This window comes from Thalassolituus pacificus, from assembly GCF_025318105.1.
In the GTDB taxonomy this organism is placed as follows: Bacteria; Pseudomonadota; Gammaproteobacteria; order Pseudomonadales; family Oceanobacteraceae; genus Venatoribacter; species Venatoribacter pacificus.
Map to the genome: position 1 here is coordinate 177,450 of NZ_JAOANI010000028.1, position 57,671 is coordinate 235,120.

A 57,671-nucleotide genomic window follows, 5' to 3' on the forward strand; every position below is an offset into this window, starting at 1 on the left:
GGCGGCAAAAGCCTGTTGTACATTGCGGCCATCGGTCAGGAAGTTTTTCACAAACTTAGGAGTGAAACCGGAGTTCAGGCCCAGCATATCGTGCATCACCAGCACCTGCGCATCGGTGTCGGCTCCGGCGCCGATGCCGACAACCGGAATCGACACCGCAGCGCTGATCCGGGCGGCCAGAGTGCTGGGCACGCATTCCAGCAGCAGCAGGTCGGTACCGGCTTTCTCCAGTGCGATGCAGTGGGCCAGCATGGCTTCGGCTTTATCGTCTTCACGGCCCTGAACGCGGTAGCCGCCGAATTTGTTCACCGATTGCGGTGTCAGGCCGAGGTGTACGCACACCGGCACGCCCTGACGGCCCAGAGATTCAACCAGTGGAATCAGCCAGTCATCACCTTCCAGTTTGACCATGTGCGCACCGGCCTGCATCACTTTGCGGGCGCTTTCGAGCCCCTGTTCCAGGTTGCCATAACTCATGAATGGCAGGTCCGTCATGATCAATGCCGGACGCTTGGCGCGCCGGTTGCCACGGACGACCGCTTCGGTGTGATAGACCATATGATCAACCGTAACCGGCAGTGTGCTGTCCTGGCCCTGAATAACGTTGCCGAGGGAGTCGCCGACCAGCAGCACTTCAACGCCGGCATCGGCCGCCAGTTGGGCGAAGGTCGCGTCGTAGGCGGTCAGGACTGAAAATTTTTCCTGCCCGGCTTTCATTGCCTGCAGTGAGCGGATACTGATGGGACTCATGGTCATTCTCCGGTTACAGCGTTTTGTTTAGAAACAAATCTGGGGCGTATGGTGCGGATTGGCGTTTATAAGTCAACTGTCAGAGCAGTCAACAAACCTGTGGCGGTGGCCCGATGCGTTGCAGATCGCCACCGAATTCCGGCTGCAGATCAGTAATGGCGCGGCCATCGGGCAGGTGCAGGTCGGCCGCAATTTCACGCAGAGGCAGCAGAACAAAACTGCGTTTGTGCATTTCGTGGTGAGGGATATTCAGACGTTCGCTGAGCAGGGTCAGATCACCGTACAGCAGCAGGTCCAGGTCGATACAGCGCTCACCCCAGTGGCGGTGCTTGATACGTCCCTGTTCACGCTCCTGCGCCTGCAGGGCATCCAGCAGAGCCAGAGGCTCAAGAGTGGTTTGCAGCTCAGCGACCGCATTGACGTAGTCTGGCTGATCCTGCGGCCCTAATGGTTTGCTGCCATACAGGGAAGAGCAGCGCAGTAGCCGGCTGTCGGGAAGCCTGGCCAGCGCGCGCAGGGCGATAGCAATCTGCGCGGCAGGATCATCAAGGTTGGCACCGAGGCCAATAAAGCAGCGAATCATGGGTATGAACGGCCGCCGTCAGTTAGCCTGAGGCGGGCGGCGGTTGCGGTTACGCGGTGCGCGACGGCGGCGTTTTTTGAATTCGCCCTGATCGCCCGATTCGTTATTACGATCAAAATCGCGGGGTGGACGGCTTTGCACCAGATCCGGATGCTCCTGTTGCAGGCGCGTCCAGAAGCCACCGATGCCATTCAGGTTCTCACCGGACTGCTCGCGCAGCAGCACGAAGTCATAGGCAGCGCGGAAGCGTGGGTGGGTCAGCAGATCTTCCGCCTTACGGCTTTGGGTGCGGGCCAGACGCAATTGCATCTCCCAGATTTCACGCATCGGAATGGAGAAACGCTTAGGAATGGCGGTGCTTTGAATCTGTTGTGCCAGCACGCGGTCGGCGGCTTTTTGCAGGGCAGGATGCGGTGCCATGCCTTTGGCTTCGAATTCTTTCTGGATACGAACCAATGGCGGCCACAGCAGGGCAGCGAGGAAGAAATACGGTGTTACCGATTTACCCGCATGGATGCGTTCATCGGTGTTGCGCATGGTATTTTCCGCCATGGTCAGTGCCAGTGCATCATCGCCCAGGCACTGCTCGGTCGCCGGAAACAGCGGGCCAAACAGCTGGTACTCACGCAGCAGACGCAGAGTATCGAGCGCTTTGCCGTGCAGGAACAGTTTAAGGATTTCTTCAAATAAACGAGCTGACGGAATCTGTGTCAGCAGCGGAGCCATTACCGGAATCGGTTCTGCGGTGTGCGCTTCAATGGTGAAATCCAGTTTAGCGGCAAAGCGAATAGCGCGAAGCATACGCACCGGGTCTTCACGATAACGCGTTTCCGGGTCACCAATCAGGCGCAGACGACGGTTCTGTAAATCATCCCAACCACCGGCATAGGCGTGTACGCTGTAGTCGGCAATGTCGTAATACAAGGCATTAATGGTGAAGTCGCGACGAACGGCATCTTCATCTTTATTGCCGTAGACATTGTCACGCAGGATCATGCCCTGATCGCCCTTGGCGGCAATTTTATTCGAATGTTCTTCGGTTGGCGGCGCGCGGAAGGTGGCAACTTCGATAACGTCACGGCCAAACACCACGTGTACCAGTTTGAAACGACGGCCGATCAGGCGTGAATTGCGGAACAGCTGATTCACCTGCTCCGGGGTCGCGTCGGTGGCGACATCAAAGTCTTTCGGATGCAGGCCCAGCAGCGTATCGCGAACGCCACCACCAACCAGTAATGCCTGGTGCCCGGCTTTATTCAGGCGATACAGAACCTTGAGAGCATTTTCGCTGAGGTTATTACGACTGATGCTGTGCTCATCACGTGGCACGATGGTCAGTTGGACATCGGTGCGCGCTTTCTTTTTGCCGAACAGGCGAATGACAGATTTGATCAAATTGGTTGGCCGTTTCACGGATTCAGAAGTCTTAGTCTTGCAAAGAAGCAGGCGAGTGTAACGGTTCACCTGAATTTAAGGAACCTCTGAATCATGCTGCACCTTCATCTGTGCGGTTCTTAGCGGCGATAAATATGGAGCAATACAGAGCGTGAGGCACGGTGAACAAATTGCAGGCAAACAAAAAGCCGCATGGGCGGCTTTGTGAGTCTGCTCTTTTCTTATTGTTATTTTTCAACCTGGCGAACCGACTGTTTTGAATGGACAGGTTCCTGCCCTTTATTTTTCTTATTCTTCACAGCATGGAGCTGTGCATTCAAAACAGCGTGTTCATAACACCGGTCTTTTATTGTTGTTGTTATCGAAGACCGTTTGTTCCGGCGCTTTGTTATTTTTATAAGTCGCCGGTTTGGCACTGAGGACGTTTGTTATTTTTATTGTTCGCCGCAGTGTTCTGTTATGTATAAAGCATTCGTCGTGCCAGATTTTAATTTCCCTTTAAAATCAGTAGGTTACTGTTTTTATAAGGTGTTGTTACCAATGTGTTCGACTAAAGTGTTACTTCATTCGAGGCCTGAGGTAACAATAAATGTTCCCAGGGTAACAACGTGTAACCTTTGTGGCATGTCAGGGTAACCTGTGAATGCTGGCGCTTTTTTGATCATGATAAAGTATGGCTTTTGTTTCATGGATGGCATGAGAGGAGCGCGGCTTCAGAGCATGACTGAGCAGATAGAAGCGGATGTGCTGTTGTACTGAGTGTTATGCCGCAATCAAAGAGTGGTGTCGCTGCGCATCAGACATGATGGCTTGAACAGGGGGCGATACCGGAGCGGTTATGGGGAAGCGTTTGCTAAAAACAGAGTTTGTATGAATCAGATGTTGGATGAACAAGAGTGGGTCAGATAAGAGAGATGATTGCTTTGCCAGCTGTTTCGCAGGCAAAGCAATCGTCTTTCAGTGAGTCGGGGCTTGTTATTATTGTTATGAACTCAATGGCCGGTTTTATTTTTATTGTTTGGCCTGTCGCGCTCAGGATTCTTATTTTTATTTTATGAGGCGCATTTTTTATTGCTTTGATAACTATATAGCGAATGCCATGCCAATAAGTGAAAATAAAATAAAATCGTTGAATATCAATGGGTTGTGGGTTTTCGAGAGAGGTGACGCGAATTGCGTTCCACTAAAGTGTTACCACCGGTGGCGGTAAATGACTGATATTGAGAAGAAAGTGTAACCGGGCGGTTACACTTTGTGCGCTGGCAGAGGTTGATCTGAGCCTGGCTCTGGGCGTGAATGACTACTTGCTGCCTTTCTTGCGCGGGATGCCCAGACGCTGACGGCGTTCCCACAGGCTTTTACGCGATATTCCGAGTTTGCGTGCCAGATCGGTCTCGGTCATGTTGTGCTCGTTTTCCAGCACAAAGTGCACAAAGTAATCATCCAAAGATAGATCGCCTTGCTGGGTCTGACCATCAACTGGCCCGTATTGTTCATTCTGCAGCAGGTTTTCACGCATTGCCGGGCTGACGTAGCGATCCGGTGACAGGTCGATACCCAATAATTCAGCCTCAATCCTGTCGTCATCGGCCAGAATCACGGCACGTTCCACCGCGTTTTCCAGCTCACGAACGTTACCCGGCCAGTTGTACTGGCGGATGGCCTGAGTGGCCTCTGCGGTAAAGTGCATCGCTGGCTGCTGCATTTTCTCGCAGGCGCGGGTGAGCATGGCGGCGGCAATTTCGACCACATCGTCGCCCCGTTCGCGCAGCGCTGGTAAATGCAGCTCAACCACATTCAGGCGGTAATAAAGGTCTTCTCGGAATTCACCACGGCTGGCGAGGTCTTTCAGATTGCGGTGGGTTGCGGCCACCAGACGTACATCGACTTTTCTGCTTTGTACCGAGCCCACACGGCGAATCTCACCTTCCTGCAATACCCGCAGCAAGCGCGCCTGGGCTTCGAGGGGTAATTCACCGATTTCATCGAGAAACAGGGTGCCGCCGTCGGCCGCTTCAACCAGGCCCTGACGCATGGCATTGGCCCCGGTAAAGGCGCCTTTTTCATGGCCGAACAGTTCAGATTCGATCAGGGTTTCCGGAATGGCGGCACAGTTCACCGAAATCATTTCAGCGTTGTGGCGGCGGCTTTGGTTGTGCAGCGCCCGTGCAACCAGCTCTTTACCGGTACCCGATTCACCCTGAATCAGGACGGTGGCATCGGTAGGGGCAACTTTATTAATTTTTTTGAACAACAGCAGCATGGGTTCACAGCTGCCAATAATGCCACTGACCGGATACTCGCGGCTGACTTCTTTGCGCAGGTCAGTATTGGTCGGTTTATGGCTGAGGCTGGATTCTTTCAGAATACGCTGCACGGCCTTGATCATTTCATCGTGATCAAACGGTTTGGCGATGTAATCGACCGCCCCCATTTTCATCGCATCGACGGCGGAGCGCAGGCTGGCGTAGCTGGTCATGATCAGTACCGGAGTGTCTCCGGCCAACTCGACCAGCTCGGTTCCCATACCGCCGGGCAGGCGGAGGTCGCTGATGATCAGGCTGTAACGGCTGAAGTCTTCACGTTTGGCGGCATCAAGGGAATCCACATCGGTGACTTCGTAGTCATGACGCTGCAACAGGCGGCGCACGGACTGACGGATAATGGCTTCGTCTTCAACAACCAGGATGTGACTCATGCAACGGGTTCCGATTCTTCAATGTGATGATAACGTGGCAGACTGACTTTAACACAAGTGCCGCGGCCGTCGGCGACCGGACTTTCGATGGCGATGTGGCCGTAGTGCTCTTCGATAATGGAGTACACCAGTGACAGTCCCAGTCCGGTGCCTTTGCCGACGTCTTTGGTGGTGAAAAAAGGTTCGAAAATACGGTCGACCTTATCGGCCGGAATCCCATGTCCCTGATCGATAATGCGCAACACCACCTGGTGCTCGTCGGTTTCTGCGACGACACGAATGGTTTGTCCGGGCTCGCTGGCATCGCGGGCATTGCTCAGCAGATTGACAAATACCTGTACCAGACGCTGGTCATCGCCGAGCATCATAACGTCAGCGGCACACTCATTAATAAAGGCAATGTCCTGGCTGCGTTTGCTCAGACGCAGCAGTTGCATCGCCTCATCAATCACATGCGCCAGGCTGACCGGCTCGTGTTCGGTAGAATGATGGCCGGCGTGGGCAAAGTTCATCAGCGACTGCACGATGCGGGTAACCCGTTTGGTCTGCTCCTGAATTTGGTTGGCCATTTCCAGCAGCTCGGGGTTATCGGTTTCGTAGCGGATGGTTTGCGCCAGACAGTCGATACCGGTAATCGGGTTGCCAATTTCGTGCGCTACACCCGCCGCCAGACGGCCAATAGAAGCCAGCCGCTCGCTGTGCATCAGTTCGTCTTCCAGTAACTGGGTTTCGGTCTGATCTTCCATCAGCACGACAATCCCGCCGGGCTGACCGCCACTGGGTTTGATCACCGATTTATGCAGGCTGTACCAGCGCGGACGGGCACCAATATCAACGCGCTTTTTGTGCTCGTGCATCGGCTCGTTGACGACAAAATCCTGCAGCAACTGGTTCCAGGGAGGAGGCAGGCGGCTGAGGTGTGAGCCGGTTACCTGGGCGGCGTCGATCTGGGTCAGCTCAGTCATCGCCTGATTCCACATCAGAATCTCGCCGTCATCGGCCAGCGAGCACACCCCCATCGGCAGGCGTTCCAGTGTCTGACGGTGATAGCGGCGCAGGTTATCCAGTTCACCGGCCAATCCGCTCAGGCGGTCATGGAAGCCTTCCAGGCGCTGTTCAATCTGGTAAATATCTTCGCTGAGTTCGGCATTTTCCTGAAACGGCAGATAGCGGCTGACAATATCGTGCGCCACGGTTGGCCCCATCAGGCCGGACAGATTGGCCTCCAGCCGTGCGCGCAGGCGGCGCAGGGCGTAGGGTCGGTCTTCGTAAGAGGGCAGGTCGAGGTCGGTCAGCGCCTGATACACCTCGCGCTCAGCGACGTAACGGCCCAGCGGTTTGCTCAGCGACATAATCACATCATTGGAGTTACCGGCAATCAGCGGCCGGCGACTGGGACGCGAAACGGTATCGATGGAGCAGGCTTCGGCAGCGGACATTTCCGAGGCTTTCTGCTTGCTGCTGAGGCTCACCAAAACAAACAGCAGCAGGTTAATGGCGAAGGCCGACAGCGCTGCCAGGTGCCAGTTGCTTTCATCCACCGCCGCCAGCGGCAGGGGAACATTCCAGCCCAGCGCCAGTTCGGAGAACGGCAGCAGCATGGCGTAGATCCACACCAGAATGCCGGCGATCAGGCCGGATAAAAATCCTTTGCGATTGGATTTCGGCCAGTACAACAAGCCCAATACGCCGGGCAAAAATTGCAGGGCGGCGACAAAGGCGAGAATGCCCAGGCGGTTAAGGTCCAGATCGGCTCCGACGGAACGATAAAAACCGTACGCGAGCAGCAGAATGCCAGCGATGAGTGAGCGCCGCATCCACAGCAGCCAGCGATAAAAATCATGACGCGGACTGGGTTTGTGGAAGGGCAGTACCAGATGATTGAGAAACATCGCCGCCGTGGCCAGGGTAATCACAATCATGATGCCTGAGGCCGCGGCCAGGCCGCCGACAAAGGTCAGGATGACCAGAAACGGTGATTCCAGTTTCAGGCCGATACCAATGGCAAAGTATTCGGCCGGGGTTTGAACATCCAGATAAATCCCAGCCCACAGAATCGGCGGTACCGCCATGCTCATGGCCAGCAGGAATAACGGAAAACCCCAGCTGGCTGGTTTCAGCGCGTCGCTGTTTACGTTTTCGGTGAAGGTCACATGAAACATGTGCGGCATGACGATGGCTGCGGCAAAAAACACCAGCAGCAGCGTGCGCCACGGGCCTTCCTGCAGGGTAATCTGCTGGTTGGACAGGCGGTCCTGGTTATCAATCAGCCACTGCTCCAGACCGCCAACCTGATCAAAAATGCCAAATAACGCCACGCCGGCCAGTACCAGAATGGCGGTCAGCTTCAGCAGGGATTCAAAGGCCAGGGCAAAGACCAGCCCTTCGTGCTTTTCCCGTGGCGATACATGACGCGCACCGAACAGCACAGCAAAAATGATCATGATGATACAGAAGCCGAATGCCAGCGTGGTCGCCGGCCATTCGCTGTTGAGCAAATGCAGGGTGTCGGCAATGGCGCTGATCTGCAGGGTCAGCATCGGAATCACTACCGCCAGCGTAAACACCGACACCAGCATACCGGCCAGACGCGAGCGGTAACGGAAGGCGAGCAAATCGGCCAGTGATCCCAGCTGATAAATACGGGCAATATGCAGAATCGGACGCAGCAGAATCGGCGACATGACGAAGGCGCCGGAGATGCCAAGGTAATAGGCGAGGAAGCCATAGCCGTATTGGTTAGCCATACCGACCGAGCCATAAAAGGCCCAGGCGCTGGCATAAACCCCCAATGAGAAGATATACACCAGTGGATGGCGTACCCAGTGGCGTGGCACCCAGCCGCGTTCAACGGAGTAGGCGGTGGTAAATAATGCGCCGAGGTAGCCCAGAACGATCAGCCCCAGCTGGCCCAGACTAAAGCTCATCATCACCCCGCTTATGGTTCAGCCAGATGTAAAAGCCAATCAACAATAGCCAGACAGCAAAGGGTTTGTACCAGGCGCCGCGGTCATCCAGCCACCAGTCCATCATGATGGGGGAGAACATATAAATCCCCACCAACAGTGCCAATCCAAGGCGGTAATCGTACATAGCCACGCCGTCGTAAAATGAAAGCGGCAAGCGTACCACAAAGTTGTCAGTCGGCAGACGCTTCGCGCTGAAAGCCAGCGGGTGCCGGTCGTTCGCGCTGTCCGGCCAGTGTTTGTGACTGCCAGTGCGCGACGCCCCAGTCGAGCAGTTCGCCAGGGGCAAGCGATTGGATGGCGGCGGGCGGTTGCTGGCCGAGCCAGCTCAGTGCCAGCCATAATGTGTAGCTGATGTTTTGCGTTGTTAAGGCTTGCGCCAGATTCTGTTTACTCAGCTTTTGCCCGTTGGCTTCCAGTGCGACCGGAATATGGGCGTAGTGTGGTGCCGTGTGGCGCAGCGCCTGGTAGAGCAGAATCTGGCGCGCGGTGGAGTCGATCAGGTCGATGCCACGCACGATATGGGTGACGCCCTGGTCAATATCGTCGCTGACGACTGCCAGCTGATACGACCACGGGCCATCACGGCGTTTAATCACAAAATCCCCGATCTCCTCACTGAGATCGCTGCACCAGCGTCCCTGTAAAGCATCATCAAAACACAACTCACCCGGCGGGCAGAGAAAACGCCAAGCAATATCGCTGTGCGCCTGACACTGGCAATTGCCGCGATGTGGCTGGCCGCCGAGTTGTTTGCGCGAGCATTGGCAGGGAAATGCCAGGCCGCTGCTGATCAGCTGTTGCAGTACCTGCTGATAAGCCTCATGACGGTCGCTCTGGTAGCGCACTTCGCCATCCCAGTGCAGGCCGTAGGCATCCAGAATATGCAGAATGGCGGTGGCTGCGCCCGGATCTTCACGCGGCGGATCGAGATCTTCGATGCGTACCAGCCAGCGGCCGCGATGCGCACGGGCATCCAGATAACTGGCGACGGCGGCCAGCAAAGAACCAAAATGCAAAGGCCCGGTCGGAGATGGCGCAAAGCGGCCAACGTAAGGTGTGTGATGCTCAGGCGGGGGTGTTGCAGAAGTGTCTGACATAAGAGGGTCAGTCATCGGAAGAAAAAGAAAGCGCGGACGCCGCTGGCGGCCGCGCATTCAGCCGGATCAAACGCCCAGCTGTTTTTCTTTTATTTCAGCCAGCGTCTTACAGTCGATACACAGATCGGCGGTAGGGCGGGCTTCAAGACGACGAATACCAATTTCGACGCCGCAGGCGCCGCAGTAGCCGTAATCGCCTTTACCGATCAGGTCGATGGTCTTCTCAATTTTCTTGATCAGCTTACGCTCACGGTCACGGGTGCGCAGTTCCAGGTTGAACTCTTCTTCCTGGCTGGCACGATCGTTAGGATCGGCGTAGTTATTCAGCTCGGTTTGCATGTGCTCTTTGGTGCGATCGACTTCTTCCATCAGCTCCTGTTTCCAGTTGCGCAGGATCGAGGCGAAGTGCTCCAGCTGAGCATCACTCATGTATTCTTCATCTTTGCCAATTTCATAAGGTGTGAAATCGGACAGGGCAAATTCTTTTTTATCTTGCGGCATTGCGTTACTGCCTCACCTGGTAAACCGGTTTAACCGGACATCGGATCCATGCGCCCCGGGAAATAACACTTTCTTCCCCGGGCTCCAAATGATAAGGCGGGGAAACTATCAGATAACATGCCAAGCGCCAACTATTTCCGCAGGGTTTTGTTGCTGCTGGTCAGTCATCTGGCACAATAGAGCGACTGTTTTGTTGTTTTCTTTACTCATTCTTACCTGTTTTTATCTGTTTTTATTGATAGTTGAGTTGTTATGTCCACCAATCAGGCTCCGGCCACCCCGGTTTCTCACGCTCCTGCCCGTCGTTGTGCAGACATTAAACCCTTTCAGGTTATGGCCATTCTGGCCGAAGCTCAGGCATTGCAGGCGCAGGGGCAGGACATTATTCATCTGGAAGTGGGGGAACCGGATTTTCCGACACCACAGCCGATGATTGATGCCGCCATTACAGCGATGAACGCCGGTAAGACCGGTTATACCCCGGCATTGGGTCTGCCACAACTGCGGCAGAAGCTGGCGGATTACTATTTTGATCGTTTTGGCGTGCGCATCAGCCCAAAGCGTATTGTGCTGGCACCGGGAGCTTCCGGCGCTTTGCTGCTGTTAACGGCGGCACGGCTCAATCCGGGACAGCAGATTTTACTGGCCGATCCCGGCTATCCCTGTAACCGCCATTTTGCCCGCGTGTTTGAAGGCCGTGGCCAGTTGCTGCCTTGTAATGCGGCGCAGAAATTCCAGCTCACGGCCGCCGATGTGCGTCAGCACTGGTCGGCTGACACCAAGGTGGCGCTGGTGGCATCACCGGCTAATCCGACCGGCACGGTGTTATCGCTGGACGAACTGAGTGCGCTGGCGACGGCGGTACGTGAGCAGCAGGGTGAGCTGTGGGTCGATGAAATTTATCAGGGACTGAATTACACCAGTGCGCCACAAACGGTTCTGTCGGTCGCAGATGACGCCGTGGTACTGAACAGCTTTTCCAAATTTTTCGGTATGACCGGCTGGCGTCTGGGTTGGGCGGTGGTGCCGGAAGCCTGGGTGCCGGATTTGGATACGCTGGCGCAGAACCTCTTTCTGGCACCGCCAACACCGGCGCAGTACGCCGCACTGGCGGCCTTTGAGCCAGAGACGATGGCCATTCTGGAGCAGCGCCGGGCCGAGCTGGCCGAGCGCCGCGACTATTTAATGCAGGCCTTGCCGCCGCTGGGTTTCGCTGTGCCGGTCGCACCCGACGGTGCGTTTTATATTTATGCCGACGCCAGCCGCTTTACCAGCGACAGTCTGAGCTTCTGCTCGCAGGTGCTGCGTGAAATCGGCGTGGCGATTACACCGGGTGTGGATTTTGGTGAACACGAGGCCGGCAGTCATGTGCGCTTTGCCTTTACCACCCGCCTGGAACGTTTACAGGAAGCCGTGGCCCGCTTAGCAGCCTGGCTTAATAACCGCGCGGACGGCACACGCTGATGCAGTACGATGGTCCATTGGTCGGTGGCCGGTTAATCAAACGCTACAAGCGCTTTCTTGCCGATATTGTGCTCGACAGTGGCGAAGAAATTACCGCGCACTGCCCCAATACCGGCTCGATGAAACACTGCGCCGAACCCGGCAGTCGCGTGTGGTTGTGGGACTCGTTACCGTCCGGGGTCGCCGCGAAGCGTAAATACCGTTACAGCTGGGAATGGGTGGAAATCGCCGGACGTTACAAAGCCTGCATCAATACCGCCCGGCCCAATCAGCTGGTGGCCGAGGCGCTGGCCGCCGGAAACATTGCTGAGCTGGCGGGGGATTTTCAGATTCAGCCCGAACCTAAGGTGGCTGACGGACGGCTGGATTTCCTGCTGCAGGCGGAAACGTCGGCCGTGTATGTTGAGGTGAAAAGTGTCACGCTGCTTGATTGCCCTCAGCCTGAGCATCCGGACGCCAGCGATGGTTGGGGCAGTTTTCCGGATGCGGTGACCGCCCGTGGGTTGAAGCATCTGCGCCGTCTGGCTGAACTGCGCCAACAGGGTTATCGTGCCGTGCTGTTGTTTTGTGTACCGCATGAGGGGATTGCGCGGGTGCGTCCGGCGCGGGCGATTGATCCGGCTTATGCGGCGGCGCTGGCCGAAGTTGTGGAGCAGGGCGTGGAAGTGCTGGCCTATCAGGCACAGTTTTATGCCGATGAGCGCGGTCTGGAATTAGGAAAACGGCTACCGGTAGACATTGGCGGCTGAGGTTAAACAAAATCCATTTAAAAAACAGGGTAACTACATGAAACGCAATCTTATTATTCTGATTATCGGGCTGTTGCTGGGCGCCTGGATTGGTTCCAACCTGATCCGTGACCGCGATCCTTTTGCAAATCCACTGCAATCGGATGCGCTGGTTGATCGCCTCAAAGACGGTGGTTCTGATTTGTTGGAAGGCAGCAAAGACGTACTGCAGGACGGTATTGATAAGCTGAAAAAGTAAGCGCCACGGCGCAGCGTTAAAGGCTTATCCAGATCTGCCCTTCGCGGATTTCGTGCGCTACGGCGGTTAAACGCTGGCCCTGACAGGGGCCGGCAATGCACTGACCATCTTCAATCAGAAACAACGCACCGTGCATGGCACACTGAATCAGGCAGCCATCGCTGTCGAGAAACTGGTCCGGTAACCATTCCAGGTTAATGCCCAGATGCGGGCATTGATTGTGATACACGAAGAACTGATCGAGCTTGCGCACCACAAAGACCGACTGGCCTTCGAGTTCAAAACCTTTACTCTGTCCTTCCGCAATTGTGTCTGTGTGGCACAATGCCCGCATATTCTTTCCTGCAGCCTGAGTTAATTCCTGCGATGAACACCGCCCTGAAGCGGCGCAAGCATATCCTGCTGTTATGCCTGCTGCTACCACTGATCTTTATTCTGCTGGGCCTGTCCAGCGGCAGTCAAAGCATCGACTGGCTGTTAAACACCGACGTCGGCCAGACCATTCTCTGGCAAATCCGTCTGCCACGGGTGCTGATGGCCTTTCTGGTGGGGGCTTTGCTGGCCTGGGCCGGGGTGTTGATTCAGGGCATGGTGCGTAACCCGCTGGCTGATCCGGGGCTGATCGGTGTATCCGGTGGTGCGGCGGTGGCAGCTGCGCTGTTTGTGGTGCTGCAGGCCGCGGGTCTGGCGCTGCCTTACTGGGCGCAGCCCATCGCTGCGTTTGCCGGTGGTGTGGTGGCGCTGTTGCTGGTGCTGCGTCTGGGATTGCAGGGCAGCTCATTGCATGCCATGAGCTTTCTTATTCTGGCGGGGATTGCGGTCAATGTTCTTGCCAGTGCGCTGATCGGCCTGTTGTCGTATATGGCCAGCGACGATGCGTTGCGTCAGATTACTTTCTGGTCGCTGGGCAGTTTGTCCGGTGCCAACTGGGGTTGGGTCGGGGCGATGAGTGCGGTGCTGCTGGGCGCCGTGATCTTCTGGCCAAAACGTTTACGCAGTCTGGATGCTTTGTTGCTGGGCGAGGTCGAAGCCCGCTCGCTGGGCGTGTCGGTCAGCCGCCTGCAATGGCAGGTGGTGATCTGGGTCGCGCTCTGTGTGGCGCTGGCGGTATCGGCCAGTGGTGTGATTGGCTTTATTGGCCTGATCAGTCCGCACATTGCGCGGCTGTTAACCGGTGCGGCGCATCAGCGGGTATTGCCGCTGGCGGTGGTGTTGGGCGGTTGTCTGCTGGTGGCTGCGGATATGCTGTCGCGGGTGATCGTGGCACCGGCTGAGTTGCCGATTGGCATTGTCACGACTTTGCTGGGAGCGCCCTTGTTTATTGCCCTGATGATCCGTGAGAAGAAGAGGCTGGCATGGTGACGCCGACAACCTTGATTCAGGCGTCGGGCCTGGGGCTGACGCGCGGTGGTGCTGCCATTGTCGATGATGTCGGCTTTTCTCTGGCCGCCGGTGAGCTGGTGATGCTGGTTGGCCCCAACGGGGCGGGTAAATCGACACTGATGAATATGCTGGCCGGATTGTTACGCCCTGATTGTGGCGTTCTGCAATTTGCGGCGGCGGATACCGTCAGCTGGCAACGCAGTGACTGGGCGCAACGGGTGACGCTGGTACCGCAGCTGAGTCCGATGAACTTTCCGCTGTCAGTCAGTGAAGTGGTACAGCTGGGCGGGTTGGCGCACAGCACTTCGGTGGTGGAATTACGCACGCAGGTGCATGAGGCGATGCAGGCCTGGGATGTTCATTATCTGGCCGACCGTGATGTGCGCCTGCTGTCGGGTGGTGAGCAACAGCGTTGCCAGCTGGCGCGCAGCTGGATTCAGGTTAATCAGGCTGATAGTCAGCTGTGGTTGCTGGATGAGCCGCTGAGCGCGCTAGATCTGCGCCATCAGCAGCAATGTATGAGCCAGATACGGCAGCTCACCGCGACGGGTAAGAGCGTGCTGATGGTGGTGCATGATCTGAATCTGGCGCGGCGCTACGCCGACCGGGTGTTATTGCTGTGCTGTGGACGATTGGTCGCCGATGGTCCGGCGCGTGAGGTGTTAACGGCCGGGCAGGTGACGCAGACATTTTGCGTGGAAACGCTGCTGGAAGGCGATTATCTGCACTGGGTTTAGGCGGTTAAGACCGATAAAAAAACGCCCCTCGACTCTGAAAGAGAGAGGGGCAAAGCAACCGTGATTAGCTTGATGAGAGAGATCACCACCCCAACAACTGAATGAGGTGTTGAACACCGCCGCCATCTCTGACGTCGATAAGCAAACAATAATGATTCTCAAAACCGCTGTCAATAATAATTCTCATTTATATTTAAACCCCTGAGCGCCAGGCACAAAAAAGCCGTGACAGAACACTGTCACGGCTTTTGGCTTTACCCGGTTTGCTGCGGTGCTTTTATTCTTTGTCGATCAGCTGTTGATTCATCAGCGTGATGCGACGCGCCAGGTTCTCGATCAGATTCACGGCGGCTTTAGGCTGTGCCTCAATCAGCAGAATAAAGTCATGCTGCGGTACTGCCATAATGGTGCACGGCGTGCGGGCAATCACGGTAGCGCTGCGCGGTTCGCCGGTAAATACGGCCATTGCACCGAACACTTCTTCTTCACCGATGTCGCCGACTTTAACGCCATCGACAAACACATCGGCCTCACCACTGATGATGGTGTACACATGTTCTGCCGGATCGCCTTGCTGAATGATGACATCGCCGGGCTGAATATTCTGGAAGCCTGCGGTTGGCCGCACCTGGGTTTTAAAGGTATCAGCCAGATAGTTCAGCAGCAGTGCATTCTGGCAAACCAGAAAGTGGCTCCAGTAATGTTGACGGCGTTTGTCGGAATACACATGACGCAGGAAGCGGTCACGGTCGATAGGGATCAGTTCTACGTATTCATCGGTACGCAGCACCGGCAGTGGCAGGTCGAAAGAGTGGACGATGCCAATCAGGTCACCTTCATCAAAACCCACCAGATTCTGGCCGTTTTTGCTCAGATGGAGCATGCCGTCCTGGATCAGAAAAAACTGATCGCGATCGAAATGCTCATAAAGATCGTCGACGCTTTCCAGCGTGATGGGAGTGTCACTCAGTTCAAAGCCTTCCAGCAGTAACCGCACCAGATGCGAAATCCGGTTAATTAACTGTTCTATGGTGTCTGATGGTTTACCAACCAAAAACATGCTTTCCCCACATTTTGCCTCTTCGGGCAATCCTGTCATTGATCACCGGAATGTACAGCAAAACCCCGCAGGCTTGAACCAGCTATGTCTGAAATTGCGCAAAAGGTTCAGCCAGATCAAGCGGCGCTTTATAACGGATTAAATGATTGGCCGAGACGGGGCCGGAAATACTCTCACTGCGCCTGATCACGCAGGCGGATACCATGACTCACCGACAACAGAATTTCCTGAGCCGGTAAACTGCTGGGGAAAAAACAGCCACTGATCTTGGCGTCGGCCAGACTGACACCGTCCATACGGCAGCCGCGGAAGTCGATGCCGCGCAGATCGGAGCCACGGAAGTAAGCATCGGTCAGATCCATACCTTTCAGATTAATGTTACGCAGATCCAGACCGCGTAAATCACATCCGCGCAGATCGCAGGTTTTGCCCTCTTCGCGTGCTTTATTAAAGGCTGGCACATTGTCATTGCGCAGCAGCTGATACATCGGGTCCTGACTTATGTTGGGAGTGGGCATAGGGATATTCCTTATTTACGGTAAACTCCGTTCTTTCAAGTATAGATCGCCTTATGATTAACGCTTTTCTGCTGACCAGCAGCTGGACGGACATTCAGGACGCCGACGGCCTGCGCACCGTGCTGACCTTCTGGTGGCACAGCGCGCGTGGCCCTGTGCGTCAGCAGATAGCGCACCCCGCCGTTTGTTTTATTGACCGTGAGCATGCGTCCCGTGCAGCGGATATTGCCCGCACCCTCAACTGGCCGGTGCGTATTGCCGATGTGGCGTTGCAGAGTTTTTCTGCGCAGCCGTCCAGTGCCTGCTATTTACCATCTTCTTACACCTATCGCTGGCGTGATGTATTGCTCGAGCAGGGCATTACTTGTCGCGAAGTCGACATTCGCCCGACTGACCGTTACCTGATGGAGCGCTTTATTTATGGTGCCGCGCGTTTGCCGTCCGGGGTCACGGCCGATGAACAACGACCGTTTCTGCATTTGCAGGAAGGACGGATTCAGAAACCACTGCCGCCACAAGCGCAGCCCGAAAACGACCCTTTGCCGCCTTTTCGTTGTCTGTCACTGGATATAGAAACCTCCTTTCCGCGCCGGGGTGAACCGGACCGGCTGTTTTCCATTGGATTTTATGGCGATGACTGGCAACAGGTGGTGATGATTGACGAAGGCCTGGTTGGCGAGCAATTGGTTGGTGAGGAACTGGTTGGCGATAAACCGGAAAAGCATGACGGACTGGAACTGGTGGCCGACGAGGTCGCGCTGTTGCAGCGTTTTCTGCAATTAATGGCCGACTATGATCCGGACGTGATCATGGGCTGGAACGTCATTCAGTTTGATTTCGATTTTTTGCGGCGCAAATGTGCCGAGCACAACATTCCATTCGCCATTGGCCGCGACGGCAGCGAGCTGAGCTGGCGTGTCAGTGCCAATAATCCCGACCGTATTTTTTTACACATAGCCGGACGCGTGGTGCTGGATGGTATTGATCTGCTGCGCAATGCCACCTGGCAGTTTGAGAGTTTTGCCCTGAATGATGTTGCCCAGTATTTTCTCGGGGACAGCAAGCTGCTGCACGGCGATGACCGTGGTGGCGATATTGAGCATCTGTTCATGCACGATAAAGTCGCATTAGCGGCCTACAACCTGAAAGACTGCGAGCTGGTCTGGCGCATCTTTGAAAAAGCCGACCTGCTGAATTTTACCATCGAACGGGCTCACATGACCGGCCTCAGCATGGACCGTATGGGTGGTTCGGTCGCCGCGTTTGAAAACATGTATTTACCGCGCCTGCACCGCGCGGGGTTTGTGGCACCCAATATCGGCGAAGGCTATCACGCGCAGAAAAGCCCCGGTGGCTATGTAATGGATTCGCGTCCGGGATTATTCGAGCATGTGTTGGTACTGGATTTTAAGAGTCTGTACCCGTCGATTATCCGTACGTTTAAAATTGACCCGATGGGGCTGACCGAAGGCCTGTTGCTGGACGACGACAGCGAACAGGAACAGCGTACCATTCCGGGCTTTTTCGGCGGTCGTTTTCATCAGCAGAAACACATTCTTCCTGACCTGATCCGCATTCTGGGTGAAAAACGCGAGCAGGCAAAAAAAGCCGGTAATAAAGCGCTGAGCCAGGCGATCAAGGTCATTATGGCGTCTTGCTATGGCGTGCTCGGTTCCGATGGTTGCCGTTTTTACGATACCCGTCTGGCCAGCTCAATTACTCTGCGTGGCCATCAGATTATTCAGCAAAGTTCGGCCTGGATTGAACAGCAGGGTTTTGATGTTATTTACGGCGATACCGACTCGGTTTTTGTCTGGCTTAAACGCAGCGTCACCGACGCCGAGGCGGATGACATTGGCCAGCGTTTGGTGCGCGATCTGAATGGCTGGTGGAGCGAGCGCCTGCCTCTGGAATTTGGCACCGAGAGCTTTCTGGAAATGGAATACGAAACCCATTACCGGCGCTTTTTTATGCCCTCTATCCGTGGTGAAGAAACCGGCAGTAAAAAACGTTACGCCGGGCTGATTAAGAACAGCGCCGGTAATGATGAGATGGTATTCAAAGGACTGGAAGCGGTACGTTCTGACTGGACACCGCTGGCGCGTCAGTTTCAGACCGAGCTTTACCGGCGTATTTTTTTACATGAACCGTATCAGGACTGGCTGCGCGAACAGGTACAGAATTTACTCAGCGGCAAGCTGGATCACCTGCTGACGTACCGCAAGCGTCTGCGTCGTCCACTGCCGGCGTATCAGAAAAATATTCCGCCCCATGCACAGGCGGCGGCAAAGCTGGAGCAATGGCTGACGCTGAAAGGTTTGCCATCGCGCTTTGCTGAACGCGGTGGCTGGATTACCTATCGCTGGACGGTGAGCGGGCCAGAGCCGGTGTGGCCGGATGGCAGCAAAGGCGGGACAGTGGATTACCATCATTATCTGGAAAAGCAGCTAAAACCGACGGCCGATGCTATTTTTCATTACACCGACGATGACTTCTCCGCACTGGCCGGGCAGCAGTTGGCGTTGTTCTGAGTTTCTGCTGTACCTTAATGCGGTTTAGCGCGACAGCGTAATTGACTCTAACCGTATTTTATCCGACCGTTGCGCAGAGCAATGGCCAATATCTCTGAGGGGATGATCGTGATCCGGACAATATTAATTAACGCACAAGGACAGATCAGCACGGGTGGTGCGGAACTGATTGAGCTCTGGCAACAACAGCCGGAGAGCCGTATCTGGGTGGACAGTCAACAACCTGACGCCGAGCTGGAACTGGATATCCTGCAGGCGTTTGGCTGTCACCCGTTAGCCATTAAAGATGCCGTGCGGGATCGTCATCCGCCTAAGCTGGAAGAATTTTCGGATCATATATTTATTTTGTACCGCGGCATCGCCGGCTTTGACGCGGGTCTGAACTATACCGGGCAGTCGGTTTCGTTTTTTATCGGCGAGCGTTTTTTATTAACCCGTCATCCGCAGGCGGCGCAGAGTATTGATCGTCTGATGGCGGATAATGGCGGTATTTATCTGCAGCGCAGCCCGGCACAGCTGGCATTGAAAATTATGCACACGTCGGCGGGTATTTATCTGGATAACATTCTCGTGTTTGAAGAACGCCTGGGGGATCTGGAAGATGAGCTGTCGGAAGCCGGCAGTGATGATCATATGCGTGAGCTGATGAACTATAAATCGCGCCTGGTTAAGTTACGCCGGACGTTTAATTATCACAAAAATATCACCGATGAATTGCGCACCGGTGAGTATGCATTTTTCCCTGATGACGAAGCAATGCGCCATGTGATTAACGACCTGCATGATCGTTTTGAGCGTCTGCACAGTCTGGCTCAGATGTTTTATGAGCTGTGTGGTGATCTGGTGGACGGCTATATTTCCATCACTTCACACCAGCTGAACAGCACCATGCGTGTACTGACGGTGATTACTGCGATCTTTGTCCCGCTGAGTTTTATGGCCGGTTTATACGGTATGAATTTTGACTATATGCCGGAACTTAAATTTAAGGATGGCTATTTTATTCTGCTGGGATGTATGGGATTACTGGCCACGGGGTTGATGTGGTTGTTCCGCAAGAAGCGCTGGCTCTGAGCCAGCGCAGCACGTTGGCATTACACCAGGTCGGGCATCAGGCGCACTAATAACACCAACAGACCCAGCCAGAAAACAATACCGAGGGAAAATATCCATAGCGAGATGGTCTGGAATTTTTCTTCGCGCGGTTTAATACCCTTCAGGCGCATGGTGAGCTGGCCGGTAAAGTTGACCGAGGCAATGTTCACCAGTAATAGCGCCAGTGCCCCGTAGGCCGATTCCCAGGCCTGCATACCGGCCATAATGCCCAATGTTACCGTTGGCGGTAATAACGCGACGGCGACCATAACGCCAACCAGCACCGACGAAACCCCGGTGGTAATAGATAGCGCCGCTGCCGCACCGGAGGCGAGAGCCAGGGCCAGACTACTCAGGCCTACGTGGGTACGGCTGAGTAATTCTTCACTGATTGCAATGTCCGGATACAGCCAACCGATAGCCCAGGCAATCGCCAGAGCAATACCAATGCCGGAAAACAGGGTAATCAGTGCTTGTTTGATTTCTTTCACATGGCCCAGAGTGGTCGCCAGCGACAGCGCCAGGTTAGGACCCAGCAGCGGAGCAATCACCATGGCACCAATAATAACGGCGACGTTATTTTCGATCAGGCCAATGGCCGCCACGATGGTGGATAAGATCACCAGCATAATAAAATGCCAGTCGAGGCGGCTTTCCCGACTCAGCTGGTTATACAGGGATTCACGTGTCAGACGGGTTTTTTCCAGACTTTCGTTGGGTAATGCCAGATCCAGCGGGTACACCAATACGCGGAAATTATTTTTGCCTTCCATCAGCTTCTGCAACTGATCCAGTACTTTTTGCGATTTATCGTTACTGAGCAGAATTTTAATCACGGTCTGGTTTTCGCGCTGACCGCTGATCCAGACGTCGCTGACGTCATTGCGCTTAGCCAGACGCAGAATGTCGTCTTCGGTAGAGGCCGGAGCAACGGCTTCGATAATCAGCATAAACAGCTCCCCTGTGGAAAGGCCGGGTAAAAAGGATGTTATCCTAACGTTTTTTATTGATAAACGAATAGGACTTATATCGGCTCAGGGGCAATCATTGCCCATTTGATGCGCATAAAAAATGCCGGGGCGGAAAACCGCACCGGCATTTTTGCTCTGCAGCAGCGGCTCAGAACATATAACCCATACCCAGGTTAAAGCCATCGGCATTACCGGCGTCTTTATTCTGTTGCTGGATGTCCGCTTTAAACACAATGCCTTCAACCGGGTAGTAGTTTACCCCGGCATCGCTCTGGCTGGCGTTCATATCGTCGTTTTGTGACCAGGCACTCTGGCGGCCAAAAAAGCCCCACTGTTCGTTCAGGCGGTAATTCACTTCAACATAGCCACCATCCTGTACGGCTTTTCCGGCGGCATCGGCGGCATCGCCTCCCAGATCCCAGCGCGCGTAAAGTGCTTTGGTGGTGATATCACCCAGTTGATAAATCACATGGGCGCCCACCAGTGTAGCATCGTCGGCATAAGAAATTTCTGCGCTCTGGTCCAGGTCGGGCTGATACTGCGCGTAAGCCGCCAGTTCCAGACCGGCGGTACCGCGATAAACAACGCGCCCGGTCACGGCCAGATCGAAGGCATCGGCAAAAGAACCTTTCTGCTTACCGGATTTCAGGTCAAACGGATCAGCATCGTTGTTGTAGGTTGGGTCATCGGTTTTCAGACCTTCAGAAATCATCAGGTCGTAGCTGATGCCATTATCCAGCTGGTGGGTAATGCTGATACCGGCGGAATACCAGGTGGTCGGAATAATGGTGGTTTCAATCACCGGGCGCTCAACACCGTAAAACGTCGGTGGCTCGTGGGTTTCATTAATCATGCCGACCGGCATCAGCATCACACCGCTGCGGAACTGCATATTGCTCATCAGGTCGAGTTCGACATAGGCCTGTTCAATTTCTACCGCACCACGGGCACCATCGCTGACCAGCGTGTGTTCCACTTCAAATTCAGACACAAAGCGGGCGCGGTCGCTGAAGTCGTAGCCAAAAAACAGCACCATACGGTGTAAATCAATCTGGCGGGTATCGGTGCCATCGACATCCAGATGGTTGTAATGCATTTCGCCATAACCGCCGATATGCACGTTTTTATTTGCCCCGGAAGATTGCTGAGCGGCCACGCTGTCCATACTGTCGGCCATCGCATTCAGGCGTTCGTTCATGCTTTGTTCCAGCTGTTCGATACGCTTCTGCAGCTCGATAATGGTTTGCTGATCATCAGCCTGAACCAGTTGTGTATTGGCCAGTAAGACCGCACCGGCTAACAGGGCGGCGTGTTTTTTCAGGTTGGCTTTCATTGACTATCTGCCCTTATAAAATAATTTAAAAAAATTAATCGCCGTCGGTAAAGTTGATGCCCAGATCAACTTCCAGCCCGTCCGGAATTTCACGTTTAAAATTGCCATCCAACTGCGCCGCCGAGGATTTAAATAACAGGGCATCCTGATTGCTGATGTTTTCCCTTGCGGCTGCAATATTCGAGCGCACAGCACTGACCGCAGCGTCGTAACCGGCGGCAGTCATCAGAGAGAACAGGCTCAGGGTGCTGGCGCTGTTGCCCTGTAAAATTTCTTCAATACTATCGATAGCGGTGGCCATTAGCGGCCAGTTGTAACCACTGCTTTGTGCGGCAACGGTGGCGACATTGCGTTGTTGTAAATAATCGAGAAATTCCTGCGCGCTGGTCAGTAACTGGGTCAGGGCAGGGGTGCCATCATCCAGTTGATTACTGAGAAATAACTCACGGTAAGGTTTACCAGTGGCTTTGTGATTCAGCGTCCAGCCGCTGCGGATGTAATCGGCTTTAACCTGCAGTGCGTTGCTGAGGCCGCTGATAATGTCGCATTTACGTGGCTGGGCCTGATATTCAGCAACAATATCGGTGGTGTTTTTACTGGCATCAGAGGCGCGTTCAAAGATGGCAATTTCCAACGCCAGTAATCCCACGTACTGAAAATTACGGTTATCAAAGTAGCTGCTGTTTAATTCTGTAGTGTTGCCCAGCAGGGTATTGATTTCACTTCTGACCGTGGCGCTGTAGTTATTACCACGCTGGCGCAGGGAGTCGATATAAATGTATGGCGGAAATACCAGATCATCGTCGGCCGGGCCGAAATTTAACGGTAATAAGTGATACCAGCTGTCGGCCAGCGTACGCCATTGTTGTTGCAGAGTCGTCAGTCCGGCGGCATCCGGGGCGCTGCAGAACACTTCAGCCTGATTGGTTAATGCAGCGCTTTGGCTGGCAAAATCATTAACCGCCGGAATAATGCTGTTGTCGGTCAGTTCCTGCAGCGCCTTATCCAGTGATGATTGCGTGACGGTTACCGGGTCATTAACGCGTTCTCCACCGCAGGCGGTTAATAACAATCCGGCAGCAGCAGAAAATACGAGTGAACGAAACAATAAAAAATTCATGGATTGCTCAACTGGTGGTGTTCAGGGTTAAAGAAATCATGTGGTTGTCCCAGTGCATTGCAGAAATCTGCAGCCGCAGGTCGGGCTGTTCCTGCAGCGTTCTGGCATTAATACGGCGCAGCTGGCCGGCGGAATTGGACAACACAAAATAGCGTTGGTCATGGCTTATCGTCAGGCCGCAAACATCGTGAAAAGCGTGATAACCGAGTAATTCATGACGGTCGAGATGCCAGAAAGCGACCAGGTTGCCACGCGGACTGCTGAAGCCGGCAATGCGCTCGCCGTTATGCACGGCAACACTGCCCATGTAGTCGTTAAACTGACTGAGCAGCGGCACGGGGGCTGGCAGCGGCTGCAATGTTTTACCCGGAGAATGGACAGCACCGGGAGCAACAATATGGTTGTCTGCCATGGCGGCACGCTGCACCTGTGTGGCAACGGCGACAGTACCGTCGGCGGCAATATCCAGATGGCGGATACTTGCTTTGGTTTCGGTCAGTGTCTGTTCGTCGAGCAATACACCATCGCTGGCGCGCAGGTAGCTCAGGCTGGAACGCATGGTATCGAGGTTAAGAATTTTACGCCCACTGTCCGGGTGGGTGCGCAGACCGCCGTTGGCGACGACCAGTGTTTTTCCATCGGGCATCATTTTTAATTCGTGCGGGCCAATGCCATGGCTGTCGAACTCCCCCAGCCATTGATAGGTACTGGCATCGCGGACCACGATTTTTCCCAGACCGGAGACAAAATCAGACTCTGTGGTGAACAGCTGCCGGCCATCGGCACTGAAGCAGGCATGACCATGCAGGTGACGGCCGGGCTGACAGGCAAAGCGGGCCGTTACCTCACCACTGAGCAGGTTAACCTCCACGCACTCGGTGCCGGGCTGGCGTGAGACCATCAGCACGGCATCCGGACGCAATGGATGCTGTACTGCGCCATGGCCGCGGAAACCACTGACTGCGGTATGAGCGCTCTGACTGGCATAGCCTGCCTCTGGCTGCACCCACCCCAGGCCGAACTGGCTGGCATCACGTCCCTGGGCGGATACCCAGAATTCCTGCACAGCGGCGGATGTATCCGGTGCTTTATTGCAGGCGCTGAGCAAGCTGGCGGTTGCCGGTGTAAGGCCCAGAGCCAGCAGTGTTTTTAAGGTCTGGCGGCGTTGCTGACCCTGTTTATGCAGGTCAGTCGCCGTTGAAGCTGAAGATCTGGATTTCATATTCATTCCACTTACAGCGATTGTACAAAGCGGATCAGAGCCTTGCGCTCATCGGCCGGCAGATTAACAAAGGTCTGGCGTGCCCCAAGGGCTTCACCGCCGTGCCAGACAATGGCTTCTTCGACTGAGCGGGCGCGGCCATCGTGCAGCAGGGTCGTGCTGCCATTGACCTGTTGGCTCAGGCCCAGTCCCCACAGCGGTGGTGTCCGCCATTCGCGGCCATCGGCGGCGTAGTCCGGGCGGTGGTCGGCCAGTTCTTCGCCCATGTCGTGCAACAGCAGATCACTGTATGGCCAGATAATCTGCTTACTCAGATGAGGGAATTCGCTGCTTTCGCCGGTGACAAACGATGGCTGATGGCAGCCCGCACAGCCGCTCTGATAAAACAGCGAGCGCCCGGCAAGAACGTCCGGATGATCGGCATCCCGGCGTTGTGGCACCGCCAGATTGCGGTTGAAATTGATCACCAGCTGCAGCAGCTTTTGCGGCAGCTCCGTTCCCTGTTGATCATTGCCCTGCTCATCATTGCCCTGTTTATCGTTGCCCTGTTTATCGTTGCCAGTGGCTTGCTGCAAACAGATGGTTTGTGCGTCGGTACAGGGCTGAGCCGGAAACAGCGGGTTACTGATGCCAACGTCGTTGGCAAAGGCACCGGCGACCACCATCGCCATGGTTGGGCGGTTGGCTTTCAGGCCAAAACGGCCGGGTACGGTTTTGTGTTGCTGCACATCCCAGACCTGATTGACCCGGCCGGAAATACCATCCTGATTGCGGTCGTGCTCATCGGCCAGTGCATCAATATCGGCCTGATCAATTAACTCCAGCAAACCCATGCCATGAATCGGCGGCGCGACCCTGAGGCTGAACAGTGTGTGCTCGTGCAGCGGGCCATAACCCAGGTTGCGGATATCGGCTTCGGGCCAGCGCAATTCAATCTGCTGGCCGTCGGGGTAAGTAAACCAGCGGGTCTGCCAATTGAGATAAACGTAGGCTTCCGGTGCGACTTCATCGGCTCTGGCCAGATCGTTCTGACTGCTGCGCAGCTGATGAGAAAGCGCGGTTGACTGGCTTTGCAGCTGATCGCCATACACTGGTTCAGGAATGACACCGGCAAGCGGATCAGACCCCGGCAGGCTCAGACGCAGAAATGCATTAAACAGCGGACTGTTGTTATCGGCCGGAACCGAACCACGGCCGCCGTTAATGTGGCAGGCCAGGCAGGTGCGGGCGTTATACAGCGGGCCCAGACCATCGCGTGCGGTGGTGGCGGTCGGCGCTTTTACCCAGGGTTGGTGCGCCAGCGCTTTACCGGCATAAAAGTCGGCTTTGGCACTAAGGGGTAAATTGGTAACTGGTTTTTCGTAGCTGGCAAAAGGCATGATGGCACTGCTGCCAATGCCTCCGGGCAGGCGTTCGCTGTCGCTTAATGCAGGTACAGCTGACTGTGTTGCTGCCTTTGCGTTATTTGCGGATGGCGCAGCAGGCTGGCAGGCACTCAGGCTCAGTACGGCAGAAAAGACAAAAGCCAGCCGGGTAAAACCCGGCTGGCTGAGCATCAATAATGCGTTCATCGGTTAGTGATTATTCGTCACAGGACGCCAGTGGATCCTGGGTATCACAGGCGGATGCGTCAGGATCAACAACCGAGCCACTGATGCCGAGGGTGGTGGCAACTTCTGCAATCAGTGCCGATTGGGTGTTGAGCGCGGTAATGGTTTTGTAGACCGGGTTATTGGGGTTCTGATTCGCGGTCATAATCAGCACGTCGAAGGGTTCACCGGCACGGGCCTTGGTATCAATGGCGGTGTAGTGGGTTGCGGTGGTGGTCAGTGCCGTTTCAACCCGGGTGGCCAGTTCTGCTTTACCGGCATCGCGCAGGTAATCGTCAATACCATAGCCATTGGTAATGGCACGGGTGGTGACGTTATCGGTACCGTCCAGCGTGCTGTCGTAACCGGCATAGGCACCGTAGTAACTGTTGGCCACGCCTTCTGCATCCAGCCAGATATCACGGTGAGTGTTATCGGAGAAGCAGCTGTGTTCGTCTTCCTGAGAGTTGGCGCTGAAGGCAATCTGCATACGCTCACCGGCCAGTTCGCCTTCAGACAGCGTCCCCATACCGGTCAGAATTTCTGCCAGTTTTTGCTTGGCCTGTGCTTCGCTGGTCACCGTGGTGAAGGCGGTACGGTAAGTGGCATCGGCTTTCCAGCCATCGCGTACGGCTTCGAGATCGGCAATCAGTTTATCCACTGCAACGGCCATAAACTGGTGACGACGGTGGGATGGGACAGACAAATCATAAGTGCTGTTTGTGCCATCAAAACCCGGAACGAAATCGCTCAGCGGACGCTGGCCACCACGCTCAAATGCATAAGATTTCACCGCCGTATCTCGGTCTGTACCGTCGGTGGTGTTGTTATCCTCGTTCAGATCCTGACCCCACAGCATAAATTCGATGGCGTGGTAGCCGGCAATCACATCGTGCTCATCATCGGCGGTGGCGGTATTGGCCAGCAGATCAGCGTTAATGATCACATTGGTGTTGCCAATGATGTTGTCAGTCTGGTTAGCCGCTGCGTGAGCCGCATCAATGGCGCCATTACCCTTAATACCAGCGCTGTTGGCGATAACGCCAATCTGGTCAGTACCAAAGTCGCTGCTGTTGGTTTTGACGTAATCGATCAGGGCTTCACCTAATGGCCAGGCATTGATATCGCCTTCCGGACCGTCTTCGCTGCTGTAGTCTGTTGAGTCAATCGGGCTGTTACGGAAACGATAAACTTCGCTCTGGCCGTAAGGTTCGCGTGCAACCAGCCAGGCTTTCTTAGCGGCTTCCAGGTTGGCGTCCGTCGGATCTGCACGGAAGGTTGCCAGTGCGGCTTTCAGGTCGATGGCGGTATCGACGGCATCACTGTAAACGGCCAGGGCGATATCGGCATTGGTATTCAGAACCTTCTGCACATTTGGCAGGTTGATAACGGAGGAGTCTGAGTCGCTGGATGATCCACCGCAAGCGGTCAACAGTGTGGCGGTGGCGATACAGGCTGCAAGCTGTGTCAGTTTCATGATCGGGTCCTGTTTGAGCAGAAATGAATGGCGGTGACAGTTGTAAGCCGGGCAACACACGTTGGGCTGGCTGTCGCGCATCTGTAAAAAAACGTCAGGGGTCGCAATCTAGTGTAAACGCAAATGATTTGCAACTGTGAAATCATATGTGAGTGATTCGTATTTTATATCCACACTCTCTGTAGTAGCATTGCCGTCTGAATTGTTGCTACCTGGCTGATTGGGTTATGAATAAAGCGTTGTTTTTTCCGTTACATGTATCGCTGGCTGTCGTTGTGTTAGCCATTACCGGTTGTGGTGGCAGCAGCAGTAGCGGCTCTGAGAATCCGGCCTTTGTCAGCAAAGAAGCGCTGGGTGAAAGCCTGTTTCATGACACCCGCCTGTCAGCCAACCGCACTCAGTCCTGTGCGACCTGCCACAACCCCGAGCATGGTTTTGTTGATAACCGCAGTGGCGCAGATGGCAAGGTGAGCCCGGTATCCCGTGGCGATAACGGCACGTCTTTTGGTGATCGCAATGCTCCGACCGCAGCTTATGCGCGCTTCAGTCCGGCGTTCAGTCAGGGCAGCCATACCCGCGCAGCGGAAACCGTGCCGGGCAGTCTGAAGGAATACAGCGGTTATATCGGTGGTCAGTTTCACGATGGCCGCGCCAGTGGTCTGGCACAGCAGGCTGCCGGGCCACCACTGAACCCGATTGAAATGGGCATGGAAAACAAAGCGGCCGTGGTTAACCGGTTGCTGGAAAATAATGACTACACAGAAGCTTTCAGCCAATTGTACGGACTGGATCTGACTGCTGATGCTGATGCCGCCTATGCCGCAATGACCGATGCCATTGCGGCTTTTGAGCGCAGTAATACGTTTGCGCCTTTTGATTCCAAGTATGACCGCTCGTTACTGCCGCTTGGGGATGCCAATCGCTATGTTTACGATGCGCTGGATAAAGCCACGCTGGGCAAGTCACTGTTTTTCAGTCAGTTCACTAACTGTGGCGCCTGTCATCAGTTAAAAGCCAAGGGCCAGCGCGGGGAAACCTTCAGTAATTACGAGTACCACAACATTGGCGTACCGGTGAATGCCGCTGCCCGTGCGCTGAGCGGTGTAACCGGCAGCGATGATGGCCTGCTGGCGAATCCGGACATAACCGACGTTGCGCAGCAGGGAAAATTTAAGGTCCCGACCTTACGTAACGTGGCTGTTACCGGCCCCTATATGCACAACGGCGTGTTTGCTGACCTGACGACGGTGGTACAGTTTTACGATCACTTTAAGACCGGGTCGGATTTTGCGGAAAATCCGGAAACCGGACTGCCATGGGCTGAGCCGGAAATCAGTGCCAATATGAGCAACGACGATTTACAGCAGGCTCGGACTTTATCGGAGACAGAAGTCACCGCACTGGTCTGTTTCCTGCGCACTCTGACCGACGCCCGCTATGAGCATTTGTTACCGGACGATGGCTTGTGTGACTGAGAACCACTGAGCAGATAAACGCAATTCTGCGCCAGCTGTTGTAGGCTGTCTGTGACCGGATTGAGCGACAGGCCCGGATTGAGCGGCAGGCCCGGATTGAGCGACAAGCGGAGGAAGCGTTATGCAGGCGGTTCTTTTTGATATTGATGGTGTCTTGTTATTCAAAGGCGCAGCGCTGCCCGGTGCTGCCGCAACCTTAAACTGGGTGCGGCAGCAGGGCATTCCCCACCGGTTTTTAACCAACACTACGTCAAAGCCCGCCCGCCGTATTGCCGCCGATTTACAGGCCGCCGGTATTGCTGCGCAGGAAGCCGATATTCTTACCCCACCTATTGCCGCGCGGTTGTGGCTGCAGCAACAGCATAAGCAGCGTCTGCATGTGCTGTTACCGCAGGCGGTGTACAGCGAGTTCGGTATGTTTGATCTGAGCGGCGGTGACGATGCCGAGGCGCTGGTGATCGGTGATATGGGTACGGGTTTTACCTTTGAGGTGCTGAATCAGGCGTTCCGGGTGCTGATGGCTGATCCTGATATTCCCTTGCTGGCATTAGGAATGACGCGCTATTTTGCCGCCGCCGATGGGCTGCAGCTGGATGTCGGCCCTTTTGTGAAGGCGCTGGAATACGCGACTGGGCGTGAGGCGCTGGTAATGGGCAAGCCGGCAGTCTCGTTTTTTCAGCAGGCGCTGGCGGCGCTTAATGTTACGGCAGAGCAAACCCTGATGATCGGTGATGACCGACTCGGTGACGTGCTGGGCGCTCAGGCCTGTGGCATTCACGGCGCACTGGTGCGTACCGGCAAATACCGGCCGGGTGACGAAGACGCTGACAGTGCCAGATTGCAGCCGCAATACCTGCTGGATTCTGTGGCCGGTTTACCCGAGCTCTGGCGCAGCCTGTAGCCATCTTCGCGTTAGCCCCTGTGCAGGGTAGAATGCGCGCCTTTTCTTTATTCATCTGCGGATAACAACACCCATGCATTGTAACTCTGTCGCTGACCTGCGCCTGCAGGAACTGGCGAAATCCCGCCGTGCTTTCCTGGCGCGTGGCAGCAAAACCGTGCGTTGTCCGCAGTGTCTGCTGGGCGTCAGCCATTGCATCTGTGCCGAGCGGCCAGAAGTCAGCAGCCGCAGCGCGTTTGTTTTTATCATGTACCAAGGTGAAGTGTTTAAACCGAGCAATACCGGGCGGCTGATTGCCGATGTGGTGGCCGATAATTACGCCTACCAGTGGCAGCGTACGGTTCATAATCCGGAATTACTGGCGCTGCTGCAGGACGAGCGTTATGCCCCCATTGTGGTGTTTCCGCATCAGTATGCGGAGCCCGAACGCTGCATTCATTCCCCGGCGGAATTGCCAACCCTGCAACAGGGAAAAATTCCGTTATTTGTCATGCTTGACGGCACCTGGCGTGAAGCGAAAAAAATGTTCCGCAGCCCCTATCTGCAGACTCTGCCGGTGCTCGGCATTCAGCCGGAAAAAGGGTCGGAATATCAGCTGCGCGAAGCGGCACACCTGCATCAGTTATGCACGGCAGAAGTGGGCATAGAAATATTAAAGCTGGCAGAAGACCATATTGCCGCGCAGGCACTGGCGGAATACTTTTTACTCTTTCGTGAGCGTTATTTAGCCGGTAAAGCCAATATCAATGAGAAGCCACAACGGCAGATGAGTACATTATTCGGGGCAGAGTACGACGGCCGCTGAGTCACTGGTCGGGTGCTTCAGTTGTTACTTTTCCACGGATGCCTGGTGACCATTAAGGCATTGTCCGCCGCTGAAGCAATAGCTGTCATACGGCCAGTACTTATTCTGATAGAGCGCCTGCGTCAGGCTGCCATCGTTGCGCATGGCGGTAAGCGTCTGCTCAACAGGTTTTACCCATTCGGCCTGCATCGCATGGCGGGCAACGTACAAATCCGCACGGGCGGTAAACAACGGCAAAGCCAATTGAATATCGGCGGCATTAATGCCGGCGCTGTACATGGCAAACAGCAATGAATGTTCGGTGCTGGCCATGGCATCCAACCGCCCGGCGAGCAGCATTTTTAACCCCTGTTCGACATCGGTCAGGGCCACACGGGTAATGCCCGGATGATTGTCAAAGGCATCACCATATTTTGAGCCACGGACCTGGCCAATGTTCTGGCCATTAAAATCATCCAGCGAGCGGTATTCTTTACTCCCCGCTTTTACCACAATCACAATACGCTCACTGAGAACGTTACCCAGCGAATGAGCAATACGGTTGGCCTGTGGACTGACAAACATGACGGCAATGTCAGCATCGCCTTTTTCGATATCCTGAATAACCCGAGGATAAGGCTCAAGCACGTTGTTAACGGCAATGTTGGCGCGGCTGAACAGGGTATTCTGAAAATCAATCAGCATGCCTTTGCGGGTTCTGTCAGTATCCGCAAATCCCCAGGGCTTTACCGTCGACGTAGCCAACAGAGGTATGGAGCGCACAGGGGATATTCCATCATCGGCGAAGGTGATTTCTGCAGGAACGATAAAAACCAGGGCGGCACAACAGAGCAGACTGAATATTGGCCGGCAGCGTCTTGATAATAAAAATAACAAGGATGAATTCATCGGCTCAGCTTATCAGAATAACTCGGCTGACAAGAAGCCACGAACGGGGGAAGAAGGGATTTTTCAGGCCAGTATATGATGCGGTGATTAAACATTGCGCTATAGCCGCTCATTTCCGCCGGATGGATTAGGCAATGATAATAATAAAGCCGGCATTCGCCGGCTTTATTGTTTATTGCACGATTAATTAGTGCAGTGATTAAATCAGCTGATACCCAGCGTTGAACGCAGGTGATCATTCAGAAACAGACCTTGTGGGTCCATTTCTTTGCGCACCCGCAGGAAGTCATTAAAACGCTCGTAGCGGGCGGCAAATTCGGCGGCTTTCAGCGTGTGGATTTTCCCCCAGTGCGGACGGCCATCGTATTTCCAGAAGATCGGTTCAATCGCGGCAAAATACTTTTTATAGTCTTTGTCGTGGAAGTTATGGCAGCTGATGGCAAAACCATCACGTTTGTAGAATGGGCTCAGCCACACATCGTCGCCTTTAATGTAGCGGGCTTCGATTGGGAAAATAACCGGAATATTCTGCTTTTTAATGGTTTGCAGAATTTCGCGCAGACACTGCGGGCCAACTTCAGCGGGTACGGTGTATTCCATTTCGTTAAAGCGGATGTCACGCAGATTTCCGAAAATTTCGTGCGATTTACCGTAACGGGTTTCAGGCTCCACACCACCGGCACCAAAATTCACCAGCCAGCTGCGCGCAAATGGCATGTAGTCAATCAGGTTCGACATCATGCGGAACGCTTCATAAGCATCGCCACTGGGCTCTGCCTGGTCGGTTGGGATTTCGGCAGGATCAATTTTGTCGATGGCGATGCCGAGCATGTAGTCACTGTGTGGCAGTGCGTACATTTCGTAATGGCGGTGAGCATCGCGTAATTCTTCCGCACGCTCCAGACCTTCGTCTTCCGACATCATCCAGCTGTGTTCTTTCAGGTAGTAGGCTTTATCGGTGCGGATACGGGCTTTGGTGACAATGCCCAGTGCGCCCAGATTGTTACCGGCGGCATGGAACAGATCACTGTTCTGTTCGGCACTGCATTCCAGCATCTCACCGGCGGCATTGGCAATGCGCAGGGTTTTAACGTGGGTCGACAGCGTGCCGAGTTCTTTACCGGTACCGTGGGTTGAAGTGGCCAGTGCGCCACCAAAGGCCTGAGTATCAATGTCCGACATGTTAATGGTGGATAAACCGTGTTCCCACAGTTTATCGCCGATCTGAGACAGACGTGTACCGGCCCAGACATCGGCTTCCAGGGCGTCGGCGTCGACATTCTCAACACCGCGCAGACGCGCCAGCGACAACAGAGTCTGATCGGTGGGGACCAGCGCGCTGAAACTGTGGCCGGAACCGACGCTGCGGATCGGCTGGGTGGCATTGCGCAGAATGGTCAGCAATTCATCTTCGTTGCGTGGTACCAGGCGTTCATTCGGCTGGCAATGCTGATTACCGGACCAGTTACTCCACGGCAGTACCCGCTTACCGTCTTTACCGATAATACCCGGGTTTTCCTGTGGTTTTACGCTGGAACTGCAGCCGGCGGTGCCAGCGGCCACCAGGCCTGCGCCGGCTGCTTTCAGCAGATTACGGCGGTTAAGTTGAATACGGTCAAAATTCACGGCTATTGCTCCTGTGCCATATAACGGATGATGTCTTCCAGATCTTCGGCACTGCACTCTGCACAGGTCCCCATGGGTGGCATGTTGCCGATACCATTAATCGCGTGATTGACCAGGGTGGTCATACCCTTATCTAACCGCTCATCCCATTCGGAAGTAAATGCTTGTGGTGCGCCGGAGGCGGCGACGGCATGACAGGCCGTGCAATAAATGTCGTACAGCTCTTTGCTGTATTCGTCGGTGGCGTTGGCGCTGCAGGCGATCATTAGCAGCAGACCGGTGCTGAGTTTTTTTATCATTATTTGCCCCTCACAAAATCCTGTTCAGATTATCTAAAACAAAACTATCGTACAAGTATCGTGGCGTACCAAAACACGGCTTTTTACAGTCCTTTACGGTCATACGGTGCCATTGTACGGCGATACAGCAAAAATGACTGGCGCTGAAGCCATACAAAAGACGGTTTAACCTTACCGATTCTGAGTGAATGGCGGGGCTGCAGAATGACTGGAACACGGAGGGCAGGCTGGTGTTGCAAGATGATCGCCGTGCTGTGGCTTTCTGGTTTGGCGGCGGCTCAGGTTTACAGACTCAGGGCTGCAGGCTGGCACCGGTGGTGCGTAACAGGTAGCGCGAAGGTGTCAGTGAAGGCTTTTGCAATGGCAGCCACAGGCGTTGCTGCAGAAACTCATCAATGCGGGTCAGGCGGATGTTCTGCGCCTTTAATGCCGGTAGCTCACGCGCCAGAAACTCCAGTGTTTCCGGGTAGGGGTGACCAATCAGAACAGCATAACCCCGATGCCGGGCCAGGCGCAGCGCTTGTTCAAACTGGCGCTTCAACGCCGCCGGTCGGGTGTCGTTATCAAGGAAGACATCACGCTCCAGTGCCGGAATACCGGCTGCGCGGGCCTGCTCCAGTGCGACGCTTTTGGGGCTGGTCAGGCTGTCGACAAAAAACAGTCCCTGCTGCTGTGCAATCTGCATCACCCAGCGCATCGCATCGGCCTGTTGTGTCAGCAGACTGCCCATATGGTTGTTCATGCCCTGAACATGGGGAATGGCGGCGAGACTATCATTCAGGGTGTGTTGCAGGCTGGCCTGATCCATACCGCTGGTCAGCGCGCCAGGTCCAAGGCGGGCACCCTGTTCGTTGGCCATCGGCGCATGCAGCAGAATGCCATGACCGGCGCTGAATGCTGCTTCGGCCAGTGTTGCGGCGTAAGGGGTGTGGGGCAGAAATGCCAGATTCAGCGGGCCGGGCAAAGCCACAGTACGTTTGCCTGAGCGCTGGTTATTGCCGATGTCGTCGATAATCAGCAATAACGCTGCGCTGTCCGCTGCACTGACACGGTGGGCGGGCAGCAGAGCGGACAGAGCGAACAGGCCGGCCGCAGCCAGCCACGAGAAGCGTTGCAGCAATCAGGCCTCCGGACGGGGACTGAGAATGGTGACGCCGCGCAGCAGGGTATGAGCTTCGTACAGCTGGAAGTCTTTTTTCAGTAGTTCACCACTGGGGTCTGCAGCGGCTTTTGAGCTGTTGGCCGGTGCTTTTTTATCCCCGGTGTTGTTGTCTTTCTGGGTCGGATTGCTCAGGTGGCCAGGCAGGTCGGCTTCTTTATAAAAGCGCTGTTCGTAAGGGGTCACTTCGCTTTGCTCCACCCAGATATCGGGCTTAATCCCCTGTGCCTGAATCGAACGGCCATTGGGCGTGAAGTAGCGCGCGGTGGTCAGTTTAACGGCACGGTCTTCGGTGATCGGCAGTACGCTTTGCACCGACCCCTTACCAAATGACTGGGTGCCAACAATAACTGCACGCTGATGATCCTGCAGCGCCCCGGCCACAATTTCTGACGCTGAGGCAGAGCCACCATTAATTAATACCACCACCGGTACGCTGCCGGCTGCGGTGTGATTGGTGGCGGAGTAACTGACTTCGGCACTCGGGGTGCGGCCTTTGGTGTAGACAATCAGCCCCTGGCTGACGAAGCTGTCGACCACTTCGACGGCCGCATCAAGCACGCCGCCGGGGTTATTACGCAGGTCGAGGATGATGCCGTTCAGGTCGCCTTTGGCGCGCCAGTCTTCAATGGCGGTCGCCAGTTCGCTGCCGGTATGTTCCTGGAATTGCGTAATGCGCACATAGCCAACATCACCGCTGAGCATCTCGGTACGCACACTGGCGACTTTGATTTCCGCGCGGGCGAGGGTAAAGGTCAGCAGTTCTTTTTCATTTTTACGGCGGATTTCCAAGGTGATTTCTGAGCCCGGTGCGCCGCGCATACGTTCGACGGCGTCGTTCAGATTCATGCCCATCACGGCTTCACCATCCAGCGAGACAATTAAATCACCGGCGCGGATACCGGCTTTTTGCGCCGGTGTGTCATCAATTGGGGTGACGACCAGAATCAGACCGTCTTCGAGGCCAACTTCAATGCCTAAGCCGCCGAATTTACCCGAGGTATTTTCCTGCAGATCCGAAAACGCTTCTGGTTGCAGATAGGCAGAATGCGGATCGAGGGAGGTAAGCATGCCGTTGATGGCGTATTCCAGCAGGGTTTTATCGTCGACTTCTTCTACATACGCAGTGCGGATGCGTTCAAAAATTTCGGTGAAATTACGCAGCTCCTGCAATGGCAGCTGACCCTGCGGACGCTGCACCGTCTCACTGGTGCTGGCATCGGGCAGAGCGGCCTCGGCAGGTTGTGCCTGCACCTGAGTAATACCCAGCGCGAGGACGCAGACCGCCGTACAACCAAACCACGGGAAAATACGGCGGGACAGAACAGAAGATAACGGCATGGGGATACTCAATTCAGGTCAATGCGTTGAAGAATGGCACAAAAGTCAGAACCTGTTAAGGCGCGGCAGGAGGCGTTTTTTCATCGTTTCAGCCAGGCGGCCGGGTCTTGCGGCTTGCCCTTATAACGGATCTCAAAATACAGATTCGGTTCCGTGCTGCCGCCACTGCGGCCAATGGTGGCAATGCTGTCGCCCTGATTCACCCAGGCGCCGACATCGCGCAACAATGTCTGGTTGTGGGCGTACAGACTCAGGTAACCCTGGCCATGATCAATAATAGTGATCAGGCCGAAGCCGCGCAGCCAGTCGGAATACACCACCCGGCCGTGATGAATGGCGCGCACTGGCAGACCTTCCGGGGCACTCATCACCCAGCCTTCCCAGCGGTTCATGCTGTCGTTGTTACGGTTGCCGAAGGCGTGCAGCACACGACCATTAACCGGACGCGGCAGTTTTCCTTTGAGGGCGGTAATCGGTCGCGCGTCTTCTTTACGCGGGCTGTTAACCAGCAGTGTCTGTACTTCGCTCAGCAGTGCTTCGAGGCGTTTACGGTCGGCCTGTTTCTGCGCCAGCCGTTGCTGTTCGTTTTTCATCTGGCCGGCGAGTTTAGCCAGCAGCTGCTGCTGTTCCTGCTTACGCGTGGCCATTTCGCGGTTTTTGCCCAGCAGACTTTTCTCGGTGGCCAGCAATTGTTGTTCCTGCTGCGCAATCAGCTCGGCAAGCTTATCCAGCCGTTCAAGTTCGGCCAGAATATGGTGGATATGATCAATGCGGGCGTTATTGAAATAACTGAAGTAGCGCAGCATGCGCTGCGCCTGTTGCGGATCATCCTGATTGAGCAGCAGCTTGAGCGGCCCTTCCGAGCCGATACGCTGTGCGGCCCGTAACTGCTCAGCGAGATGCTGGCGATGTTTGTCCTGTAACTGGCGGAGCTGTCCCTGCTCCTGTCTGAGCTTTTTTAGGCGGTCTTTCTCCTCCTGCAGACGCGTGCGGGTTTGCTCGATCTGCTTGCTCAGCTCAGCAATGTCTTTATCCGATTTGCGCAGCGCGTCGTTCAGTTGGCTGTACTCATCTTTGGCCGAGTTCAGCCACTGCTCGAGCTTGGCAATTTCGGTTTTCAGCGCATCCAGTTTCGCTTCATCGTCGGCGTGCGCCGGCAGGCACAACAGCGCCAGGCAGAAGCCGCTCAGCAACAATGATTTCATATCAGTTGCCGTAGCTGACCAGAGAGTTGCCGTCCATTTCGGCCGGTTGCGGCAAGTCCATCATGCTCAGCAGTGTCGGCGAAACATCGCACAGGCGGCCGGGATGCAGCTGTACCGCTTGCGCGCGGTTATGCACATAAATCAGGTTCACCGGGCCGGTAGTGTGCTGGGTCATAGCTTCACCATTGTCATCCAGCATCTGTTCGGCATTGCCGTGGTCGGCAGTGATCAGGCATTCGCCACCCACTTCCAGCAGGGCATCGGTGACGCGCTTAATGCATTCGTCGATGCATTCGGCGGCTTTAACGGCCGCATCGTAAACGCCGGTATGACCAACCATATCGCCGTTGGCGTAGTTGCAGACAATCAGGTCGAATTCGCGGTTTTTAATGGCAGCGACCAGTTTGTCGGTGACTTCCGGTGCGCTCATTTCCGGCTGCAGATCGTAAGTGGCAACATCGGGAGATTGCACCAGAATACGGGTTTCGCCGGCGTATTCTTCTTCACGGCCACCGGAGAAGAAGAAAGTGACGTGGGCGTATTTTTCGGTTTCGGCAATGCGCAGCTGGGTCAGGCCCAGATTAGCAACGTACTCACCGATGCCGTTGCTCAGTGTGGCTGGCGGGAACGCGCAGTTGGCTTTAATGTCGGCGGCGTATTCGGTCAGCATGACAAAGTCAGCAAGCTTTGGATGTGCGCTGCGGGCAAAGCCTTTGAACTCATCGCCGGAGACAAAGGCGCGGGTCAGTTCACGCGCACGGTCCGGGCGGAAATTAAAGAAGATAACGGAATCGTTATCCTGTACACGGCCGTCGGCACCTTCAATGACGGTGGCTTTCACAAATTCGTCGTTTTCTTCACGGCTATAGGCGTTGGCCAGGGCTTCACTGGCGGAAGCGGCGCGGAATTCGGCGCTGCCCAGAGTCATGGCATCGTAGCCGGCCTGAACGCGTTCCCAGCGGTTGTCGCGGTCCATTGAGAAAAAGCGGCCGATCACCGTGGCGATCTGGCCATTCCCCAGGCGGGCAAAAGTGTCTTCAATCTTTTTGATGGACGGTGCGGCGGAACGCGGTGGCATATCGCGGCCATCAAGAATGGCATGCACATAAGCACGTTCAGCACCGCGGGCTTTGGCCATTTCCAGCAGGGCGACCAGATGATCTTCATGGCTGTGTACGCCGCCGGGTGACAACAGACCGGTAAAATGAACGGCGCCACCGTTAGCGACGGCTTTGTCGATGGCGGCACAGAGTGCTTCGTTCTGCGCCAGTTCGTCGTCTTTGATGGCTTTGTTAATACGGGTGAAGTTCTGGTACACGATGCGTCCGGCACCCAGATTCATATGGCCCACTTCGGAGTTGCCCATCTGGCCGTCGGGCAGACCCACGGCTTCGCCGGAGGTCTGAATCAGTACATTGGGATACTGCTGCAGCAAGCCGTCCCAGTTCGGGGTATTGGCGTTGGCAATGGCGTTGTTGGCGGTGTCTTCACGATAGCCCCAGCCATCGAGAATAATCAGAGCAGTAGGTACAGGACGCGATTTCATTAAAACAGACTCGGTTACGTTGCCATGAAAGTCCGCCATTGTACCTAAAAAACACCGCGTTCGTCGCCCTGTGGGGCAGGCAAAAGTCTTGGCCGGTGATTGATTTTGCCATGCCCGTTAATCGTCACAGCCAGAAGCTGACCCCCTGAGTGGGCAATGGACAGTTTGGGCGGTGGTTCCGCAGGCAGGCAGGCGCTATACTGCCGCCTTCTTTTTTCGGGTGATGATGAGAAGTTATGGATCGTCTATTTGATTTTGTGGGCAACCACATCGAGCTGGTTGCTATCTGGGGCGCGTTTCTGGCTGCTCTGCTGTGGGACAACAGCCGTCGCAGCGGTCAGACTGTATCGACAGCTCAGGCCACGTTAATGATCAACAAAGAAAACGCGGTAGTGCTGGATATCCGTGACAAAAAAGACTTCAGCGCTGGTCATCTGGCTAATGCTCTGAACATTCCTTACAGCAATCTGGCCAGTCGTCTGAATGAACTGGATGCTCACAAAGAGCGCCCGATCATTCTGGTGTGTAAAACCGGTCAGACCGTAGGTGTGGCAGGCAAGATGCTGCGCGAAAAGGGCTTCAACGCTGTACGCCTGACTGGCGGCATGATGGAGTGGACTAATCAGAACCTGCCGGTGGTACGCAGCTGAGGCTGCTCCGGCACATAATAATCAGAAGGACATTACGACATGGCCGATAATCAACAGCCGCAGTTCGCTCTGCAACGTATCTATGTTAAAGACGCTTCTTTCGAGGCGCCGAATTCACCACAGGCTTTCAGCAAAGAATGGAAGCCAGAGATCAAACTCGACCTCAACAGTGGTGCGCGTAAGCTCGACGATAATCACTATGAAGTGTCTGTTAAGGTAACCATCACCGCGACCAACGATGGCGAAACCGCCTTTTTGGTTGAGCTGATTCAGGCTGGCCTGTTTGCCATGGTGAATATTCCTGAGCAACAGCTGAAGCCGATGCTGGGTGCTATGTGCCCGAATATCCTGTTCCCTTACCTGCGTGAAAGCATCGATAACCTGGTGGTTAAAGGTGGTTTCCCGGCACTGATGCTGGCACCGATTAACTTCGATGCCCTGTTCCAGCAGCGTTTGCAGCAGGAAGCTCAGCAGGCTCAGGAAGCCGCCGCCGAGCAGGAAACCACTCACTGAGTTGAGTATTGCTTTTCCGCTGATTCCGTATGTTCATCAGCGATAAAGGCCGCAACCTGTAACGGGTTGCGGCCTTTATTGTTTATGGCTTGGGTGGATTGCCAGTGTTATTAATAGCGCAACAGGCGGCCGCTGTCGGTGGCAATGTAGAGCTTGCCGGTGCTGTCGGTCGCCAGGGCTCTTATGCGCTCGTTCAGATTGGTCAGCAGACGTTCTTCACTGATGGCCTGTGGCTCGTTCTCCGTTCCGCCCAGCGTTACACGGTTCAGATGGGTCAGCTTCAGCGCTCCGGCCAACAGGTTGCCCTGCCAGTCTGCATGGGCCTTCCCCTGATAAAACAGTAAAGAACCGGGGGCGATGGAGGGATCATACATTTTTACCGGGTCGGTCATATCCGGGCGGCTGCGTGCCTCGCCGACATACAGCGGGTTCCAATACTCTTTGCCCCAGGAAACAACCGGCCAGCCGTAATTGTGTCCCTTTTTGATCAGATTGATTTCATCTCCGCCGCGCGGTCCATGTTCAATCGCCCACAGGCGCTGGGTGGCAGCATCGTATGCCAGTCCCTGGGGATTGCGGTGTCCATAGCTCCAGATTTCTGCCAATGCGCCGGGCTGGCGGACAAAGGGATTATCGGCCGGAATATCGCCATCACGGGTCAGACGCAGAATTTTACCGGCGTGGGTGTTCAGGCGTTGGCCGTTTTCGCGCTCCCCCCGATCACCAATGCTGAAAAAAACATGATCCTTATCAAAGGCGATGCGACTGCCAAAATGCTGGCCACTGCTGCTTGCCGACTGGCTGATCAGCAGCGTTTGCCAATCGGCGAGCTGAAAGGGTTGGCGGCTGATATCGAGGCGTGCACGCCCGAGCGCGGTGGCCGCCTGAGCTCGCTCCCCCTGCGCTAACGGAGCGCTCCAGGTGAAATAAATCCACCCGCCAGGCTGATAGTCGTCGGCCACGGCGACATCCAGCAGGCCTCCCTGGCCATCGAACCACACCCTGGGTGCGCCTTTAACCTCATGCAATTGCTGTTGCCCGGTGTGGAACAGTTGCAGGGTGCCGCTGCGTTCACTGATAAGGAGTTGATCGGGGGCAATAAAGGCCATACCCCACGGACGGCTGAGTGTATCAGTGAGAACTTCGGCAGCCTTGCCGGCATGCAGCAGTGGCGTGAACAGGATGCTGATGCACAGCAGCAGGATTTTCATCGCGGTACTCCCCGAATCAGGAGCCGCCATTGTATCCCAGTTGCCGCCAGGCTTCATAAACCATCACCGCCACGGCATTGGACAGGTTCATGCTGCGGCTGTCAGGCATCATCGGCAGCCGCAGCCAGTGTTCAAACGGCAGGCTCATGCGCACATCCTCCGGCAGGCCACGGGTTTCCGGGCCGAACATCAGGTAATCATCGGCGGCGAAAGCCACATCGGAGTGAGTACGCTGACCTTTGGTGGTCAGGGCAAACAGACGTTGCGGCTGCTCGTCTGCGAGAAAGGCGGCATAGCTGGCGTGAATTTTTACGCTGGCCCATTCGCTGTAATCCAGTCCGGCGCGGCGCAGACTTTTTTCTTCCATATTGAAACCCAGAGGTTCAATCAGATGCAGGCGGCAACCGGTGTTGGCGCACAGGCGGATGATGTTGCCGGTATTGGGCGGAATTTCGGGTTCGAACAGAACAATATTGAACATAGTGCCGGGCCTTATAAGCAGGCGGGCATTATAGGTGGCCCGACAGGTGCTGAACATAGACATTGGCCATCCTGCGCCAGAATCATGGTCTACACTTTCTTTAGATTATTTGGTTTTAAAGAGGTGGTCATGCGCTGGCCTTGGCAGAAACAAACCGTTCAGGATTTACGCTGTCTGGGCATTGAATTGCACCAGGGCAGAGGCTTTGCCGTGTTGCGCGACGGCGGGACGATACGCGAATGTTTCCGTCCGCAGCCCGGCGAGCAGGGATTGGACGGATTGGCGGCCTGGATACGGCATCAGGCGCTGGATGGCGTTGCTACGGTGTTATCGCTGGATGCCCTCGATTATGAATTACACCTGGTTGAAGCGCCGGCGGTAAGCGATGACGAGTTGGGCGACGCGCTGCGTTTCCGTATGCGTGATCTGCTGCCGCAGGGGGCCGAACAAAAAGTCATTCAGGGCTTCCGCATGCCCGCTGACGCGTATCGCCAGCGATTGGAAATGGCCTTTGCGGTGGTTATTGATCACCGTCGCATCAAAGAGCTGGTGCGCTGGTGTAAACATCAGCAATTAGCGTTGAGCAGCATCACCATTCCCGAACTCAGTCTGTTGCATCTGGTCGCTGAAATGGAGCCGGAGACGGCAGTTGGCGTGCTGCGGCTGGATGCTGACGACGGCATGATTTATCTCTACCGCGATGGTGGTTTGTACCTTTCCAGACGTCTGAATATCGGTACCCGTGCTCTGGGATTGGCGTCTGCCGTTGAGGATGAACTGAGCCTGGAAAGTGACAGCCGCATTGAGGCACTGGCACTGGATATTCAGCGTTCGCTGGATTATTTCGACAGCCAGCTGGGGATGGGGGTTGTCGGCCAGTTATGGGTGTTGGTGCCCGATGATGCTGATGTCAGCACATTGTTACCGGAACTGGAGCGCAGCGTGAATATTCCGGTGCGCAGTTTATTGCTCGATAACCTGTTTCATCACCATGCGGATAACAATAACACTGATGAACAGGCGCTGACCGCCTCGCTGGCGATTGCCTTGGGTAATGCATTGTCGTTTGAGCATAACAGCACGGCAATGCCTGTCGCCGGAAAGGTGGCCTGATGACCTGGCAGATTCAGCAGCGGGTTAATTTTTACCTGGAAGAATTCCGTCCTCCGGTTTTGCCGCAACCTGTCCGCCGCCTGTTGTTGCAGCTGGGTCTGAGTACGTTACTGATGCTGTTGGCGGCACTGGCTTTGCTCGGCTATTGGCAATGGCTGGGGAGTACGCAACAGCAAACCGAATTATTAACGCACAGCCTGACGCAGCAGCTGGAAGATGAAATGGCGCGTCACCCGCCATTGGTTGTGGACAGCGGCTTGCAGCAACAGCTGGCAGAGGCACGCCGGCAGCTGTCGAACAGTCAGAAAATTTTACTTTATCTGGGTCGTGAACAATTACAGCAAAGCCAGTCGTTTACGCCGCTGATTGCACAACTTGGCGAACAGCAGGTCAGCGGTGTCTGGTTGCAGAGATTTTCTGTGCGCGATGGCGGACAACAGATACGGCTGCAGGGCTTTGTCGATGAACCGTCCAAATTATCGCGCTATGTCGTCGAATTATTACAGCGCAGCGCCTATGCCGGTAAATCCTTCAGCCAGATTGATGTGCAGCGCAGCGAACAGCGCTGGCTGAGTTTTGTGCTGGACACGGAAGTGGTGAGTGCCGAGGTGCCGACCTCTGCCGGGCAGCGTTCAGAGCAGCATCAGGCCAGCAGGGGAGAGCGCTTATGAGCGGCTGGAAGCCTCACTATCAGCCCTCGCTGTGGTGGCGTCATCCGTTAGCGCAAAAGGGGATCGCTGCGTATAACGCGTTGCGTCCGCGTGAGCAGATATTGCTGCAGATTATTTTACACGCTGTTGTTCTGGCGCTGTTTTCGTTGCTGTTACTGCAACCTCTGTGGCAACGCAGCATGGCTCTGCAGCAAACCACCGTCAGCCAACAGCAGCAGAATCAACAATTGCACAACCAGCTGGAGCAATTACGCCTGCAGGCCATTAACGATCCTAATCAGCCGCTGCGTGATGAGCTGGCGCGTTTGCAGGTACAGCAAACCCACATGAATCAGCGCATTACGGCCTTGACTGATGCTCTGGTGTCCCCGGCACAAATGGTGCCGCTGCTGGAGCAAATGCTGAAGCAGGACAAACGCCTGCAACTTAAAAGTCTGGTCAATCTGCCGCGCCAGCCTTTGGAGCTTGGCGAAGAGTTTGCCGATGTGCAGCTCTACAGCCATCACTTACGGCTGACACTGGATGCCAGTTATGACGGTTTGCTGGCTTATCTTCAGCGGCTCGATGCGATGCCCTGGCGCTTGTTCTGGCAATCGCTGGATTTTCATATTGTGCAGCATCCCCGTGGCGAGCTGACACTTGAGGTGTACACGCTGAGTATGCGCGAGGAGGTTTTAGGTGGCTGAGTATTCTTTACCTGCCCAGGCCTGGTCGCACCGGTCGACAGCCCATCTGCTGCCGCTGCTGATATTCATTGTGCTGCTGCGCATCTTGCTCAGCCTGTTATTGCTTGGCGCCACGGTGGTTTTTGCCGCCGATCCGACGCAACCCCCGCCCTGGTTACAGCAACAGCCAGAAACGGTTGTGCAGCCGCAACAACCGATCGTGGTGCAGCAGATTCTGATTCGCAGTACTGGCAATCGTGCGGTTATTAATAACCAGCTTGTGCGTGCAGGTGATCAGGTTGACGGCGCTCAGGTTGTGGCGATTTATCCCGACCGGATTGTGGTGAAAATCCGGCAAAAACGACACGAATTGTCTTTACTTACTGATACTCGACGTACTTCTGAATAGGTATTTATTTTGTCTGTTGTCATTGTTTGTTGTATTGCGTCGGACCATTTTAAGCGCCTGCTGACTCTGGCTTTGCTGGTGTTATTGAGTGGTTGTGCGACGGTGGCACCTCAAGCGGAAAAAGACAGTGACGCGCTGTTACTGCAAACCGGTGCCGAACAACCGCAGGCTGATCTGGATCTGCAACAGCTGTTGCCACCACTGGATCAACAGCCAGCGTCGCCGGTGGAGCATTTTGATGTGCTCGCTGACCGTACTCCCGCCAGCGCTTTCTTTAACAGCCTGGTTGATGGCACCGGTTATAACCTGGTCGTGCATCCAGAGGTCAGCGGTGACATTACTCTGAACTTAAAAAACGTCACACTGCTGGAAACCCTGCAGGCCGTTCGTGATATTTATGGCTTTGATTTTGTGCAATCGGCTTATGGCATTCAGATTCTGCCGCGTCAGCAACAGACCCGAATTTTTCCGATTAATTATCTCAACGTAAAACGTTCCGGCCGTTCGGGAATGCACGTCAGCAGCGGGCAGGTGACATCAACCGATTCGCGCCAAAGCAGCACGCAGACCAATACCACCACCTCCGGCAGCAGCTCGCAGACGATTAACAGCAGTGAAGTGGATACCGAATCGAGAACGGATTTCTGGCAGGATCTTAAATCGACGTTGCAGCTGATGTTGGGGCAGGAAGCCGATGCCCAGGTGGTGGTCGATGCACACGCCGGTATTGTGGTGGTTAAAGCCATGCCAGGTACGTTAAATCATATTGCCAGTTATCTGGAAAAAGCCGAACTGAGTGTGCAGAAACAGGTTTTGATCGAAGCAAAAATTATTGAAGTGACCCTCAGCGATGGTTTTCAGTCCGGTATCAACTGGTCGGCTTTTGGCGGTAAAAATTTCCGGGGAACAACCTATTCATCGGCTAACAGCCTGACGTCTTCCGCGCTGGAAAATACGGATCTTATCGAAGGTGTTTTTACTGCGAATTTTGCGTTAGGTGATTTCGCCGGTGCTTTACAGCTGTTGCGCACCCAAGGTGAGGTAAAAGTGTTATCCAGCCCACGTATCGCCACGGTTAATAATCAGAAAGCGGTGATTAAAGTAGGCTCAGACGAATTTTTTGTCACCAACGTCAGCAATACCATCACATCAACCACAACCGGCAGCTCGAATACCCCGGATATTGAATTAACACCGTTTTTCTCTGGCATTGCGCTGGATGTCACGCCACAGATTGGCTCAGATCAGGAAGTCACACTGCACGTTCATCCGACCGTCACCGAAGTGGAAGAAAAAGTTAAAACAGTACAGCTGAATAACGATGACTATACGCTGCCATTAGCCTACAGCACGGTCCGCGAAACCGATTCGATTGTCCGTGCCCGTTCCGGTCAGGTGGTGGTTATTGGTGGACTGATGCAAAACCGCAAAGTACGCACCGATGCCAGCGTGCCCTGGTTGGGGAATATTCCGTTATTGGGCTGGTTTTTCCGCCAGACCCGGGAAGAAATCGTGCAGAGCGAGCTGGTTATTCTGATTCAGCCCAAGGTGATTGATTCAGCACTGACACGAGAACAGATAGACGAACTGAACCAGCGCTATTCGCGGCTTATGCCCGCCCGGAGGTAAGTGTGCAGATGACTCAGCTGGGCCAGGCTTGTGAGCAGTTTTACGGGTTTAAGCAACCACCGTTTGGCCTGACGCCGAATACCGATTTTTATGTGGAACTGCCCAGTCAGCAGCAGGCATTTGAATTGTTGTTGTTTGCGCTGTCGTCGGGTGAGGGTTTTATCAAAATTACCGGCGAGGTAGGAACCGGTAAAACATTATTGTGCCGCCGCTTACTGAATGCGCTGGCCAGTGATGGCGTGCGCAGTGCGTATATTCCTAATCCGGCGTTATCGGCTGCCGGTCTGTGGCGTGCCATTGCCCATGAGCTGGCATTAAATGCCGATGATAAAAGTGACCTGCAGGTTCAGGAAGCCATTCAGCAGTGCCTGCTGCAGTTCGCTCTGGCCGGTCAGCCGGTGGTGCTGATTATTGATGAAGCGCAATGTATGCCAGAAGACACGCTGGAAGCGCTGCGGCTGATTTCCAACCTGGAGACCGAGCGGCAAAAACTGGTGCAGATAGTATTATTCGGCCAACCCGAGCTGAATAACACGCTTGCCACGACCCGCTTCCGGCAGTTATTGCAGCGTATTACTTACAGTGCAGACCTGCGGCCATTAAATAACAGTGAAACCCTGGCGGTGTATCTGCAACAGCGTCTGAGCGTTGCCGGTTACCGTGGCATGCCGTTGTTTCAGACTTCGGCACTTAAACATTTATGGCAAGCCAGTCGTGGCATTCCCCGTTTGGTTAACATTCTTGCCGCAAAAACGCTGTTGGTGGGTTATGGCAATGGCTGTCGTCAGCTGGAAGCGCGTCATGTGGCTAAAGCGGTTGCTGATACCGAAGGCGCTTATCCTTTTGCGCCGGACTGGTCCTGGTTACGCCTTTCAACCGTTTGCGCCGCCGTGATTCTGGTGTTGATATGAGCCTGCTGCATCAGGTGCTGCAGGATATCGATAAGCGTGATGCTGTACCGTCGGCATTACCGCACGCTCTGCAAATGAGCCATGAATCCGCCGCGCTTGCGGCTTCCGGTACGGCATATTCTGCTTCAGAACGAGCACACTCTGGTGCGTTTACCCTAAAAGAACTCAGCATTAAGTCTATTCAGCCGCTGCTCTGGTCAGCACTGATGTTCGTGCCTGCTGTGTTCTATTTTTTACATCACGATGCTTCTCAACCTGAAGCAGCCAGCACCGTCAATACCGTTTCTCCGGTGACATCCTTTGTTGCAGAAAAACAGCCAGGTAAACCCTTAGTACTGAGGGATAACAACAATGCAGCAGAGCAAGCTGAAGCTCTGAGCGTACAAGCCCCTGTACCATTTGCTCCCGAAGCCGCAGCCGACCCCATTATTGCAGAAACTGTTGCTGCTGAACCTGTTGCTGCTGAACCTGTTGCTGTTCAGCGCGTAGCGGATAGGTCCCGCTCCAGCACAGCGGAAAAAACACAGTCCTCCATCCGTGCGCTTGAAACACAAAAAATAAAACCTGAGGTTGATGCGGCTGCAACAAAAAACAGCAGCGCATTCAACACAACGAATACCGTCAGCGAAAGCCGTTCATCGGTTGTGCGCAGTGGCCAGCAGGCGCAGCAATATTATCGGCAAGCCACGGAATATATGGCGGTGAAACAATTTTCACAGGCGTTGTCTGCGGTTGATCAGGCGTTGGCCATAGAGATTCGTGAGGACTATCTGGCGATTAAATTACGCATTTATCTGGAGCAAAAAGCACAGGATAAGTTTCTGCAGTTATACGCACAGAATACTTCCGTTCTGCATCCCTATTGGCTGGCAGTCGCCGCACCGGGATTGCATCTTTTTGGCCGTTTGGAGGATGCGGCCCGGGTGTATCAGCAGCTTATTCTGTTACAGCCGGAAGTGGTTAACTGGCCGCTGGCATTGGCGCAGGCACTGCAATCGGCCGGACGAACACAACAGGCGCGCAGTGTGCTGGAAGGTCTTTATCAACAGAATCGGCTGACGCCTGCCCAGCAGCGCTGGGTTGAGCAAAAATTAAGAAGATCAGGGCCTGTTAACACTAATTGAATCTGGACTGCTGAGAGCCAGTTTTTCTCAGAACAAGGAGAGAGGAGTGATATTAGCGGGCTAAATGAATGACGAACGACGACGTTAATGGGAAAAGCTGGCCTCAGCCCAGAGGGTTATGGTTAAAAATCCCTCATTCTGCGTTGCTGTTCGCTCGCTTAACCCGTTAGGCCACACTCTCAGCGCCTTGCCTGAGGAATTTTTAGCCAATAACAGGCCTGTTTAATTAGTGTTAACAGGCCCTAAGGTAATTTATGGAAACGCCCAGTCGTAAACGGGTTCGTGTCGGGGATCTGCTGCTGGAAAAGCAATTAATCAGCGAAGATCAATTGCAGCAGGCTTTGGCAGAGCAGAAAAAAACCGGTAAAAAACTGGGTCGTGCTATTACCGATCTTGGTTTTATTAAGGAAGACGAGTTGCTGCGCACCCTGGCAGCATTCTTTAATTATCCGTTTATTGATCTTGCCCGTTTCCGGATTCATAACCATCTCGTGCAGCGCCTGCCGGAAACTCATGCCCGGCGTTATCGCTGTCTGGTGCTTTCCGAAGAAAAAAACGGGTTGCTGGTGGGGATGGCCGATCCTACCGATCTGATGGTCATTGACGATCTGCAACGAATTCTGAAAACGCCGATATATCCGGCTTTTATCCGTGAGCAGGAATTGCTGTCGATTCTGGATACGGTTTACCGCCGTCAGGAACAGATGGCGACCATCGCCGGAGAACTGGAGGGCGAGTTACGCGGCAGCGAGTTTGATATTGATCAGATGGCGCAGTCATCGGATGTGAACGAAGCACCGGTTGTGCGTTTATTACAGAGCTTATTTGAAGATGCGGTGCAGATTAAAGCATCGGATATTCATATTGAGCCAGAAGAAAGCCAACTGCGTATCCGCCTGCGTGTTGATGGTGAGCTGCAAGAGCAGGTGATGAAAGAAAAGCGTGTGTCTTCAGCGCTGGTGTCCCGCCTGAAAATCATGTCCGGCCTGGATATCTCCGAAAAACGACTGCCCCAGGACGGGCGTTTTAATATTCGTGTCTCCCATAAAAATATTGATGTACGTGTCTCGACCATGCCGGTGCAGTTTGGTGAATCGGTTGTGATGCGTTTACTGGATCAAAGCGCCGGGATGCTCAGTATGGCAACGCTGGGCATGCCGTCACGATTGCAGAAACGCTTTGAATATCTGATTCATCGGCCACACGGACTGATACTGGTTACTGGCCCGACCGGTAGTGGTAAAACCACGACGCTGTATGCGGCGCTCAGTGTGCTTAACCAACCTGAGAAAAAAATTATTACGGCGGAAGACCCGATTGAATATCGCCTGCCACGGGTGAATCAGGTTCAGGTGAACAGTAAAGTCGGATTGGAATTTTCGACGGTCTTGCGCGCCGCGTTACGTCAGGACCCTGATATTGTATTGGTCGGCGAAATCCGTGACCACGAAACCGCAGAAATTGGTCTGCGTGCCGCCATGACCGGCCATATGGTGTTATCGACTCTGCACACCAACGATGCGGTATCAACCGTGGCGCGTTTAATGGATATGGGAGTCGACCGCTATCTGGTGGCGTCTTCATTGCGGGCTGTGGTGGCTCAGCGTCTGGTAAAAAAACTCTGCGGCCATTGTCAGCAGCCGCATGTCATGGATGCTCAGGAAAAATCCTGGCTGGACGTTCTGGAGCCGGGTGCCGGTACTCACAATTATCTCAGTGGTCGTGGTTGCCACCATTGCCACAATACTGGTTATCAGGGCCGAATCGGTATTTACGAATTGCTGGAAATGACGCCGGATCTGGTGGCGTCATTGCGTCACGATGATGCCCAGCTGTTTGCCGAGCAAGCAGCGGCCCAGAGTGGATTCCGTTCATTAGCATTGTGTGCCTTGGATTATGCCCGCGCCGGTGTCACGTCACTGGAAGAGGTCTTCCGTGTGTCGGCAGCGCTGGAAGAGGATCTGAGCCATGGCTGAATTTGTATACCGTGGCCGGGATCATCGCGGGCAGGCGGTTAATGGTGTGATTGCGGCTGGCAGCAGCCAGTCAGCGCTGGATCAGCTGCAACAACAGCAGATTATTGTACTGGCACTGGATGAAGCCGAAGAGGTTCAGGAGTCGTCAGGATTCAATATGACGCTGTGGTCACGCGAGCGTATCAGTGCGGATGAATTAATCCTGCTCACGCGACAGCTTTATTCGCTGAGCAAAGCGGGTGTTCCTATTATTCGTGCGTTAACCGGGTTGGCAGAGTCGTCGGTCAATCCGGCCATCAAAAATACGCTCAACGGTATTAATCACTCACTGGTCTCCGGATCGGATCTGGTCACGGCGTTTCGGCAGTACCCGCAGTATTTCTCGCCTATTTTTGTCAGCATGGTGCATATCGGTGAAACTACCGGTCATTTATCGGATGCTTTACTGAAACTGATTTCGCATCTGGAAATGGAGCGTGAAACCCGTAAACGGATTAAAGCCGCGCTGCGTTATCCCACCATGGTCGTCGGCAGTATCGGTATTGCTATGGTCGTGATTACGATGTTCGTCATTCCCAGCTTCAGTAATGTGTTCAACAACCTCGGTGCCGAATTACCGTGGGCAACCCGGGTGTTAATGGGCACGTCGCAATTTATGCAGGATTACTGGCTGTTATTGCTGGTGATGCTGAGTGTTTCTTTTTTTGCTTTCAGGTATTACATCAAAACCCCGCAAGGCGCGCTGTTCTGGGATGAAAAAAAACTGAAGATGCCCATATTGGGCAGCATCTTTGAACGCATTGCTTTGGCACGTTTTTCCCGTTCTTTCGCCATGCTGATGGCGGCTGGTGTACCTATCCTTCAGGGGCTTTCCATTGTTGCCGAGAGTGTCGGCAACCGTTTTATCGGAGCTGCCGTAAAAAGCATGCAGCACGGTATTGAACGCGGTGATCGGTTGACCAACACCGCCATTGCTACCGGCCTGTTTACTCCGCTGGTATTGCAGATGATGTCAGTGGGGGAAGAGACCGGTTCAATAGACAGTCTGCTGGATGAAGTCGCTGATTTTTATGAGCAGGAAATTGATTACGATCTGAAGCGGCTGGCCGATGCCATTGAACCCATTCTGCTGGTTTTTCTGGGTGTAATGGTGCTGATACTTGCACTGGGGGTTTTCCTGCCGATTTGGGATCTCAGTCGTGTGGCAACAGGTCGTTAATGTGCTGTTAAAAGTAATAAGTCACTGAAAACAGGAGAAATTATGTTTTGTTTCGTAAATAGCAACGGCAAAAAAAAATCACTGAGCTAAGGTTTCAATAGGCTTATGGATTGTGTCGGTTACCGTCAGTGGTGTGCTTATTCCAAGCTGGAGTTTACCGTCGCTATCGCTTTGCTGGCCTTGCTGCCTGCATTGTTGTTACCGCGCTACAACAGCTTGCTGGATGATGCCAGAAGGGCCGAAGTGATTGCTCAGGGCAGTAGCTTAAAAGCCGCGGTGCTGAAGGTACATGAACGCTGGTATCTGGATGGACAGCCGGGTGCGGTGAATAAACTTGCCGGCTTTGGCCGTAACGATGTTTCGGTATCGGCCATGGGTTGGCCGCAGGATGCTGACACCACTTCTGCAACGGCAGTAACAGGCAGCCTGAACAGCATACCGACAGCATCAGAGTCTGCTGCCGCAACCGCCCGTTGTGCACGTCTATGGCAGGCTTTGCTGCAGGACTCGGCGGCACCGCTGTATACCGCTTACGAACACGCGCCGGCAGACAGCTATCGTGTGCTCTGGATATCTGGTGTTTGTCGCTACGTCAAAGTAACGGCGATAAACAGCGGAAAAACCGCAGGCAAAGACGCCGGCGGGCAGGAAGAAAACGGAAGTCAGTCTTACATTGAATATAACGCGGCCAATGGCCGGGTCACTTGGTTTATCCGATAAGCAAGCAGGAGTCGGAATATGAAAAAACAAGCAGGTTTTACACTGATCGAACTGATCATGGTAATTGTGATTCTCGGCGTGCTGTCGGCTTTTGCTTTGCCCCGTTTTGCCGATTTTGGTGGTGATGCACGAACAGCCAGTATGAACGCTCTGGCGGGTGCGATGCGTTCAGCGGCGAATATTGCTCATGCACAACAATTGGCTAATGGTGCAGCATTGGGTGCCAGTGTCAGTCTGGAAGGGCAGACGATTACGATGGTTGATGGTTATCCGACAGCTGACGCAGCAGGTATTATTGCTGCGGCTCAAATCAGTAGCGATTACGTGCCATCCGGTACCGCCGCTACGGCAGGTACGACGGCAACCTTTAATCTTAATCCGGCCCGAACCAACTGCACTGTAACCTATCAGGCTGCCAATGCGGGCGGTACACCGGCAGTTTTGAGTCCGGTGATTACTGCAACCACTAATGGTTGCTAATCCTCGGTTGTAATGAAAGCGCACTTATCGGGCTTTACCCTGGTAGAACTGGTCATGGTGCTGGTTCTGCTTGGGGTGCTCAGTGCCATTGGCAGCAGTCTTTTTTCCCGTCCGGATAGTTTTTCTGCGTTAAGCGCCCGCGATCAGCTACAGGCGATGGTTCTGCTTGCCCAACAGCGGGCGTTGGCCAATGTCAGTGCCAGTCCTGTTATTCTCACCGTAGAACAAACCAGCGACGAGTGGCTGTTTAATCTCAGTCAGGGGGCGGTGTTATTTAAGGAGCGTCAGGCTCCTCGTCACAACGCTGCTCTCAGTCTTAATGGTTCGGCCTTCACTAATGGTCAAAGCAGTAGTTTTACCTTTGCCAGCGATACCTCTGTAGGCAGTACCCATCAGTTTATATTCACATCTGAAAACACTCATCCCCTGTGTCTTGCCGCCAGTGGTTTTGCATATCCGGCAACGTGTCAGCCCTGATCAGCTAAACTTAAGTGACCTTTGTTTAAGGTATTTTTTAACGTATATCTGAATCAATGATGCAAAAGTATTCAGAAGCTTTATTATTCCTATTTTCAGGCGCGGTGTTATGAACAGGCAGCAGGGACTGACATTGGTCGAACTGGTGATCATGCTGATTATTATCAGCGTGGCGCTGGTGGGTAGCCTGCGGGTATTTTCGCTGTTATCCGGCCGCAGTGCCGATGCGTTACTGCAGAGCCGTGCAACCAGCCTGGCGCAGATTTATCTGGATGAAATACTGGCCCGTCAGTTTGACGAAGCGACCGGCCCTGCCGGTGTTCCACCGTATAACGGCGTTTGCCGTATTACCGATGATGGTGAAAGCCGTGCTCAATACGATGATGTGGATGACTACAACGGTATTAATGCCGAAGATCCGGCTTTAATCGATCAAAACCTGGCCGGGCTATACAGTGGCTATAGCGTCAGTGTCGATGTGAATTGCGATAACTCGTTGGGCATTAATACGGGCGGAGCAAAAAGAATTGATCTGGCGATTACGGCACCTGACGGACGGATAAGCCGTTTTACGGCTTATAAAGGTAATTTTTAATGCAATGTCCACCGAGATCAAAAGGGCAGGCTTTTACGCTGATCGAGTTGCTGATTGTTCTTGTTGTGGGCAGCGTATTAGCCATTATTTCAGTGCGCTTTATCGGTGAAAGTGCACGGATGTTACTCGACAGCGGGGCTCGTCAGCAGTTGGCCGCGACAAGCAGCGTGATCAGTGAAAAAATCAGCCGTTTATTGCGTCCGGCATTACCGGGCAGTATTCGCACAACAGCCGACGGCCGCTGCATAGAATTTATTCCGGTGAACGTTGCGTCTGTTTACACCGATCTTGCACTGAATACGGTAATTACTGATTTTTCTGCCGTACCGGTCTCGGAGACTCTGGCAAACACTGGCTATGTGGCGATTTACCCCATCAATTCTACTGAGCTGTATAACCCATCGGCCAGTGGCGCATTAACGCAGTCCGTTGCTACTTTGCCTGCCCGTACTTCAGGCACGGCTGCGGTTACGGTCAGTTTGTCATCCGCCCATGAGTTTTTATCGGACTCACCTGTCAGACGATTTTATCTGGTTACAACGCCAGAAGCGGTTTGTCAGCAGGGCAGTTTTCTTTACCATTTCCGTAATTATGGTTTTATTGCCAATGTCACCTCGCTGGAGGCAGCGTTGCCAGCATCACAAGCGGCAGGACGCGATGTACTGGCCTACCCTCTGCAAAATAATTCGCTGAATTTCCGTTACTTGCCGCCGACACTGCAGCGCAATGGTCTGGTGACGTTTTCTTATGTGCTGGAAAACCTGTCCAGTAATGATCAACTGCAACAAACGCAGGAGGTACAGATCCGCAATGTTCCCTGAGTCTGGTGTAGGATTTTCTGTGGTTAGTCGGCAATCGGGTTTTGGTTTGCCGATGGCGGTGTTTGTGATTACGGTACTGGCATTGGTTATTGCGGCGATGGCGCAATTGCAGCAAAGCAGCAGCGAGGGAAGCAGCCTGCAGTTACAATCGCAGCGCGCGTTTTATGCGGCAGAGTCCGGATTGCAACTCAGTCTTAATTTACTCCTGCCGCCGGATGGCAGTGCGGGCAGAAGCTGTGCAACAACACCATTTTATGTGCACACTTTTTCTTCGCCGTCTTCTTTTTATGGCTTAACTAACTGCAGCGTTACTGTTGAATGTCAGAATATCGCAGTTGGCAGTGAGGTTTATTTTACGCTGACATCAGACGGCATCTGTGGCAGTGGTACCGACAGCGCCCGGCGTACAACCGAAGTGAGAGTCAAATAATGCGCGCTGTTATCGGTCTGTTTTCACTCTTTTTTCTGTTATGCAGTGCAGCTGTTTACGCTGCTCCCGGCGATGTTATTTTCAGTGATGATTTTGAACGTAGCAATCTGGGGGGCAATTGGGCGGCTAGCAGTGGCACCAATACCGGTATCAGCAGTGCCACCGCAAACTCTCCGTCGCGCAGTCTGTTTCTGCGCTGGAATACGGTAACGGTCGATACACTCGCTTTTGATATGGCAGGTAAGGCCGGTGCCATATTATCGTTCTGGTGGCGGCGCGGTGATGACAGTTTCAGTGAAGATCCGGATGGTAATGAAGACCTGACGGTACAGATTTTATTGAACAACACTACCTGGGTAGAACTGGATCGTTTTGACGGTAATGGCACGCCCGGAGAGTCTGGTCTGGCTGAATATGTATTACCCGCTCAAGCGATGTATACCGGTTTACGTGTCCGCTTTCAGCTTGACCGGGGTAGTGGCGCGGATAACGATTACTGGCATGTTGATGATGTCATGCTGACCGAAACCGCAGGCTATTGTGGTGGCAGTGATGTTATTTTCTGTGACGATTTTGAGCGAAGCTTTCTGGGTGGCGACTGGAGTGTTACGACGTCTTCCGGCGGTGATGCCGGAATATCTTCTGCGACATCCAACAGCCCGACGCGCTCACTCTATACCAGCAGTGGTATTGCCAATGTACAGCTTAAAACGCTGGATTTAAGTGTTTATGCCAGTGTGACACTGGAATATTGGTGGCGGCGCGGTGATGACAGTTTCAGTGAAAATCCGGACAATAACGAAGACCTGGTGGCTGAATTCCGAACCGGCTCTGGTGGTTGGACGCCACTGGAGACGATTATCGGTAATGGTCCGGCGGGTGCCAGTGGTAACAGTGTTTTTGCGTTACCTTCCGGAGCTCTCAGCAGTAATTTCCAGTTTCGCTTTCGCCAGACCGGTGGCAACAGTGGTCCCTTTGATTATTTCCATCTGGATGATCTGCGCATTACCGGCAGTGCGCCTTTAACCTGTTTTAACGACGGTTTTAACCGCGGTGCTAATAACAGCGACTGGGTAACCTCGGCCGTTTCTGGCGGTTTTACTCCGGTTCCGGTGAATAATCGTCTGCGTTTAACGCAGGATGTAACCTATCAATCGACCGCTTCGACGTTGCAGCGCTTATTTCCCGCCGCCGATAATATTGTGATTATTGAGTTTACTCATTATGCCTGGTCAGCCAGCGGCGGTTCGGGGGCCGATGGTATTACGGTTGTATTTTCGGATGCCAGTATTACGCCGCAGCCCGGAAGCTTTGGTGGGTCATTAGGCTATGCACAACGGGATAACGGCGACAGTGGCTTTGCCGGTGGCTGGCTTGGCATTGGCCTGGATGAGTACGGCAACTTTTCTAATCCGACTGAAGGACGTCTTGGTGGGCCGGGAGCCCGTGCCGACAGTATTACCGTACGCGGCTCCGGTTCAGGCAGTAATGGTTACCGCTATCTGACCGGAACCAACAGTTTATCTCCCGGCGTTGATCAGCGCCCGACATCGTCTGCCGGTGGTCCGGCTCATCGTTATCGTTTTACCATTGATTCACGCACGGCGGGACAATCCATTATCAGCGTTGAACGCGATAGCGGTGCCGGCTTTGTTACTCTGGTTGCGCCGGTTAATATCGCCAGCCTGAATGGTCAGGCGGCTATTCCGCAGAATTTATTATTATCATTAACCGGTTCAACCGGAGCATCGAGTAATTACCACGAAATTGATCAGTTACGGGTGTGCGCCAATACCATTAATCCGATTGGCCCAATCGTTCATCATTTTGAACTGGATTACGCCAGCAGCGCATTAACCTGTTCCCCACAGGACGTGTTGATCCGCGCCTGTGCGAACGCCAGCTGCTCCAGTTTATATACCGATCCGGTGACCGTTACGCTGGGCCCTTCTGGCTGGGAGGGGGGCGATGTACAAGCCTTCAGTGGTGGTTCAACCACGCTTTCTTTACGGCAGAATAATCCGCTAACGGTCAATCTTCAGGTGCTGTCATCAGTACCGGTATCGCAGGCATTTACCAGCAATCTGTGCTCGCGTGATGGGGGAGCATTATCCACCAATTGCAGTATGACCTTTGCCGATTCCGGTTTTGTGCTGGATATACCGGATTTTGCAGCGGGGCTTGGCGCCAGTAATGTGCTGTTAAAGGCGGTGAAAAAAGACGAAGTTACCCGGGCTTGTGTGCCGGGGTTTGCCGGTGTCAGTCGCGATATTGCTTTTAACTCGGAATATATCAGTCCGGATAATACCTCTCGCGTGGTTTCCTGGCCGGTCAGTGTTAATGGCAATGCCATCGGTGATATTTCTGCATCAGCGGTCACTTTAACGCTGAATTTTGATGCTGATGGCGAGTCCCCTCTGACCATTAACTATGCCGATGCCGGGCTGATGCAGCTGAATGTACAATACAGCGGAACGGGTGCAGAAAGCGGTTTAACCATGAGTGGCAACGACCGTTTTGTCAGTTACCCGGCAGGGTTCTGTATTCAGACCGATGCCAATGCCGGTGAGTGCAGTCCCGCAGCTCCTGCAACCTATGCTGATTGTCCGGCTTTTGTTAAAGCCGGTGATGATTTTAATCTGAATATTTCTGCCGTCGGCTGGCAGAAACCTGGCAATTCTGATTTTTGCGATAATACGCCAACGCCCAGTTTCTCACTGAATAATATGGCTCTGAGTACCGAGTTGGTTGCACCTTCCGGCGGTGTGAATGCCGTATTCAATCCGGCGCAATATAATCACAGTGCTGCCACTGATAACAAAAATATTCTGACAGCGAATGTATCAGAAGT

General features: G+C 54.2%; 54 protein-coding genes (2 of these 54 cut by a window edge). 28 read left to right on the plus strand and 26 right to left on the minus strand.

Annotated features, from left to right (window positions below; all coding sequences use genetic code 11):
• The 8 genes from panB to dksA all read right to left on the minus strand — a co-directional run.
• Positions 1–750: the 5' portion of a 3-methyl-2-oxobutanoate hydroxymethyltransferase gene (gene panB, locus NYR02_RS15445; protein ID WP_260977250.1), read on the minus strand. It extends 60 nt beyond the left edge of the window; 750 of the gene's 810 nt are visible here — the first part of the coding sequence; the start codon lies at positions 748–750; its stop codon lies off the left edge, out of view.
• Positions 751–838: 88 nt separating this feature from the next.
• The gene (gene folK / locus NYR02_RS15450) at positions 839–1,333 is read right to left on the minus strand and encodes a 2-amino-4-hydroxy-6-hydroxymethyldihydropteridine diphosphokinase (RefSeq protein ID WP_260977251.1); all 495 of its coding nucleotides are present in this window, start codon (positions 1,331–1,333) and stop codon (positions 839–841) included.
• 18 nt (positions 1,334–1,351) lie between these two features.
• A complete protein-coding gene (gene pcnB, locus NYR02_RS15455; RefSeq protein WP_476756259.1) occupies positions 1,352–2,725 on the minus strand; it encodes a polynucleotide adenylyltransferase PcnB in 1,374 nt (457 codons plus the stop codon).
• 1,303 nt (positions 2,726–4,028) lie between these two features.
• Positions 4,029–5,426, minus strand: a complete 1,398-nt coding sequence (locus tag NYR02_RS15460; RefSeq protein ID WP_260977253.1) for a sigma-54-dependent transcriptional regulator — start codon at positions 5,424–5,426, stop codon at positions 4,029–4,031.
• Positions 5,423–8,356 (minus strand): ATP-binding protein, encoded by a 2,934-nt coding sequence (locus tag NYR02_RS15465; RefSeq protein WP_338055957.1) that lies wholly within the window; start codon positions 8,354–8,356, stop codon positions 5,423–5,425. Before NYR02_RS15465 ends, NYR02_RS15460 begins: the two co-directional genes overlap by 4 nt.
• Entirely contained in the window at positions 8,343–8,519 is a 177-nt protein-coding gene (locus tag NYR02_RS15470) for a hypothetical protein (RefSeq protein WP_260977255.1), read from the minus strand. The genes NYR02_RS15465 and NYR02_RS15470 overlap by 14 nt, the downstream gene beginning before the upstream one ends.
• 46 nt (positions 8,520–8,565) lie before the next feature.
• Positions 8,566–9,492, minus strand: coding sequence for a tRNA glutamyl-Q(34) synthetase GluQRS (gene gluQRS, locus NYR02_RS15475; RefSeq protein WP_260977256.1), 927 nt, complete (start codon positions 9,490–9,492; stop codon positions 8,566–8,568).
• Positions 9,493–9,558: 66 nt separating this feature from the next.
• Positions 9,559–9,993 (minus strand): RNA polymerase-binding protein DksA, encoded by a 435-nt coding sequence (dksA, locus tag NYR02_RS15480; RefSeq protein WP_260977257.1) that lies wholly within the window; start codon positions 9,991–9,993, stop codon positions 9,559–9,561.
• A 252-nt stretch (positions 9,994–10,245) separates the two neighbouring features.
• On the opposite strand from dksA, the gene NYR02_RS15485 reads away from it, so the two are divergent.
• From NYR02_RS15485 to NYR02_RS15495, 3 genes are read left to right on the plus strand one after another with little or no spacing between them, the layout of a single operon-like run.
• A complete protein-coding gene (locus NYR02_RS15485; RefSeq protein ID WP_260977258.1) occupies positions 10,246–11,457 on the plus strand; it encodes a pyridoxal phosphate-dependent aminotransferase in 1,212 nt (403 codons plus the stop codon).
• Positions 11,457–12,206 (plus strand): DNA/RNA nuclease SfsA, encoded by a 750-nt coding sequence (gene sfsA, locus NYR02_RS15490; RefSeq protein ID WP_260977259.1) that lies wholly within the window; start codon positions 11,457–11,459, stop codon positions 12,204–12,206. The genes NYR02_RS15485 and sfsA overlap by 1 nt, the downstream gene beginning before the upstream one ends.
• A 37-nt stretch (positions 12,207–12,243) precedes the next feature.
• Positions 12,244–12,444 (plus strand): hypothetical protein, encoded by a 201-nt coding sequence (locus tag NYR02_RS15495; RefSeq protein ID WP_260977260.1) that lies wholly within the window; start codon positions 12,244–12,246, stop codon positions 12,442–12,444.
• Between the two features lie 16 nt (positions 12,445–12,460).
• Here NYR02_RS15495 and NYR02_RS15500 read toward each other — a convergent pair whose 3' ends face one another.
• Positions 12,461–12,778, minus strand: a complete 318-nt coding sequence (locus NYR02_RS15500; RefSeq protein ID WP_260977261.1) for a Rieske (2Fe-2S) protein — start codon at positions 12,776–12,778, stop codon at positions 12,461–12,463.
• 32 nt (positions 12,779–12,810) lie between these two features.
• Here NYR02_RS15500 and NYR02_RS15505 point away from each other — a divergent pair, with 32 nt between their 5' ends.
• A complete protein-coding gene (locus tag NYR02_RS15505) occupies positions 12,811–13,806 on the plus strand; it encodes a FecCD family ABC transporter permease (protein ID WP_260977262.1) in 996 nt (331 codons plus the stop codon).
• Entirely contained in the window at positions 13,800–14,564 is a 765-nt protein-coding gene (locus NYR02_RS15510; protein ID WP_260977263.1) for an ATP-binding cassette domain-containing protein, read from the plus strand. Before NYR02_RS15505 ends, NYR02_RS15510 begins: the two co-directional genes overlap by 7 nt.
• A 277-nt stretch (positions 14,565–14,841) precedes the next feature.
• Here the strand turns inward: NYR02_RS15510 and NYR02_RS15515 are convergent, their stop codons facing one another.
• A complete protein-coding gene (locus NYR02_RS15515; RefSeq protein ID WP_260977264.1) occupies positions 14,842–15,624 on the minus strand; it encodes a Crp/Fnr family transcriptional regulator in 783 nt (260 codons plus the stop codon).
• Positions 15,625–15,797: 173 nt separating this feature from the next.
• Positions 15,798–16,142, minus strand: coding sequence for a pentapeptide repeat-containing protein (locus NYR02_RS15520; protein ID WP_260977265.1), 345 nt, complete (start codon positions 16,140–16,142; stop codon positions 15,798–15,800).
• Positions 16,143–16,195: 53 nt separating this feature from the next.
• Here NYR02_RS15520 and NYR02_RS15525 point away from each other — a divergent pair, with 53 nt between their 5' ends.
• A complete protein-coding gene (locus tag NYR02_RS15525; protein WP_260977266.1) occupies positions 16,196–18,673 on the plus strand; it encodes a DNA polymerase II in 2,478 nt (825 codons plus the stop codon).
• A 102-nt stretch (positions 18,674–18,775) separates the two neighbouring features.
• The gene (locus tag NYR02_RS15530; RefSeq protein WP_270049663.1) at positions 18,776–19,747 is read left to right on the plus strand and encodes a magnesium transporter CorA family protein; all 972 of its coding nucleotides are present in this window, start codon (positions 18,776–18,778) and stop codon (positions 19,745–19,747) included.
• Positions 19,748–19,767: 20 nt separating this feature from the next.
• Here the strand turns inward: NYR02_RS15530 and NYR02_RS15535 are convergent, their stop codons facing one another.
• The 6 genes from NYR02_RS15535 to NYR02_RS15560 form a co-directional block, all read right to left on the minus strand.
• Positions 19,768–20,718, minus strand: coding sequence for a TIGR00341 family protein (locus tag NYR02_RS15535; protein WP_260977268.1), 951 nt, complete (start codon positions 20,716–20,718; stop codon positions 19,768–19,770).
• A gap of 169 nt (positions 20,719–20,887) precedes the next feature.
• Entirely contained in the window at positions 20,888–22,072 is a 1,185-nt protein-coding gene (locus NYR02_RS15540) for an OprO/OprP family phosphate-selective porin (RefSeq protein WP_260977269.1), read from the minus strand.
• Between the two features lie 34 nt (positions 22,073–22,106).
• On the minus strand, positions 22,107–23,192 hold the full coding sequence (locus tag NYR02_RS15545; protein ID WP_260977270.1) for an imelysin family protein: 1,086 nt from the start codon (positions 23,190–23,192) through the stop codon (positions 22,107–22,109).
• Between the two features lie 7 nt (positions 23,193–23,199).
• Positions 23,200–24,414 (minus strand): DUF1513 domain-containing protein, encoded by a 1,215-nt coding sequence (locus NYR02_RS15550; protein WP_260977271.1) that lies wholly within the window; start codon positions 24,412–24,414, stop codon positions 23,200–23,202.
• Between the two features lie 11 nt (positions 24,415–24,425).
• Positions 24,426–25,985 (minus strand): di-heme oxidoreductase family protein, encoded by a 1,560-nt coding sequence (locus NYR02_RS15555; RefSeq protein ID WP_260977272.1) that lies wholly within the window; start codon positions 25,983–25,985, stop codon positions 24,426–24,428.
• Between the two features lie 10 nt (positions 25,986–25,995).
• Positions 25,996–27,480: an imelysin family protein gene (locus NYR02_RS15560; RefSeq protein ID WP_260977273.1), complete on the minus strand. Its 1,485-nt coding sequence runs from the start codon at positions 27,478–27,480 to the stop codon at positions 25,996–25,998.
• Positions 27,481–27,707: 227 nt separating this feature from the next.
• On the opposite strand from NYR02_RS15560, the gene NYR02_RS15565 reads away from it, so the two are divergent.
• From NYR02_RS15565 to NYR02_RS15575, 3 genes are all read left to right on the plus strand, one after another.
• Positions 27,708–28,955: a cytochrome-c peroxidase gene (locus NYR02_RS15565; protein ID WP_260977274.1), complete on the plus strand. Its 1,248-nt coding sequence runs from the start codon at positions 27,708–27,710 to the stop codon at positions 28,953–28,955.
• Positions 28,956–29,076: 121 nt separating this feature from the next.
• Positions 29,077–29,856: a TIGR01458 family HAD-type hydrolase gene (locus NYR02_RS15570; RefSeq protein ID WP_260977275.1), complete on the plus strand. Its 780-nt coding sequence runs from the start codon at positions 29,077–29,079 to the stop codon at positions 29,854–29,856.
• 73 nt (positions 29,857–29,929) lie between these two features.
• Positions 29,930–30,661 carry a tRNA-uridine aminocarboxypropyltransferase gene (locus NYR02_RS15575; protein WP_260977276.1) on the plus strand — a complete coding sequence of 244 codons (732 nt, stop codon included), beginning with the start codon at positions 29,930–29,932 and terminating at the stop codon, positions 30,659–30,661.
• 24 nt (positions 30,662–30,685) lie between these two features.
• Here the strand turns inward: NYR02_RS15575 and NYR02_RS15580 are convergent, their stop codons facing one another.
• From NYR02_RS15580 to gpmI, 7 genes are all read right to left on the minus strand, one after another.
• Positions 30,686–31,423: a substrate-binding periplasmic protein gene (locus tag NYR02_RS15580; protein ID WP_260977277.1), complete on the minus strand. Its 738-nt coding sequence runs from the start codon at positions 31,421–31,423 to the stop codon at positions 30,686–30,688.
• A gap of 330 nt (positions 31,424–31,753) precedes the next feature.
• Complete coding sequence (locus NYR02_RS15585; protein ID WP_260977278.1) at positions 31,754–33,175, minus strand: D-arabinono-1,4-lactone oxidase; 1,422 nt, start codon at positions 33,173–33,175, stop codon at positions 31,754–31,756.
• 2 nt (positions 33,176–33,177) lie between these two features.
• Entirely contained in the window at positions 33,178–33,474 is a 297-nt protein-coding gene (locus NYR02_RS15590) for a c-type cytochrome (protein WP_260977279.1), read from the minus strand.
• A 292-nt stretch (positions 33,475–33,766) separates the two neighbouring features.
• Complete coding sequence (locus tag NYR02_RS15595) at positions 33,767–34,594, minus strand: divergent polysaccharide deacetylase family protein (protein WP_260977280.1); 828 nt, start codon at positions 34,592–34,594, stop codon at positions 33,767–33,769.
• Positions 34,595–35,974: a S41 family peptidase gene (locus tag NYR02_RS15600; protein ID WP_260977281.1), complete on the minus strand. Its 1,380-nt coding sequence runs from the start codon at positions 35,972–35,974 to the stop codon at positions 34,595–34,597. It abuts the gene before it with no gap.
• Between the two features lie 80 nt (positions 35,975–36,054).
• Positions 36,055–37,179, minus strand: a complete 1,125-nt coding sequence (locus NYR02_RS15605; RefSeq protein ID WP_260977282.1) for a murein hydrolase activator EnvC family protein — start codon at positions 37,177–37,179, stop codon at positions 36,055–36,057.
• 1 nt (position 37,180) lies between these two features.
• Positions 37,181–38,725, minus strand: coding sequence for a 2,3-bisphosphoglycerate-independent phosphoglycerate mutase (gene gpmI / locus NYR02_RS15610; protein ID WP_260977283.1), 1,545 nt, complete (start codon positions 38,723–38,725; stop codon positions 37,181–37,183).
• A 236-nt stretch (positions 38,726–38,961) separates the two neighbouring features.
• Between gpmI and NYR02_RS15615 the strand changes: the two genes are divergently transcribed.
• Entirely contained in the window at positions 38,962–39,375 is a 414-nt protein-coding gene (locus NYR02_RS15615; RefSeq protein ID WP_260977284.1) for a rhodanese-like domain-containing protein, read from the plus strand.
• A 39-nt stretch (positions 39,376–39,414) separates the two neighbouring features.
• Complete coding sequence (gene secB, locus NYR02_RS15620) at positions 39,415–39,888, plus strand: protein-export chaperone SecB (RefSeq protein ID WP_260977285.1); 474 nt, start codon at positions 39,415–39,417, stop codon at positions 39,886–39,888.
• Positions 39,889–39,998: 110 nt separating this feature from the next.
• On the opposite strand, the gene NYR02_RS15625 is transcribed toward secB, so the two are convergent.
• Together NYR02_RS15625 and trmL are read right to left on the minus strand one after the other, a co-directional pair.
• Positions 39,999–41,099 carry a PQQ-dependent sugar dehydrogenase gene (locus tag NYR02_RS15625; protein WP_260977286.1) on the minus strand — a complete coding sequence of 367 codons (1,101 nt, stop codon included), beginning with the start codon at positions 41,097–41,099 and terminating at the stop codon, positions 39,999–40,001.
• Between the two features lie 16 nt (positions 41,100–41,115).
• Positions 41,116–41,580 carry a tRNA (uridine(34)/cytosine(34)/5-carboxymethylaminomethyluridine(34)-2'-O)-methyltransferase TrmL gene (trmL, locus tag NYR02_RS15630; RefSeq protein ID WP_260977287.1) on the minus strand — a complete coding sequence of 155 codons (465 nt, stop codon included), beginning with the start codon at positions 41,578–41,580 and terminating at the stop codon, positions 41,116–41,118.
• 129 nt (positions 41,581–41,709) lie between these two features.
• Between trmL and NYR02_RS15635 the strand changes: the two genes are divergently transcribed.
• The 16 genes from NYR02_RS15635 to NYR02_RS15710 all read left to right on the plus strand — a co-directional run.
• Positions 41,710–42,693, plus strand: a complete 984-nt coding sequence (locus tag NYR02_RS15635) for a hypothetical protein (protein WP_260977288.1) — start codon at positions 41,710–41,712, stop codon at positions 42,691–42,693.
• A complete protein-coding gene (locus NYR02_RS15640; RefSeq protein WP_260977289.1) occupies positions 42,693–43,364 on the plus strand; it encodes a hypothetical protein in 672 nt (223 codons plus the stop codon). Before NYR02_RS15635 ends, NYR02_RS15640 begins: the two co-directional genes overlap by 1 nt.
• Positions 43,361–44,050, plus strand: a complete 690-nt coding sequence (gene gspM / locus NYR02_RS15645; RefSeq protein WP_260977290.1) for a type II secretion system protein GspM — start codon at positions 43,361–43,363, stop codon at positions 44,048–44,050. Before NYR02_RS15640 ends, gspM begins: the two co-directional genes overlap by 4 nt.
• Entirely contained in the window at positions 44,043–44,438 is a 396-nt protein-coding gene (locus tag NYR02_RS15650) for a hypothetical protein (RefSeq protein WP_260977291.1), read from the plus strand. The genes gspM and NYR02_RS15650 overlap by 8 nt, the downstream gene beginning before the upstream one ends.
• A gap of 9 nt (positions 44,439–44,447) precedes the next feature.
• Positions 44,448–46,067 carry a pilus (MSHA type) biogenesis protein MshL gene (mshL, locus tag NYR02_RS15655; protein ID WP_260977292.1) on the plus strand — a complete coding sequence of 540 codons (1,620 nt, stop codon included), beginning with the start codon at positions 44,448–44,450 and terminating at the stop codon, positions 46,065–46,067.
• 8 nt (positions 46,068–46,075) lie between these two features.
• Positions 46,076–46,978: an ExeA family protein gene (locus NYR02_RS15660; RefSeq protein WP_260977694.1), complete on the plus strand. Its 903-nt coding sequence runs from the start codon at positions 46,076–46,078 to the stop codon at positions 46,976–46,978.
• A complete protein-coding gene (locus NYR02_RS15665; protein WP_260977293.1) occupies positions 46,975–48,102 on the plus strand; it encodes a tetratricopeptide repeat protein in 1,128 nt (375 codons plus the stop codon). The genes NYR02_RS15660 and NYR02_RS15665 overlap by 4 nt, the downstream gene beginning before the upstream one ends.
• Positions 48,103–48,356: 254 nt before the next feature.
• Positions 48,357–50,078 (plus strand): GspE/PulE family protein, encoded by a 1,722-nt coding sequence (locus NYR02_RS15670; protein WP_260977294.1) that lies wholly within the window; start codon positions 48,357–48,359, stop codon positions 50,076–50,078.
• A complete protein-coding gene (locus tag NYR02_RS15675; RefSeq protein WP_260977295.1) occupies positions 50,071–51,297 on the plus strand; it encodes a type II secretion system F family protein in 1,227 nt (408 codons plus the stop codon). The genes NYR02_RS15670 and NYR02_RS15675 overlap by 8 nt, the downstream gene beginning before the upstream one ends.
• 105 nt (positions 51,298–51,402) lie before the next feature.
• Positions 51,403–52,017, plus strand: a complete 615-nt coding sequence (locus NYR02_RS15680; RefSeq protein ID WP_260977296.1) for a hypothetical protein — start codon at positions 51,403–51,405, stop codon at positions 52,015–52,017.
• A gap of 18 nt (positions 52,018–52,035) precedes the next feature.
• Positions 52,036–52,497 (plus strand): type II secretion system protein, encoded by a 462-nt coding sequence (locus NYR02_RS15685; protein WP_260977297.1) that lies wholly within the window; start codon positions 52,036–52,038, stop codon positions 52,495–52,497.
• Positions 52,498–52,509: 12 nt separating this feature from the next.
• Complete coding sequence (locus NYR02_RS15690; protein WP_260977298.1) at positions 52,510–52,974, plus strand: prepilin-type N-terminal cleavage/methylation domain-containing protein; 465 nt, start codon at positions 52,510–52,512, stop codon at positions 52,972–52,974.
• Positions 52,975–53,083: 109 nt separating this feature from the next.
• Entirely contained in the window at positions 53,084–53,569 is a 486-nt protein-coding gene (locus tag NYR02_RS15695) for a type II secretion system protein (protein ID WP_260977299.1), read from the plus strand.
• A complete protein-coding gene (locus NYR02_RS15700) occupies positions 53,569–54,390 on the plus strand; it encodes a type II secretion system protein (protein ID WP_260977300.1) in 822 nt (273 codons plus the stop codon). Before NYR02_RS15695 ends, NYR02_RS15700 begins: the two co-directional genes overlap by 1 nt.
• A gap of 19 nt (positions 54,391–54,409) precedes the next feature.
• The gene (locus tag NYR02_RS15705; protein ID WP_260977301.1) at positions 54,410–54,820 is read left to right on the plus strand and encodes a type IV pilus modification PilV family protein; all 411 of its coding nucleotides are present in this window, start codon (positions 54,410–54,412) and stop codon (positions 54,818–54,820) included.
• Positions 54,820–57,671, plus strand: the 5' portion of a protein-coding gene (locus tag NYR02_RS15710; RefSeq protein ID WP_260977302.1) for a DUF6701 domain-containing protein. The gene runs 994 nt beyond the window's last position; 2,852 of the gene's 3,846 nt are visible here — the first part of the coding sequence; it begins with the start codon at positions 54,820–54,822; its stop codon lies beyond the right edge, outside the window. The genes NYR02_RS15705 and NYR02_RS15710 overlap by 1 nt, the downstream gene beginning before the upstream one ends.

Coding starts and splice junctions, on each gene's coding strand:
- NYR02_RS15545 (WP_260977270.1), bottom strand. CDS start 23,192: ATGAATTTTTTATTGTTTCGTTCACTCGTATTTTCTGCTGCTGCCGGA.
- sfsA (WP_260977259.1), top strand. CDS start 11,457: ATGCAGTACGATGGTCCATTGGTCGGTGGCCGGTTAATCAAACGCTAC.
- NYR02_RS15675 (WP_260977295.1), top strand. CDS start 50,071: ATGGCTGAATTTGTATACCGTGGCCGGGATCATCGCGGGCAGGCGGTT.
- secB (WP_260977285.1), top strand. CDS start 39,415: ATGGCCGATAATCAACAGCCGCAGTTCGCTCTGCAACGTATCTATGTT.
- NYR02_RS15470 (WP_260977255.1), bottom strand. CDS start 8,519: ATGTACGATTACCGCCTTGGATTGGCACTGTTGGTGGGGATTTATATG.
- NYR02_RS15460 (WP_260977253.1), bottom strand. CDS start 5,426: ATGAGTCACATCCTGGTTGTTGAAGACGAAGCCATTATCCGTCAGTCC.
- NYR02_RS15695 (WP_260977299.1), top strand. CDS start 53,084: ATGAACAGGCAGCAGGGACTGACATTGGTCGAACTGGTGATCATGCTG.
- NYR02_RS15670 (WP_260977294.1), top strand. CDS start 48,357: ATGGAAACGCCCAGTCGTAAACGGGTTCGTGTCGGGGATCTGCTGCTG.
- NYR02_RS15535 (WP_260977268.1), bottom strand. CDS start 20,718: ATGCTGATTATCGAAGCCGTTGCTCCGGCCTCTACCGAAGACGACATT.
- NYR02_RS15500 (WP_260977261.1), bottom strand. CDS start 12,778: ATGCGGGCATTGTGCCACACAGACACAATTGCGGAAGGACAGAGTAAA.
- NYR02_RS15565 (WP_260977274.1), top strand. CDS start 27,708: ATGAATAAAGCGTTGTTTTTTCCGTTACATGTATCGCTGGCTGTCGTT.
- gspM (WP_260977290.1), top strand. CDS start 43,361: ATGAGCGGCTGGAAGCCTCACTATCAGCCCTCGCTGTGGTGGCGTCAT.
- NYR02_RS15505 (WP_260977262.1), top strand. CDS start 12,811: ATGAACACCGCCCTGAAGCGGCGCAAGCATATCCTGCTGTTATGCCTG.
- folK (WP_260977251.1), bottom strand. CDS start 1,333: ATGATTCGCTGCTTTATTGGCCTCGGTGCCAACCTTGATGATCCTGCC.
- NYR02_RS15635 (WP_260977288.1), top strand. CDS start 41,710: ATGCGCTGGCCTTGGCAGAAACAAACCGTTCAGGATTTACGCTGTCTG.
- NYR02_RS15525 (WP_260977266.1), top strand. CDS start 16,196: ATGATTAACGCTTTTCTGCTGACCAGCAGCTGGACGGACATTCAGGAC.
- NYR02_RS15615 (WP_260977284.1), top strand. CDS start 38,962: ATGGATCGTCTATTTGATTTTGTGGGCAACCACATCGAGCTGGTTGCT.
- NYR02_RS15465 (WP_338055957.1), bottom strand. CDS start 8,356: ATGATGAGCTTTAGTCTGGGCCAGCTGGGGCTGATCGTTCTGGGCTAC.
- NYR02_RS15600 (WP_260977281.1), bottom strand. CDS start 35,974: ATGCCGTTATCTTCTGTTCTGTCCCGCCGTATTTTCCCGTGGTTTGGT.
- NYR02_RS15495 (WP_260977260.1), top strand. CDS start 12,244: ATGAAACGCAATCTTATTATTCTGATTATCGGGCTGTTGCTGGGCGCC.
- NYR02_RS15540 (WP_260977269.1), bottom strand. CDS start 22,072: ATGAAAGCCAACCTGAAAAAACACGCCGCCCTGTTAGCCGGTGCGGTC.
- NYR02_RS15690 (WP_260977298.1), top strand. CDS start 52,510: ATGAAAGCGCACTTATCGGGCTTTACCCTGGTAGAACTGGTCATGGTG.
- NYR02_RS15510 (WP_260977263.1), top strand. CDS start 13,800: ATGGTGACGCCGACAACCTTGATTCAGGCGTCGGGCCTGGGGCTGACG.
- NYR02_RS15515 (WP_260977264.1), bottom strand. CDS start 15,624: ATGTTTTTGGTTGGTAAACCATCAGACACCATAGAACAGTTAATTAAC.
- NYR02_RS15570 (WP_260977275.1), top strand. CDS start 29,077: ATGCAGGCGGTTCTTTTTGATATTGATGGTGTCTTGTTATTCAAAGGC.
- NYR02_RS15640 (WP_260977289.1), top strand. CDS start 42,693: ATGACCTGGCAGATTCAGCAGCGGGTTAATTTTTACCTGGAAGAATTC.
- NYR02_RS15485 (WP_260977258.1), top strand. CDS start 10,246: ATGTCCACCAATCAGGCTCCGGCCACCCCGGTTTCTCACGCTCCTGCC.
- gpmI (WP_260977283.1), bottom strand. CDS start 38,725: ATGAAATCGCGTCCTGTACCTACTGCTCTGATTATTCTCGATGGCTGG.
- NYR02_RS15625 (WP_260977286.1), bottom strand. CDS start 41,099: ATGAAAATCCTGCTGCTGTGCATCAGCATCCTGTTCACGCCACTGCTG.
- NYR02_RS15685 (WP_260977297.1), top strand. CDS start 52,036: ATGAAAAAACAAGCAGGTTTTACACTGATCGAACTGATCATGGTAATT.
- NYR02_RS15605 (WP_260977282.1), bottom strand. CDS start 37,179: ATGAAATCATTGTTGCTGAGCGGCTTCTGCCTGGCGCTGTTGTGCCTG.
- trmL (WP_260977287.1), bottom strand. CDS start 41,580: ATGTTCAATATTGTTCTGTTCGAACCCGAAATTCCGCCCAATACCGGC.
- NYR02_RS15575 (WP_260977276.1), top strand. CDS start 29,930: ATGCATTGTAACTCTGTCGCTGACCTGCGCCTGCAGGAACTGGCGAAA.
- NYR02_RS15590 (WP_260977279.1), bottom strand. CDS start 33,474: ATGATAAAAAAACTCAGCACCGGTCTGCTGCTAATGATCGCCTGCAGC.
- gluQRS (WP_260977256.1), bottom strand. CDS start 9,492: ATGTCAGACACTTCTGCAACACCCCCGCCTGAGCATCACACACCTTAC.
- NYR02_RS15560 (WP_260977273.1), bottom strand. CDS start 27,480: ATGAAACTGACACAGCTTGCAGCCTGTATCGCCACCGCCACACTGTTG.
- dksA (WP_260977257.1), bottom strand. CDS start 9,993: ATGCCGCAAGATAAAAAAGAATTTGCCCTGTCCGATTTCACACCTTAT.
- NYR02_RS15550 (WP_260977271.1), bottom strand. CDS start 24,414: ATGAAATCCAGATCTTCAGCTTCAACGGCGACTGACCTGCATAAACAG.
- NYR02_RS15660 (WP_260977694.1), top strand. CDS start 46,076: ATGACTCAGCTGGGCCAGGCTTGTGAGCAGTTTTACGGGTTTAAGCAA.
- NYR02_RS15530 (WP_270049663.1), top strand. CDS start 18,776: ATGATCGTGATCCGGACAATATTAATTAACGCACAAGGACAGATCAGC.
- NYR02_RS15700 (WP_260977300.1), top strand. CDS start 53,569: ATGCAATGTCCACCGAGATCAAAAGGGCAGGCTTTTACGCTGATCGAG.
- NYR02_RS15665 (WP_260977293.1), top strand. CDS start 46,975: ATGAGCCTGCTGCATCAGGTGCTGCAGGATATCGATAAGCGTGATGCT.
- NYR02_RS15680 (WP_260977296.1), top strand. CDS start 51,403: ATGGATTGTGTCGGTTACCGTCAGTGGTGTGCTTATTCCAAGCTGGAG.
- NYR02_RS15555 (WP_260977272.1), bottom strand. CDS start 25,985: ATGAACGCATTATTGATGCTCAGCCAGCCGGGTTTTACCCGGCTGGCT.
- NYR02_RS15520 (WP_260977265.1), bottom strand. CDS start 16,142: ATGCCCACTCCCAACATAAGTCAGGACCCGATGTATCAGCTGCTGCGC.